The following is a 48,311-nucleotide window of genomic DNA, read 5'->3' as shown; positions in this document are numbered from 1 at the left end:
CCAGATGTTCGTGCTGAGCATGGCCGCCTACAACCTCGTGCGCATGCGCTCACTGGGACAAATCCGTCCGCAGTTGCAGTAATCGCGGTAATGAGGCCGGAATCGGGCGCCAAACCGCCGAAAAAATCGATGTAGGGACGTCCCGCTTCCAGATTGTGAAAAATCGCAAGCCTACTGCCTTGCAGGGGGAAGCCTCGCCTCTTGTACGGGGAGTACTTCAGCAACCTGCTAGTGGCGGTCAGCCGGAGAGAAGCCGGCGACGCGGGGCAAACCATACTATAGCCGCTCTCCCGAGCACGACGGCGACCGCTTTCTCAGTGATTGATGTCTGCCTGCGCCGCGGCGCGGTTCAGACTGTATTCCACTGGAACCCACGCGAATCCCTCGCCCTCGCGCCGGACATGGCCGATGCCGGGAAACGCGATATGTGCCGCGCCGACCCAATACCCCTTAGCGGCAGCATCGGCCATCGCACGCTTGCGCATTGTTACGGCGGCGACGGAATCGACATCGAAATCGATGGCGACCCCGGGCTCGGGGAACTGTACGTGCTGCGCATGGATGGTGTCGCCCCATAGCTGCAGGCGCTGGCCTTCGCTGCTGATTTCGAAGAACGCATGACCAGGCGTGTGGCCGGGCATGCGCAACGGCCGGATGCCGGGAAACAGCTCCTGCTCGCCATCAAACCTCTTGACCTTGCCGGCGCGCAGGTAGGGCGCGAACACCGCTTCGGATTGTGCGAAGTTGTGGCGCTGGCCCGGTGCCGCCCTGGCGGCATTGGCCGCATTCAGCCAGTAGTCGGCGTCGTGGCGGTCAACATAGACCACTGCGTTCGGGAACACCGCCTTGCCGTCGACCGACAGGCCGCCGGAGTGGTCGACGTGAATGTGGGTCAGCAGTACGGCATCGATCTGTTCGGGCTGGTAGCCCGCTGCGCGGATATTCTGCGGCAGCAGTCCGCCTGCAGTGGGCCCGAACAACTGGCCGGCGCCGGTGTCCACCAAGATCAGCTGATTGCCGGTGTTGATCAGGAAGGCGTTGATCGATGTCTCTGCGGCCTCCGCGGATTGATGGGCGCGCGCCTGCAGCGCGGTAATTCGCTCGTGCGGGGCGCCCTTGAGCAGCTTGTTCAGCGGCACGTCGACGGTGCCATCAGACAGGGCCGTGATCTCGAACTTGCCGAGCATCATCCGGTAGTAGCCAGGCGCTTGGACACCGACCTGCGGCGCGGCGGCGTAGCCGGGCAGGGCAAATGATGAACACAACATCACACCGACCAGCAGCGCGCCGCGCCACAGACGTTGCATAAATGCGGAATGGGACAACTTCATGGCATGGCCTCGTAGTGACTCGCGAACATGGGCGCCATTGTGGTAGTCGGTCCAGCATCGCGCAAATCGATTGGACTGATCGGGACTATCGCCACAGGTGATGTCGTCCGGCACACCGCCGTGCATTCCGCCACGGAAATAATCACCCACAAAACTTCACTAGGACGTCCCCGGTGCGTCGCTGATACTGAATCACACCAAGACACCACAGAAGGGGACAGCAGATGAAAAAACTAGCGGTAAAGGGCCTGGCCGCCGGGGCGATCGGCGTTCTAGGCATCATGGCCGGGACGCCAGGCATGGCAGGGGCGGCGTGGCCGGACAAGCCGGTGCGCCTGATCGTGCCGACCGCACCGGGCGGCGCGCCCGATATCGTCGCGCGTTTGTTCGGCGAGGGGCTGTCACGGCGCCTAGGCCAGGCGGTGGTAGTCGAGAACCGGCCCGGTGCCGGCGGCAATATAGGCATGCAGGCGCTGCTGGCGGCACCTGCGGACGGCTACACCATCGGTTATGGCAACAATGCCACGCTGGCTACAAACCGCTTTCTGTACAGCAAGCTGCCCTACGACCCCGACAAGCTAGTCCCCATCGTTGGACTGGTCACGACCTTCAATATCCTCGCCGTCAATAATTCGCTACCGGTAAAGTCGGCGCAGGAACTGATCTCCTATGCGCGCGCCAACCCCGGCAAGCTGTCGATGGGTTCGGCCGGCAACGGCACTACCAGCCACCTCGGCGGAGAGCTGTTCAAAGTGATGGCCAATCTGAATATCACGCATGTGCCATACAAGGGCAGCACGCCGGCGCTGCAGGATCTGGTTGGCAACAACGTGCAACTGATGTTCGACAACGTGCCGTCGATCGGGCCTTATATCACGTCAAAGCGCGTGCGAGCACTGGCGGTCACGTCGAGTCAGCGCTCGCCGCACTTTCCCGACCTGCCGACCATGGGCGAGGCGGGCCTGAAGGGCTACGAGCTGACCGCTTGGGCCGGATTGGTGGCGGCGCCGGGCACGCCCGCCGAGGTCATCGAAAGGCTGAACCGCGAAGTCAACGCGCTGATCCGCGATCCGGCATTCCGCGCGCAACTCGACAAGCTGTCGTTCGAACCGCTCGGCGGCAGCGCGCGCGACTTCCGGGCGCTGATCACATCTGAAACCGTCAAGTTTGGCGACCTGGTGCGCAAGAGCGGCGCCAGGGTCGACTGAACTGAGGAAATCCAAGCACCATGCATTCGCAATATGACCTGATAATCCGCAACGGCGACCTCATCGATGGCACCGGCGCACCGCGCCGCACGGCCGACCTGGGAGTTCGCGACGGCGAGATTGTCTCAATCGGCGACCTCGGCCCGTCGCGTGCCGGCACCGAGGTGGATGCCGCCGGACTGATCGTGGCGCCCGGCTTTATCGACACCCACACCCATGACGACTGGATGGTGTTCCAGTCGCCCGAGATGCTGCCCAAGGTGACGCAGGGCGTTACCACCATCATCGCCGGAAACTGTGGCATCAGCTTGTTTCCCCTGGTCACCGACAGCATTCCGCCGGCGCCGCTCGACATCATGCGTGGCGGGTACCGCTTCGATTCGGTGCATGCGTACCGCGAGTCGTTCGCGGCCAGCCCCGCGGCGGTCAATGTGGCGGTGCTGGTCGGCCAGTCGACGCTGCGCGCACGGCACGTGCCGCAGCTTGGCGTAGCCGCCAGCGACGCGGAAATCGAGCGCATGCGGCAGGACGTGGAAGACGCATTGCTGCAAGGAGCGATCGGCGTGTCGACCGGCACCTTCTATCCGCCTTCGGCGGCGGCACCCGAGGAAGAAATCGTGCGCATGTGCGAGCCGATGCAGCGGCTCGGCGGCGTGCTGGTTTCGCATATCCGCGACGAGAGCGACAAAATCGCCGAGGCGATTGACGAGACCGCGCGCATTGGCAAGGCGCTGGGCGTATCGACGGTGATCTCGCACCACAAGCTGGTGGGCAAGCAGAATCACGGACGCAGCCGCGACACGCTGGCGCAGGTGCGCAGCCTGGCCCGGACCATGCCGCTGTGCCTCGACTGCTATCCGTACGCGGCGTCGTCGACCATGCTGCGCCCCGAGCGCGTCACGCAATGCGACCGCATCCTGATCACCTGGTCGGCCCAGCATCCGGAAGCCGCCGGGCGCTACCTGGAAGATCTGGCGCAGGAGTGGGGCCGGACTCGACTCGAGGTGGCGCAGGCACTGGTGCCGGGCGGCGCCGTGTACTTCATCATGGATGAGGCCGACGTGCGCGACATCCTGTCCTATCCGGATACCATGGTCGGCTCGGATGGCATCCCTTCGGACGAAACGCCGCACCCGCGGCTGTGGGGTACATTTCCGCGCGTGCTAGGGTTGTATTCGCGCGACCTGGGCTTGTTTCCGTTGGAGCGCGCGGTGCACAAGATGACCGGCATGGCCGCGCAGCGCTTCGGGCTGGAGCGGCGCGGCGAGTTGCGTACCGGCCATGTCGCGGATATCACTGTGTTCGATCCGGCAACGATCCAAGACCGTGCCACGTTCGAAGACCCGCAGCGGCCCGCAACAGGCGTGCGCCATGTGTTCGTCGCCGGACAGGCCACGCTGCGCGACGGGATACCTGTCAGCAGCCGCCCGGGGCGTTTCGTCACGTCCACGCTGGTGCGGGCAGACTCGGCGGGGACGCAGTAGCCTACGGCGCCTGGCGCTCGCATGCGGTTTGCTGCTGCAGCCACGCGATAAAAGTCTGCATCGCCGGGCTGTCGCGTTTCTCTTCGAGGCAGATGAAGTAGTAAGCCTTGGGCGAAACGTAGGGCTCGGTGGCCACGCGCAGCAATCGTCCCGCGTTGATGTCATCGGTGGTCACGTAGTCGGGCAGCAGGGCTATGCCCATGCCGCTCACTGCGGCCTGCAGTCCCATGGTGAGTAGGCCGTAGCGCGGGCCATCGTCAGGATGCGCCAGCCGTATCCCCATCTGCTGCAAGTAGGCCGGCCACGCCTCCAGCGCCGCGATCTGGTGCAACAAGGGCATGCGCTTGAGCGCCTTGGCCAGCGTGCCGCCGCCGGGCAACAGCTCGGGCGCGCACACCGGATAGAGTTCCAGCGGCATGACCTTCAGTGCGAAATGGCGCGGCGGCGGCGCGCCACAATACATGATCGCGGCATCGAGCCCGGTGCTTTCCAGGTCGACCGGGCCGACTTTGGTGGTGACGTTTAGCTGGATCTGTGGCTGTTCCTTGGCAAACCTGAGCAGGCGCGGAAGCAGCCAAATATTGCCCAGCGACACCGGCACCGACAGGTTGAGCCGGCCGCCCGCGGCGCGGCCTGACTGGACTTCCAGCGTCGCTTCCTCGAGCATGGCGAGCGCCTTGCGCACGCTCCTGAGGTATTCCTCGCCGGCGGGAGTCGCCGCCACCGCGCCTTTGCGGCGATTCAGCATGCGCGCGCCGAGAAAATCTTCCAGCTCGGTAATCTGCTTGCTCACCGCACTCTGCGTCAGGCACAACTCTTCGGCTGCGCCGGTGACGCTGCCATTGCGTGCCGTGGTCTCGAGCGCGATCAGATTCGCCAGCGCGGGCAAGTGGCGTCCGGTTGTGCTTTTCATGGGGCGGTGCAGTGTGGAGGGCTGAGTATTGTCATCTATTCATTCCGGTATGGAAAGAACCTGCGATGAAACATCCATTGCCTAGGCGGCGCCGAGTAGCCAATATGCAATGCATCCCATTGTCGCCAGTGAGACCGATGCCCGCCGTTTCCCCTGCTCAATTTGCTCACCTTGATCCGTTTGAGGCTTCACTAAGCGACATCGCCGAGGCCATGCGCAACGGCCGAACGTCCGCGCAGGCGCTGGTTGCATCTTTTCTCGCCCGCATCGCTGCCTTCGACCAGGCCGGCCCCTGCATCAACGCCATCAGCGGCGTGAACGCCGCCGCGATGGACAATGCGCGCATGCTCGACGAGGAACTGCGCGCACACGGCCCCCGCGGGGTGTTGCACGGCATACCGATGGTAGTCAAGGACAACATCGATGTTGCCGGCATGCCGACCACGGCCGGTTGCACGGCGCTGCGGGAGGCCTACCCGCGCACCGATGCCGCGTGCGTGACGCGGCTTTGTGCGGCCGGCGCCATCGTGCTGGCCAAGTCCAATATGTCGGAGCTGGCGGCGTCCAACGGACGCTTCGGCTATAGCTCGGCGAACGGCCTCACGCTGAACCCCTATCGCCTGTCGCGCAATGCCAGCGGTTCCAGCAGCGGCACCGGTGCGGCGGTAGCAGCCAGCTTCGCCGCGTTCGGGCTCGGCACCGACTCGTTCGGCTCAGTGCGCGGGCCGGCCTGTGTGCACGCTCTGGCAGGTTTGCGACCAACCCATGGCCTGCTCGACAGCGCCGGCGTGCTGCCGCTGGCGGCGTCGTTCGACACCGTCGGGCCGCTGGGCCGCAGTGCGGCCGATGTGGCGCTGGTGATGGCCGTGCTGGCCCCAGGGCACGGCTTTGGCACGCAAACGGAGACGCTAGCCGGCCGCAGGCTCGGCATTGTGGCGGATTTCGCCGGTGGCAACGATGAAATCGACGCGTTGCTCGACGTCGCGACCGCAGCGATGCAGGCCGCTGGCGCCCAGGTCATTCCCGTGCGCCTGCCCGCTGGCGCGCTGACGCTGTACTCAGATGTACTCGGCGAGATCACGCGTGTTGAATCGGTGCGCGGGCTTGACCAGTATTTGGCGCAGGCCGCCGCTGGTGCGCCGCACAGCGCCGCTGAACTTCTCATGCGCATGGAAGCCGGTGGCGACGCCGGCGCGCGCGTGGTCAACCCGCTGACCCTGGCTGCACTGCGCCACGCAATCGCGACACGAGACCAGCGGGCCGGAGCCGGCGTTGCCGCGGCGCGGCGCTGGCGTGGCCTGCTCGACGAACAGTTGACGGCCAACGGCCTGGATGCGCTGGTCTTTCCGACGCTCGCGTGCCCGGCATCGCCGCGCTTCGACATGGCCGATGCCAGTTACCATTGCCATGCCGAGCAGCCGCTCGCCGCGATGCATCTGGCCAGCGCCGCCGGCGTTCCCGAGGTCAGCGTGCCAATGGGCATTACCGCCGCGGGCATACCTGCGGGCGTGTCTTGGCTGGGCCGAGCCGGCAGCGATGCCAAACTGCTGGCCATGGCATCGGCGTTCGAGCAGCTGACCCGGCACCGCCGTGCACCGCCCACCACGCCCGCGCTGTAGCGATCAGTTGCCATGCGGCCCGCTTCGGGTGATGCTTCAGTGCGAGCGTCCACCAGACAAGGAAACCAGCGTGAGTATCAAGGAAAGCCATTTTCGTGGTGTCGACCTGAACCTGCTTGTGACGCTGTCCGTGCTGCTGTGCGAACGCAGCGTGTCGCGCGCCGCGGCGCGCCTGCACCTTGGCCAGCCCGCGGTCAGCGGTGCACTAGCGCGACTGCGCGAATTGTTCGACGACCCGCTGCTGGTTCGCACCGCGCAAGGCATGGCGCCGACCGAGCGGGCGCTCGAACTGGAACGGCATCTGATGCCGGCGCTTGCGCAGATTGAGGCCGCGCTGCTTCAGCGCCGCGAGTTCGACCCGCGAACTTCAGACCGCACCTTCGTGGTCGGCATGCCCGACTGGGTCGAACTGTGGTTGGCGCCGCGCATGCTTACGCAGCTCCGGGAACTCGCGCCGCAGGTGCGACTTTCAATCGTGCCAACCGACCCGTTCCGCGGCACCGACATGCTGGAGCGCAACGGGATGGATCTCGGCGTGGGCCCTTTCGCCAAAGGCCCGGCCTGGCGCCGTGAATGCGAGCTGCGCACCATGGGCTTTCGCTGTGTCTATGGCGCTGCCCCGCTCGATGGCGACAAATGCCTGTCGCTGCCCAACTACCTGCGCCTCCCGCATGTGCTGGTGTCCTATCGCGGCGCCTTCGACAGTGCCGCGGACGCCTGGCTGGCCACGGAGGGACGCGCCCGCCACGTGTGCTACAGCAGCGCACGTTTTGCCAGCGTGCCGGCGATCTTGCAGCGCATTGCCGCGCTGGCAACGGTGCCAGAGGTACTGGCCGAGCAATGGTGCACGGCCCACGGGCTGCACCAGTTTCAGTCGCCTGTGCCAATGCCGGACTTCACCGTGGCGGCGATTTGGACCGCGGCTCGTGACAGCGACGCCGGCCTGAGGTGGCTGGTGGAGCTGATTGCCAAGCTTGCGGAGGAGGGTGGAGACCGGTCGTAACCCTGGTGACAGACATGTCGCGCGTCGAGATGCGGAGCTGCAGGGTGCAGCGATGCCCCAACTCGTCGGGCGTCCCCAATGGTTGGTCCCATTGAGATGTTGCGCCTGCCGAACGGTAGGAACGGGGTACAGCCGTCGCGCTTTTGCTAGCCTTGGCCTGCAAGGTGAGACGGGGCGCGCGAGGCCGAGGTAGTTAAAGGTCGCGTTGCCCGGACGCGGCGATAGGGCACGATAACGCGCAGTTGTGGTGCTTTCAACCAATTTTGCGTTCCCAGACGGTGTGCATCCGGCTCGGCAAATCCGATCGGTCACGTCGCGCCTACGACAGCATCCGCGGTGTCCGGGACCAGTTCTCCATGTTCCGGACCTGCTGGATGAGAACGGCGATTTCGTCGGGGCTTGCTCCTCCGGCAAAGCGGGCCAGCCGCAGCAGCTTTTGCTCGATCTCCTCGTCAGTAAGCGGGTTGGCGGGGTCGCCCTTGGGCATACGGACGACGGACTCGAGCTCGCGGCCGTCGGCCGTGACCACGCGTACCTTGCCGATCCATCGCTGCGGATACGCGGCATCGACCTCGTTGTCCAATTTCATTGACACACGGGTGCGGAAGGCCTCGACCTCCGGTGCTGTCCGCATGGCGCCATAGAGCTCCTCGGTGCCAGCGCGACCATGAACGGCGATCAATGCCAGTACCGTTGTGATAGAGAACATTGCCTGGTCGACCGTTTCTTCGCCGACGCCGCCATGTAGCACGTCGAGCGCGGCTTGGTGCACGCCCGCGGTCACGTGGTGTATCTGACCGGCCTGCAGTCCTTCGGCGCGCATCAAGGCGAGCAGGGCATCGGCGGCAGGATGGGCGTGCCGGCACGATGCATGCCATTTGAGCGACGTCTCCGCCGTTGTCCATCGGGTGCCCAGTCGGTCGAGTAGCCGGGCGGCATCGGCATCGTTGGACATGGCCGCGGCCAATCCTTGCCTGCCATCCAGGATGCGCTTGGCGGCGGTAAAGCCGTCGAGCGCAAGATAGGCGGATAACAGTCCGTCGGCAGCGGCCTTGCCAATGTGGAGTTGGCGCGAATCGGCCCCATCACCGAGAAATTCCCACAGCCCTGCGGCTTGCGTTCCTGCTGAACCCAGCGCGGCTAGCATACGTTGCGAATCGAGCCGTAGAAGCCTGCCCACGGCAACCGCTGCGGCAAGCGTTCCCACCGTGGCAGTCGTGTGAAAGATGCGATAGTGCGACCGTCCGAGGTATTCCGCAACGCGAACTCCCACTTCATATCCCGCCACGGCTGCCGCGATGATCTCGTGCCCCGGACTGCCGGCATCCTGGGCAGCGGCCAGGACTGCGGGGAACACCACTGCACCGGCGTGGAGCACGGCGCCGTTGTGAACGTCAGTTTGCTCGACCACGTTGGAGGCGGCGGCATTGACCAGGGCTGCAAAGAAGGGCGATGTCCGCCGTCGCGAGATAAGAAGCTCGCTTGTTCCATCGGTGGGTCCCATACGCTCGGCAAAGGACTCCAGCATACGAATCGCACGATGTCCCTTTCCAGCGAGCGAACAGCCGATCCAGTCGAGGAAGAGTGACTTAACGGTCGCTACCACGGGCTGTGGAATCGCCTCGTAGCGCAGGCCTGCGGCAAAGCGGGCAAGCGCCGCACCGGGGTGGTCGTCCGGCATATTCCCTCGTGCGGCGCGATCGCCGCTAGCTGCTTGATGTGCCATACCGTTAAGTACTCAGGCTGCAGGTGGGGGCATCTGCCCCGCATACCAGTCAGCGATCTGGCTGCCAGTCATGAAGCAAACGCCGGGCGTGCCCATAAGCAGCTCCAGCATCTCCTCAAAGTAGGAAAAGCGATGGGGCACCCCCATCAGGTGCGGATGCAGTCCGAGGGCCAACACGCGCGGCTGCCGCGTTGACTCGCGCTTAAATACGGCTAACGTACGTTGCAAGCGATGCAGGAATTCGCTCGAAGTGTGCTTTTCGATGGCGTAGATGATGGAGTCGTTCAGTTCCAGGTTATAGGGTACGGAGAGCAAAGGTCCGTGACGGGTACGCATCCAGTTCGGCAGATCATCGACCACCCAGTCGAATACATGGTCCACCCCAGCCTCGCGCAGCAACTCCGGCATGTGTTCGCTTTCGCGTAGTCCGGGGCTCAGCCAGCCTCGCGGCCGCGTGCCGGTGAATGCTTCAATGCGGTCCAATGCCTCGTGGATAAGGGCGCTCTCGTCGGCTGACTGTTGAATGCTTTTCTGGTGGACGCCATGACCGATGAATTCCCAGCCTGCTTCCAGCATGGCCTGCGCTGCGCCGGGATAGGCCTCGATCACGCTGGCATTGAAGCTGGTGGATGCTGCGATGCCCCGGCATTGGATGGCCTCGATCAAACGCGGCAGTCCGCACCGCATGCCATAGTCCACCCAGCTGAAATTCGGAACATCCGGCAGCGTCGCCACGCCGTGCGGCGGAGTGATGATGGTCCTGGGCATGGGCTGCTCGAAGCGCCAGTGCTCCACATTGACGACAAGGTGCACGAGGATGCTACCCGCCGAGGGCGGCACCAACTGTGGCCGTTCGCTCGCCATCAGGTATGGGATTCTAGGGTTCGCCATGGTTGGCTCATTCTCTCATCAGATTCTGTGAAGATGCGGGCGCAGCCCGCACCCGGATCAGGCCCCGTGGAATACCGGCGACCGCTTTGCGGCAAAGGCGCGCTGTCCCTCCGCATAGTCGCGGCTGGCAAAGCAGGTTTGCACGCTGTGGGCCATTTCGGCAAGTACTTCAGAGGAAGGCTGTAACGCCGTGGCCTGCCGAATTGCCAGCTTTGCGGCGCGCAAGGTCAGCGGCGCGTTCGACGCCACGCGTGCGACCAGTGTTTCGATTGCACGCTCGAAATCCTCGTCATTGAAGCACTCGTGCACCAGACCAATCCGCGCGGCCTCGGTACCGTCATAGTCGCGGGCGGTGAAGAACATCTCCGTGGCGTTGGCACTCCCTAGCAACGCGACGGCGCGGTGCATGCCGCGAAAGCCGTAGCCTAGGCCAAGCCGCGCTGCCGGCATGCGAAAGCGGCTTCCTCGAGCGGCGTAGCGTAGGTCGCAGGACAAGGCGAGCCCGATGCCACCGCCCAGGCAAAAACCCTGGATGGCCGCGATCACCGGATGCCGACACTGCTCGAGCGCCGCCTGTGCCCGCTCGACCAATGCGTCATAGGCGCGCACGGCATCTGCGCCGGATCGCAAGGCGGTGAACTCGGAGATGTCCGCGCCCGACACAAAGGCGCGGCGCCCCTCGCCCCGCAGCACGACCGCGCGAATATCGTCCCTGGCATCCAGCGCCTCAACGTGCGCGGCAAGCGCCTTCCACATCTCCATGGACATCGCGTTCAGCCTGGCCTCGTTCGCGATAGTGAGATAGGCAACTGTATCCAGAAGGTCCAGCCGAACCGCTCCGCTGCTCATCAGACCACCTCCTGTTCGCGCAGGGCGCGGACTTGCTCGCCGGAATAGCCAATCTCGCCAAGAATCTCCTCAGTGTGCTCGCCCCAGCCGGGCGCCGGCGCGACGACCTCGCCCGCGGTGCGCTCCAGCCGCACCGGTTGGGTCAGCACATGGCGCAGCGCCTGTTGCGCACCGCCTACCGCCTTGACTACGCCTAGGTGGCGTACCTGGGGATCGTCGAACATCTCGGGCACCGAGTACACCGGGCCGGCTGGCACGCCCGCCCGGTTCAGGATTTCGACCCAGTGGGCAACCGGCTGACTGCGGAACAGCGCCTGGATCTGTGCATTGAGCCTGGTGCGATTTTTGACGCGTAGCTTCTCGTTGGCAAATTCCGGATCGTCCAGCCAAGCCTCTTGCCCTACGGCGACGCAAAAGCGCCGCCAGTTGCCTTCGCCCGATGCACCAAGATTGAACCGGCCGTCAGCCGCCTCGAACAGGCCCATGGGGGAACTGGTGGGATGGTCATTGCCGGCTTGCTGCGGTACGTCGCCCTCGTTGAGGTATCGCGCTGCCTGGAAATCCATCATGGCGACCATGGTGTGAATAAGCGAGGTATGGACCCACTGGCCTTTGCCAGAGACTTCCCGCTCTAGCAGCGCGATAAAGATGCCGAGCGCCGCATACAGGCCCGCGCTAGAATCGGCTACCGCCAGCCCGGCGCGTACCGGCCCCTGTTCGGGGAAGCCAGTCACGGACATCAGTCCGCCCATGCCCTGCACAATCTGGTCAAAGCCAGGCCGCCATGCGTAGGGTCCGCTCTGCCCGAAGCCGGAGATGCTGGCCAGGATAATGCGAGGGTTGATCGCACTCAGGGATTCATAATCGAGACCGAGCCGCTGCTTCACATCCGGACGCCAGTTCTCGACCACCACGTCGGCGTCCTTCACCAGCCGCTTGAAGACCGCCAACCCCTCCGGCTTTTTCAGGTTGAGCGTCAGTGAGCGCTTGTTGCGATTAAGGTTCTGGAAGTCGCCGCCCAGGCGGTCGGCGGCAAACATGGCTTCGTTAGGGTCGACTCCGGGTGGCGGCTCCACCCGGATTACGTCGGCACCAAAATCGGCCAGCATCCGCACACAGGTGGGACCGGCGCGCACACGCGAAAGGTCGAGTACGCGGAAGCGGGACAGGGCGTGTGAGGCCATGATTCTTGGCATGGTGTCTCCTTTTGGTCAGGATTAAGGCTTGAGGGGTTCTGCAGCGACAGGAACGCCTTCGTTGCCAAAGCGCTCGCGTTCCACGCGATAGGCGAATGCAAGCAGGGTGATCTCGGCGCCGGGGCGCCCAACTGCCTGTACCGACACTGGCCGCCCTTGCTGGTCGCTGCCAAGCGGAAACACAAGTGCCGGCAAACCCAGATAGTTGATGAAGGGCATCAAGGCATAGAGTGCAGTCAGTGCCCGGCCGTCAAACGCCGCAGAGCCGGAGTGCACCTCGGCCCAATCCGGCACGCCTTGGGGGAGTGCTGGCAGCAGCAGGATGTCGGCATCTCCGAAGCCCGTTGCCATGACCTGCGCCAGGTAGCGGGCGCGGCGGCGGATCGCCTCGCGGTACCAGACGGCGGGCAGCGCCATGCCCGGCAAGGCGACGGCGCGCACAAAGCGCCCCAGTACCTCGTCGCTGCGCAAGCGCGCTGCATGGACTTGCGCAGCTTCGGTATGCAAGACGACTTCGGCGCACCGATGCATGTCGCTCAGTCCCGGCAAGGCAGCTGGCTGGATGCCTGGCAACCGCGCAAGGAAAGTATCAATCACCGCATGCACATCGTCGCGCAACGGCACTTCTTCCAGGCCGTGCCGGATGCGAGCCGTCGGGCGCGACAGGAGAAACGCTTCGATGCCGCCGGGCTCGCCAGCGGCCGCGCGTAGGGCGGGGCACTGCCGGCTTGCGACCCCGGCTAGGGTGCCCGCGATGTCGGCGGCCGAGCGCGCCAGAATGCCGACCGTATCTAGCGAAGGGGCGAGCGGGAACACGCCCGTGGTCGGCAGCAGGCCTTGTGTCGGCTTGAGTCCCAGCACGCCGCACGTGGCAGCGGGAATGCGCACCGACCCGGCGGTATCGGTGCCGAGCGACGCATAGCACAGCCCTGCGGCTACCGCGACCGCTGAGCCGCTGGATGATCCGCCCACTGCAATGCCTGTCCCCAAGGGATTGACCGGTGTTTCAGCCCATGCGTTCTCGCCGGTGGCCCCGCAAGCGAACTCGGCCATCTGCAACGCCGCAAGGTCGGCGGCGCCAGCGGCTTCCAGCCGCATCAGGACCGGCGCCGAGCCTGATTTGGGGACCTCTGGCGCAATGACCGGCACGGGCCGGCCGCAGCCTGGCGCAACGCTTTCCCGGTAAAAAATGTCTTTGTGGGCGAGCCCGACGCCGGCGAGAAACTGATCCGGGTCGGATGGATCTGCGACGCGTTTGCGCGATTTGCCACGAAGATTCGCCGGTGCCGACAGGTCGTGCAATGTGGCAACGCAGCGATATTGCACCCCGTAGGCGCGCATTGCGGCCGCTTGCGTCGCCAGCGCTTCGTCGACGCTGATCGCCGCGCGCGCCATCGCGCGTCGCAGGCCACCGATCGTGGCTGGAAGGCCGGTCATGCTGCCTCCTTCGTTGGTACGGTTGGCGCGGCCTTGCCACCTGCTTGGGCAGGCGTCGGCGTGACGGGAAAGGTGTCGGCCAGCCGCTTCAACGTCTTGCCTGTCATGGCTAGCTCCGCGCCGGATGCCTGTACACACTGCAAGGCCAGGAGGGCGGCCACTGCGGCGCCGTGCGGCTCGCTCAACGTTGGGGCAGCCATTTACTTGCCTCCGCGCACAAAGGTCAGTACCAGCAGTGTGGCGACTACCTCCAGCGCTGCAACAAAGTAAAGGCCGGACGCCAAAGACCCTGTGGACGCTTTGAGTGTGCCGATCAGGTATGGCGCCACGAAACCGGCGAGATTGCCGATCGAGTTAACCAGTGCAATGCCGCCCGCAGCCGCCGTTCCGGCGAGGAACGCCGCGGGCAGCGACCAAAACACCGGAAACGCGGCGAGGATGCCGATCGCGGCCAGTGACAGCGCGCACAGCGCGGCAATGGCATTGCCCAGCAGCATTCCGGTCAGAGACAGACCAACGCCCGCAGTGAGGGTAGCCAATGCGCAGTGCATTCGGCGCTCGCCGGTCTTGTCCGAGTGCATGCCGCTCCAGACCATTGCAACCGTGCCGACGATAAAGGGCAGCGATGAAAGCAGGCCGATATGCAGCTTGTCCGCAATGCCGAGTTCCTTGATGACCGACGGCGACCAGAAGGCAATGGTGGCATTGCCGCTGACGATGCAGAAGTAGATCGCCGCGCATAGCCAGACCCTCGCATTCGTGAACGCGGCCTTCAGCGACGTATGCTTGTGTCCGTCGCGGTTTTCGGCTTCCAACGCTGCGGTTACTGCGTTCTGCTCCGCCGGCGTCAGCCATTTTGCATTCACGGGCTTTTCCGGCAGGTAGAACAGCGTGGCAATGCCCGCCAGCACAGAGGGAGCTCCCTCAATGAGAAAGAGCCACTGCCAGCTTGCGAACTTTCCGACGCCCTCCATGCCGCTCATGATCAACCCTGCCAGCGGCCCGCCGATCACGCCCGCGAGGGCGAACGAGGTCATGAACAGGCCGTTGATCGAAGCGCGCCGCGCGGCTGGGAACCAGTAGGTCAGGTAGAGGATGACACCGGGGAAGAAGCCAGCCTCGAAGGCGCCAAGGAAGAAGCGCAGCGCATAGAACTGTGTTGGCGTCTGGACATAGACCATTGCCATCGAAGCGAGGCCCCACAGAATGGCAATGCGAGCCAGCGTACGCCTGGCGCCGATGCGCTCCAGCAACAAGTTACTGGGCACTTCGAACAGGAAGTAGCCCAGGAAGAAGATGCCGGCGCCCAAGCCGTAGACCGCCTCGCTGAACCTCAAGTCGTCCAGCATCTGCAGCTTGGCAAAGCCGACATTGACCCTGTCCAGCCACGCGAGCAAGAACAGAAGGGCCAGAAAGGGAATCAACCGCAGAGCGATCTTCCGGTATGTGGCTTCCATGGATATTTCCGGATGGACGGCTACCGGAGGAGCGGGATGCGGGAAAGCTGCCGAAGTCATGTTGTCTCCAAAGTTGTTTTTTAATCAACCGCGTGCCAGGCAGCATGAAGATCCAAACATCATCATTACAATCTACTGCCTCATAAATATATTTATAGATCATAAGAAAACAATTTGCAATCAGGTTCCGGCCTAGGCCGCTCGACGTGGAGCAAGGCAGACCACCACAGTGGCTGATTAGGCACGTAGCGGGCGGGTATGATCAGCCCTTAGGGTGACCTCGGAGAGCCGGGCGAACGGTTGGCGGAGTCGAAGGGAAGTGCAAGTTAATGCTCGCGATGCACGGGCAAAGATTGGCCACCGCGAGCAAGGGGCAATGCCGAGGTGCCTGCGCCGAATGGCCAGTTGATTGTGCGGGGCTGCAGCCGCGCACTGGAGACCCTGGCACCGAGAATGCGTCAACCATGCCTCCCGCTCGTGGGAGAGAGGCCAGTTGTAGTCGGCAATGAACGAAAAAGACCAGCCGCAAGGACTGGTCTTTTGTGAGATGGGGCGCTAGATGTCGGGGCGGTGCGCGCTAGGCTAGCAACTCCTGCGGAAGTGCCGCCACAAACGAAGCGAAGCCTTGCATGCCGAGACCAGGACTAAGGTGCCTAACCATAGCAGCGTAGGCGGCAGCGGCATCCCGTGCGCATACCGCGCTGACGATGTCGCCGTGCTGGGCCCATGAGGCAGGCAGTTGGCCCACGGCGGCAAAAGCATGCTGTCGATAGGCGCCGGTGCGAGCGCGTATGCGCAGAATTTCCTCGCGCAGGAATGGGTTGCGGGATCCCGCATAGAGGATTTCATGAAAGGCCAGGTTGGCCTGGCGCCAGCCTTCGCGATCGTTACCGTGCACCACCTCGGTGGCGGCCTCGTGCACGGCCATGAGTTCCTGGCGCTCCTTCTCGGTCATGCGCTCGCATGCAAGGCGCGCGCACAATCCTTCCATTTCGGCAAGCAATTCCCACAGCGCCAGCAGTTGCTGCAGGCTCATCTTTGTCACGGACATGCCGCCCCGCGGATGACTGGTCAGTAGCCCTTGCGCCTGCAGTTGCAGCATGGCTTCTCGCAGCGGAGTGCGCGAGACCTTGTATCGGCGCATCAGCTCCGCCTCATCAATCGGAGTACCCGGCAGCTGTGCACCCGTACGGATGCTATCTTCAATGGCTTGCCTTATGCGTTCCGCAACCTTCAAGTCGTTGTCCTCACTCGTGCTATCGTCTGGAAAATACTCTTCAGTCGGCAAAATATATCAAAGCCCTCTGCCGAGGTGCACAAAGGACTTATCGAAGTCCATCAACGCAGCTCGCCGATCGCCAGATCGACTAGGCTTCGAACATCCGCCAGACCTTCTAGGTTCGTCAACGTATCTAAGAGGTCATCGCGCCGGCCGGGTGCGAATTGCACCGGCGCGGAGTCAAGGCAGGCGTGAAACTTGGCAACCTGGCCGGCTAGCGAAAATGGTCTGTCGGGATGACCGAGCAGGGTGGGAAGAGCGATCGACAAGGTGCGGCGGTCCGTCAGCATGACCTCTACCGATTGTGGGCTGAGGGCATTCTCGCCGGCGTAGTCATCGACCAGGACCTCTACACGCTGCGCGAGCGCAACGCGGTCTGGGCTCTCCAGGGCCGGGGGATCGAAATCGATTAGGCTTACCGCACCGGTCTGGAGCGCGGCGGCAACGGTGTAGGGCAGACAGAGCTTGGCATAGCCAACGTTCATGCCGGCAAGCGCGGGCCGGCCAACGAGACGCTGCACCAGCGGAGGTACACGCACGTGGACGCGCTCGACATCCCTGGCGCCAAAGCCTTGCTCCTCCCTCAGCAACAGCACGCCCTCGATGCCGCCGTGACAGGCTCGCCCTGTCGGGAACGGCTTGTGACTCATGCGCGCAATCTGGAAGACTTCGCCCAGGTTCCGGCTTTCCGCGTGCCAGTTTGCTTGCCCGTCAAACAAGGCAAAGTAGCCATATGGACCTTCCAATATGTCCTTTGGACCGACAAAGCCTGCGGCGGCCAGTTCGAATGCCGTCATGGCAGCTCGGGCATTCAGCCCAACTTGCAGAGCCACAGTGGGGGTGCCCTCGATATGCGCCTGCATGGTGCCGGACAGATGGCTGTACATGATGCCCAGCGCATTGTGCAGCGTTGTCCGATCGAGCCCGGCCAGCTTGCCTAGTGCGGCGGTGGCACCAAGTGCCCCGCACATGGCCGGCCGGAAGAATCGCATGGGTGCACCTTGCGCCATGCCAACGAAGGCGGCGACATCAACACCTACGGCCAACGCAGCAATCAAATCTCGCCCCGTTGCGCCCCCTTTGCGTTCGGCAAGCGCGAGCAAGGCCGGCAGGATACTCGCCAGCGTATGCACGACGGCACGGTCGTGCACGCAATCGAACTCCTGGTTGTGGACCTGGTAGGCATTGACCATCACCGCCGATGGTGCGGGCAGCCACTCGCCCGTCCCCAGCACGCGGGCATGCCGCTCCCCTCCCCATCCCAACGCCACGCCCTTGACCATCGCGTTGCATGGGTGGCGCGCGCCGGAAATGCCAACGGCAACACTATCCAGAATGAAAGTCTTCGCGGCGGCCACGGCTTCGGCTGGCAAGTCCTCATACCCGACGGAGAAGACATGCTCGATCAACGCGTCGATTGCGCTTGTGCTTTTCCTCGCCCTGCCTCGCTCCATAGTCCAGTCTCCTAGATGACCGTCCGCTCTCAGCCGCTCTGATGCTACAAGTAGTGTAGTATAAAAATACTTTCATTATTCATAAATATTTTTAACGGAAGTGAATAATAAGACACAAATTAATCGGCAATCCCAGAGGAGCCGACACGCGTTTCCGTGGTCGTAGGCTGAAACCCCACGATGAGAGCGAAAAAACTGAGCGGGCGGCGGCGATCCGCTGGATCCAAGCGGCGATGGCCGACTTGGGCTGCGCATGGAGGAGCTGACAGCAGCAGGGTGCCTCGATCCGCAGCCCCCTCCGGCACCCGCGCCAGCGCCGGTGTGCTACCGGAACGCTACGGGGCAGAGTTGGGACCGGCAGGGCGGCATGCACGACTGGCTGCGGCGGGGGGTCAATGCGCGGCATAGAACGGAGTTGTCCAAGTCGGGTAGCGCTGCCAGGAAGTTGGCCCATTGGCAAGTACAGGGGGCTACGCTCATATTTGGCAAGCCTCCATAGCTTCGCGGTAGGGCCGGCCCGCGAACAGCTTTTCAGCCGCCTCCGGTACCCAAACTGCCGGGGCTTGGGCTTTCTTATGGTTCAAATGAGTATAAAAGGGCAGAATTCCCTCCATGAAACGGAAACTAGGATTTCGCCATATCGAGACGGTCCACGCGATCGTGCTGACGGGCTCGGTGACAGGGGCAGCGGCGCGACTGCATCTCACGCAGCCAGCGATCAGCAACATCTTGCGGGACGCCGAAGAGCGCCTTGGTTTTGTGCTTTTTGAAAGGCGTGGCGGACGTTTGCTACCGACGCCGAGCGCAGATCAGTTGTTCGAGGAAATCGAGCGTTCCTTTATCGGACTGGACTCCATTAACGCCTGCTGTGAACGCATTCAACGCAACCAGCTAAGGCATCTGTCGGTTGCCTGCACCCCTGCCTTTGCTGCCGCCGTATTCCCGACGCTGGCAGCCGCCTATATGCAGCGCTGCGCGGATGTATTCCTGTCAGTCCATTCTAGGGACGCGCATCATGTCGCCGCCTTGATTAGTTCCCGAAAGGCCGACATTGGCTTCGCACTTGAGGTGCCGCCGGTGCCTGGCGTGGAGAGCGCGGTGATCGCCGAACTCCCGCTACTGTGCTACCTGCCGCCCGGCCACCCGCTTGCACGACAGGATGAAGTTACCCCGGAGCAATTGCTCGGCGAGCCGATGATTTCCCTATCGAGTATCGAGGGTATCGAGGAACTGGTGGGGGCCGCGTTTGGAGACTGCGGGGCTACTCCGGTGTCGGTGGCGGAATGCCCGGCTGCCATCGCGGCCTGCGGCATGGTGGCGGGAGGGATTGGATTTACCCTGTTTGATTGTCTGCCGGCACAAATCTATGATCCCGCTCGCCTGAGCGTGAGGCGGTTCGCGGCGTCGCGCCGGTTGACGTACCGGGCATACTGGCCAAAATCCAAAACAGCGGATTTCGATCCCCAGCCGCTGGTCACGCTGGCGCGCGACATCATGGCAGAGATGGCGGCCAAGGACTTCTAGCGGAAGCGCGCCAGTCCATAGGGGGCAGGGTCTAATGGGGCGGGGCCGCCGGAAATGAGGTGTGTGATTAGCCGCCCGGTCATTGGCGCTCCTGTCAATCCGGTATGACCGTGACCGCTCGCAATGTAAAGTCCCGGGTGATTGGGTGCCTCGTCGATGATTGGCACGCTGTCTGGCGTAGAGGGACGAAGCCCAAACCATGTGCTGGCGCCGCTGGTAGCAATGCCTGGGAATAGACTCCGAGCAGTAGCAAGGATCGCATCCGCCCGCCTTTCGTCGGGCGGATACCTCAGGCCTGCGATTTCTACGGTGCCTGCAAAACGCAGGCCGCCGTCCATCGGGGTCACAGCAACGGCCTTGTCCTTGTAAATGAAGGGACAGGGAACCGTGACGCCGGGATCGGGGAGTTGCACATGGTAGCCGCGCTCCGCTTCGAGAGGCAGGCGGATACCGAGCGGTCGCAACAGCTCTCCGGAAAAGGCGCCGGCGGCCACGACCACGCGCTCCGCACGGTCGTCACCAAGATTACTCCACAGCCGGAATCCGGTGCCATCCGCTTGCAGCTTCACAATACGCCGCTGCAGGATGCGCCCCCCTCGCGCTCGAACTGGGCGGCCAGCGCGCCAGTCAGGCGCTGCGGATCTACGGTGTGCGCGTGCTTGGGGAAGCATATGCCGCCGCGCACGTGGCCAGCCAGGCTCGGCATCATCTCCCGGAGCCGTGCCTCGCTCAGACTTTCGTACTTAACGTCCTGCTGCCGGCGCAATTCATCCACAAGCCGGTCGGCCCGAGATCGGCCCTTGCTGGCAGACCACAGATGCAGTTGCCCGCCGGGCCTGATCAGTTCGTCACAGCCGTTCTTACCTAGTAACTCGCGATAGGCCTCTAAGGCCGGCGCGTGCAGAGCACGTAGTGCGCGTGACGCCTGAATCACGCGTTTGCCAGGTGCGGTGGATGGGTCCTGGCCATGCCGGATGTCAAAAGTCGAATTCAGAACATGGTTGCTGGCGCGCAGCCATGCAAACAGCCATGGCGCGGCTCGTATCCCTGTTCGCTTAACCCGGCATTGCCGAATGACGCACCGCCCCCGGGGGCGAGCGTATCGTAGATGGCATTCGAATTCACGAGGCGTTCGGGAGCCGATAATCCCAGCGGTCCTCTTGTAATCCTCATCGGTCTCTGTACCGGGCTGTGGCTGCGGCGCGCAGGCTGCAAGGGAATACTGGGCTCCCATCGTCCAATCCGTGGGCTTCAAAGGCGACTGAGACTGCGAGGGAAACGACCACCAACCGCTTCTGTTGCTGAGTGACCTCCGCCGGTGTCGAACCGGCCAGGGGCTCGTATCCAATCGATGCTGCTCTACAAACACGCCGAGCCCATCGACGGCCGAACCGATTTGATTGCCGACCAAGTTGGTCACCATCGCCGGGCCTCCCTGGAACGGCACGATGGAGATGTGCCGCGTTGCGCTGCGGACAATGCGTCCAAGCTGGCCAATGACCGGGTCCCGCAGCGGCCGAACTGTCTGGAATGCGGGTTCCGGTGCTCCCGCATTCCACCACTGTCCTCCAACTCCGGGGACATCACGGCGGCGGCGGGGCGGGGGGCACGGTCACTGAGCTGTGTCGCCTCGCTTCTTGAATGCCGCCACCACCCTTTCGTTCAGGCCTAACCGGTAGAGTGTCGCGCCCACTTGGATCAACAAGGCCCGCTCTTTCCCCGCGATCGCTGGATCGGCCAACAGCACCGCCAAGCCGGCAATTGCGTCGTCGACCTCCAATTCCGTCGCGTCATCCAAGGCGAGGCGCTCGAAATCTCGTATCACGTCATCTGGGTCCATCGTGGCTCCATGTGGCTTCGTGCGCCAGTTTAGCCGACGAGGTGGTCGGAGCGATCCGCTGAATTCAGGCCCAGATGGCGGACCGGCGGGCTGCGTCGATTCGCCGCCAACACCTCCTGCAGTCTGCTACCGCAACGCCGAGGGGGCTGAGTTGGGACGGACAAGGCGAGATCTGTCTGGCTGCGGCGGGCGGTCAATGCGGGGCAGAACGTGTAGTTTTCCGGGGCGAGAGCAGGAGGATAGGGCCCGGGTGTTGCGAGGTCAGGGCCGCATCTTTATCTTTCGGGAGCAGGGCTGGCAGATATCACATCCACCTGACACAGCTCGTGGCGAGCGCCGAGCGTGGACCTGGATGCGGCGGTGCGAATTGGGATGAATGCGAGCAAATATCCGCTGCAGACGCTCGACTCCTGACTGTCCGGACTATCATCACGTTTGCTGGTCCCTGGCCGCCTTTGCCCCGAGGCCGGACACGGCCTGAAAAATTTCCATCATTACGTATGCTCATGAGTTCCCTCCCTGAAGCGCTGAACAATTTGACCGTAGACGATCTGAAATCGCTGATGCGCTGGCTTCCGGAGGCGTCACGCATCGGAAAGAAGGGTGTGCTGGTTGAAGAGGTCCTGCGGAACCTTGCCGGCGACAGGCTGTGCGCGCTGTGGGAAGGCCTGGACGAGACCCAACGTCTGGCGGTGGCAGAGGCCACGTATGCCGAGGATGGCTGCTTTAACGCCATGCGGTTCCGAGCGAAGTATGGGCGTTTGCCGAACTTTTTTGTCCGCGACGAGCAGCGCCGACACCAACACTCTGGGCCGCCCACGGCGTTGTGCCTGTTTCTGTACTATCAGAACGGATGGCGCTGCGTGCCTGCCGATCTGAAGGAGCGGCTCATGGCATTCGTGCCGGCGCCCGAGCCTGTCCGGCTGGACACGACCGCTACGCTTCCCGACATGCACGGTGAAAGCCCGTTGACGGTGCGGCTGTGCGAGCGCGATGCCCTGGCGGATCTACCGGTGCTGCTGCGCCTGGTGGATCAGGGAAAGATTCAGGTCAGCGAGAAGACATCGCTGCCGGGCACGGCGACGCTGCGTTTGTTGTGCGGGCAACTGTCCGGTAGCGACTACTACGCCTACCACGCGCCGAATCCCACCGATCAGGAGATTGGTCCGATCAAGGCATTCTCTTGGCCGATACTGCTTCAGGCAGCCGGACTTGTACAATGCAACGGCAGCAAGCTGGCGCTGAGCAAGGCAGGACTGAAAGCCCTGACGGCGCCCACGGCTGACGTGCTTGGCACAATCTGGCGAAAATGGCTGAAGGCGACGCTGCTGGATGAATTCAGCCGCATCGATGTCATCAAGGGGCAAAAGGCCAAGGGCGGTGCGATGGCTGCCGTGGCGCCGCGCCGCGCGGCGATCACCGAATTGCTGCAGCGTTGCCCGCCCGGCGAGTGGGTCAGCATCGACGCGTTTTCCCGCTTCATGGTGGCAACCGGGCGTACTTTCGACGTGGCCCGCGACCCTTGGAGTCTTTACATCTGCGAGCCGGATTACGGCAGCCTGGGACACAGTGGCTACCATGACTGGGACATCCTGCAGTTGCGCTACATACTCTGCTTCCTGCTCGAGTATGCGGCGCCACTTGGCATCATCGACGTCGCATACACCGAACCGGCGGGGGCTCGGCCTAATTTTCGCGACATGTGGGGAACGGATGAACTCCAGTTCCTCAGCCGCTACGATGGGCTGGCCTATTTTCGCGTGACCTCGTTGGGCGCCTATTGCCTTGGCGCCAGCGCCCATTACACGCCGGCGCCGGTTCGGTCCAGCGTTAGGCTGTCTATCATGCCCGGCATGCAGATCAAGGTCATCGGGGACGGTCTTTCGGCGGAAGAATCCCTGGTTCTGGACATGTGGGCGACAGAAGAGGTGGACATGCTCTGGCGGCTTGACCTTCAGAAGGCCATCGTAGCGGTCGAGAGGGGGCATGACATCGCTGAACTTCGCGAATTCCTGCAGGCCCGGGACGACCAGCCGCTGCCAGATACGGTGGAATCCTTCATCAAGAGCACCGGCAAGCAGGGCAAGGCGCTGAAAGTCGCGGGGACCACGCTGCTGATTGATTGCCATGACGCGCAAATGGCAGCCATGCTGGCCACTCGCAAGGAGACCGCCCGTCTGTGCCTGCGCGCCGGTGATAGGCATGTGGTCGTGCGGCTCGAGGATGAAGAGAAATTTCGGACACATATTCGCGCGTTGGGCTATGGGATGATGGCCTGAGGTTTGCACAGGTCGGCTGTGCCATGCCAGGGGTGGCCGCCGGCGGTGAGGGCTAATGGAATAGTTCAAGTTTCGTCATTCCCCGGAACATACCGGGTCACCGACTATCGACCGCGGGCACACCTGCATGACTTATATTTAACATAATGCGGTGCTCGGCAGGCACAACAACAAGGCGCAACCGGGGGCGCGCCGGTAGCAGACGGTAATGGTGAATCCCTGAAGCGGGTCGCGCATGGCAGCGCAGCGAGGGGGTGGTATCGTACGCGTTTGGTCGCTGCGTCGGTGGTACGCAGGTGCAACGACAGAGTATTGAGAGGGGACATCAGCCGCCATGGTGGATTCGGCTTATCCGCAGTTCTTTCGTCCGCTGACGCTGAAGAGGCGCCGGCTGATCGCGGCTTGCATCCGCGCATTCTATGCGCGGCTTTATGGTTCCCATGCCGACTACCGTTCCATCCTCGGGCGCGAGGACTTGCGTGACCTGTTTGTTCAGACCATGCAGTCTGCCACGCTGCCGGCCGACCCTGCCGGGGAAGATGGCGAAGATGGATTCACCGCCGGTGACCTTGCCGACGACCAGAAGCTGGCAAGCGCCATCGTGCGCCTTCTCGTCGCGGATGGCTGGCTCGAAACCGCCGAGGATCGCGTCAGACTGGTTACCGCCTATCGCTTCACCCGCGCCGGCAAGATCTTCGCTCAGGCGCTGACGCTGGCCGACCGCCCACGCGAACGGACCCGTCAGCGCAACATGCGCTCCTGCAAGAATGCACTGAGCGCCTTCATCGAGCGCCGCGACGTGGAAGACCTGCTCGACGCCTACGAGTATGCTGATCGGGTCATCGCCGACCTCTCCGAGGACATCGAACTCTTCTATGACCTGGCCCGCAAGATATTGCTCGATGCGCATGTGCAGGGAAATTGGGATGGGTTCATTGAGTTCGTAGAGCGACGTTTTCGTGATGAGTTCTCGCCCCGGCTGGTCTATGACAATGCCGAGCGCCACCGGCTGGACATCGGGGCACTGATCGAACGTCTTAACGAGTTGAGCGCGGCCGAGATGCAGGCCATTGACGATGACCTGGCCAACCACGCGGCGTGGGCCGCGCAGTCCGCGCCGGACGGGGCTATCTTGAGATGGATGCTTGATCGGATCGACGAGATGGTGACTGCGGCCTGTCGGACGAAGCAGCCGGAATTGTTCCGGGCCATGGAAAGCTATGTCCGCCGCCATGTGGTCTTGTTGTCGCAGAGCCTGTTCATGGGGGCATCGGGCAGCGGGGCGGCATTGTCCGCCCTGATCCGCCGGCTGGGGGAGATGCCAGAGCGGGAGCAGGGCGCGTGGCTGGAGCGGCAGGGGGCCGCGCTCGCACCGGTAAGCGTGGCACTATACGATCCCGCCGCGGTACAGCCGAGAAAGGCCGGCGAGCGTAACCGGGCACAGGCCGTGAGCATTGTTCCGGAGATCACGCAGGAAGAGCGTTTGCGTCAGTTCGTACGGCAAGCGGAAGAGCGGGCCTTCTCCCTGTCGCATCACGACGTCGTGGATTACCTGCTCGGTTCCATGCGTGGCACGGGTGCGCTGCGCCTGTCCGAGTTGCCGGTCGACGATGCCATCCAGGCGTTGTCGTTGTTGCGGGCCGTCGAGGCGGCACGGGACCATGAGGGACTGGACGTGGAGCGGCTAGACGCCGAGCCGCTGGACAATGCCATCATGTCGGGCACCGACTATGCAATCAGGAGGCGACACATCGGCCATGGATGAAATTACGATTGGCCAACTGGTGGAAGCGGAACTGAAGGCGGCGGGCGTCAGGCCGGAGGCGTTCCGGCAGATTCTCGGCCGCCTGTTCGGGCTGTCCATCCTGCATCGGGAGGACAGCGCCATCGAGCGTCAGCTCTACGACGACGCTGTGCGTATCGAGGGCCTGCTCAATGCGTACTTCGACGTGGGCGGGTTCCGGCTGCTGCACGAGCGGCATCAGAGTTATTTTCGGCTTTACCCGCCGGGGGCGCGCGTGCCTGGACTGCCCGCCGAGGACGATGCTATCGCGGTGGACGCCGTGCGGGCGAAGCTCTCCGCCGATTTCGTGGCATGCTGCCTGGTGCTGCGCTTGCTGTACAACGAAAGCCTGCGGCAAGGCTCGATCAACGAGCGCAACGAGGCGCTCGTCACCGTGGAATACCTGAATGCCACGCTGACCGCGCAGGCGCGCCGCTCACTGCCGGCCAAGACTGCACGGGAGAAGCTCTTCGCCGACCTGAAGCGTGCCCGCCTGATCGACTACCGGGCCGATTCCGAGGTGGAAGATGCCGACGCTCTGGTGGCCATTCGTGGAACGATCCTGCAGTTCGTGACGGATTCCGCCATCGATGCCCTGCTGGTCGAAACACGGACGCCCGTGTCGGCCGTCACGTCGCCGGAGCCTGACGATGAAGCTTGAGAAGCTCATCCTGGTCAACTGGGGTTTCGTGGTGTCCCGGGAATACCCCTTTGGTCACACCACCTTGCTGTCGGGTTCGACCGGCGTTGGGAAGTCCTCTTTCCAGGACGCGATCCAGCTGGTCATGACCGGAGGCAAGCAGCACATCAACGTTTTCAACTCCGCGCAGGACGAGAGCGGCGCCTCGCGCGCCGGCGGCAAGGTGAGGCGGACGCTGGCGTCGTATGCGGTAGGCATGCGCGACAATCTCTGCGTCCGGCCGTATGGGTCACATACCTATGTCGTCGCAGTCTTTGCGCCCGATGACGGGGAGTCCGCCGAGCCATTCACCGCCGTGGTGGCCGTGGAAGCCGCCGTGTCCGGTACGCGCGAACAAGGTCGAAGCGTCGACGTGGCGCGCAAGCTCTACTTTGTGCTGCCCGGCAGCCGCGCGATGGAGGCGGATTTCATCGAGTCGCGCAAGGGCAATTCGATTACGGCGGTAAAGGTCGAGGATATCTACCATCGGCTGCGCCAGCGCTATCCGCGCGTCCTGCCGTTCGAGAACAGCATCGAAGACTATCTGTGCAAGCTCTATGCCGAGTTTCGCGGTGGCGGCAAGACGCTGGTCGGGCCGCGTGAGGCCGAAGCAGCGGCACGTGCTTTCGTCCAGTCCATTGCCCGCAAGACCGTCGGCTCGGTGGACGAGCTGATTCGGGAGCAAGTGCTGGCCGAGCCTGATTTCTCCGATCAGATCGGGCATATCGCTTCGCTCATGCAAAACGTGCAGCGTCTGCGCAAGATCGCCACCGAATTACTGGCATGCCGGGAGCGGCTGGGCGTGCTGAAGGCACACGCGGATGCGTTCCTTGCTGCGTTCGAAGAGGCCATGGAGGCCGAACTGGGCGAAGCGCTGCGCCGGCAGCAGGATGTCGAGGAGGAAATCCAAAGACTGGAGGCCTGCCGGCGCCGCGCCTTGGCCGATGTCGAAAAGCAGCAGGCGCTTGCCGACCGGCATGCACAGGCGCTAAAGCGCGCCACGGAGTTGCACGGCACTGCCAAGGGGCGGCTCAATGGCAATCCGGTGGCGCAGGATCGTGAGCGGCTCAGCCGCGAGATGGCCGCCGCCACCGATGATCGATCCCGAATCGCGCTGGACGTCCTGGCCGCCCTGACGGGCTTGCGCGGCGTGCTGGACGAACTGGCTGCCCTGGCTAAACTGCCTGCAGGGCCGGCCTGCGCCTACGCAGCCCATGTAGAACGGCTGGTTGTCGAGGCCGCGGCGATCGATGCCGCCGACGGCCACGCCGCCGCGCGTGAACTGGCGGCGATGCTGACAGGCGCGCAGATCGACCCGGCGAGCCTGCGGCGCGACCGGTTTGCCAGGCTGGATGCCGCCCTGGCCCCTGTTGCGCAGCAGCTGCACGGTGCCGACGGCCTGTATGGGGCAGTAGTACAGGAGCAGACGCGAGAGTCAGATCGCGCGGCCGCCCTGCAAGGGGAAATCGATGACCTGAAGCGGCGTCGGCAAGGGCTGGAAGATGGCCACTTTGACTTGCCGGCGCATGTGGAGGCCGCGGTCCGATATCTCGAAGCCCAGATGCCGGGCGCCCGTCCCAGGGTGCTTTGCAACCTCGTCCAGCCGCGGGAGGGCTCACGTTGGCAAAACGCCATCGAAGGGCTTTTGGGCGGCAACCGCTTCGTGATCCTGGTGGACGCGCAGTACGAGGGGAGCGCCATCCGGGCGCTGCGGCATGAGATGCCGGCGACTAGGCAAGGGCGAGAGGCTTCCGTGGTACAGGGCGAACTGGCCAAGCGGCGGGCGGAAAATCAGGCGCTGTCGCCCGATGCCGTGCTGCAGGAGCTGGTGATCGCTGATGAGACTGCGCGCGCTTATCTGATTGCAAGCTACGGGCGTTATGTCAAGGTAGCGGATGCGCAGGCGCTGCGCGGCGCGCCACAGGCACTGACCGTGGACGGTATGGCCAGCGGCGGGTTCAAGATGTTTTCGTCATGGGTGGAGGACGGCGAACTTGCCTTCGGTGCAGAGGCTCGGCGCAAGCGCGTGGTGAGGCTTTCCCGTGAGATCGACGAAAAGACGCGGGAAAGGGACGCACATCGCGCAAGCGCCACGGAGTTGGCTGCATGGGGTGCCCGTCTGCTCGGCCTGAAGCTTGTGCCTGTCGCACCAATGCTGGACAAGCTGGGTGAGACGCAGCGTGAATTGAGCAGTCTCGCGGCGCAGCTCGCCAGCCTGGATGACGCCGATCTTATCGTGCTGGAACGCCGCGTGGCGCGTGCAGAGCAGCTATTGGACGGCCACCACCGCTTATCCAATACCGCATCGCGCTTAGCGGGCGAAGCGGAGGGGCAAGCGCGTGGCTTTGAGGCGAACATCGCTGACGCCGAGGCTAAGCTTGCTGGGTGCCAGGACGGCGTGAGACAGGTCAACGCTCGCGTGGCTGAACTGATCCGGCTCAATCCGCATTTTGACCCCATCCGGCTGGATCAGCGCGCCCGGGATGCAGCCAGGGAGCAGACTTCCGCGTCCTTCGATGGACGGCGGCGCCAGCAGGCCGGCCTCTACCGCCAGGAGCGCGAGGCATTCGAGCGGAAGCTGGAGGCACACAACCTATTGTCTTCCTCGTTCGATGAGCGGGTCGACTTTCAGCCTTGCCAGTCGACCCAGGAGGAGTACGAGTGGCATGCCTATGGCGGCGTGCCCGCCGCCCGGCGGCAGATCTCGGCCATGCTCGAACGGCTCGACCAAGTGCGCATTCTCAATAACACCAGCGAGCTTCGCGGCGCCGAGAAGAACTTCAACAATACCTTCAGTACGCATTTTGCGCTGGCCGTACGCACCGCGGTGGAGCAGGGCATCGATCCGCTCAAGCGGCTCAATGAAAAACTCAAACGCCTGGCATTCGGCGAAGACCGTTTCGAGATCGAATATGGGCAGATGGTCAAGGAGTACAAGAAGTATTTCGACCTGTTCCAGGAACTGAACCGGCTGGCCGAGACGCAAACGCCGGTGGATCTGTTCTCGGCGGCCGAAGGCGTGCTGTCTGCCGACAGCGTCGTGGCGCTGGACGACATCAAGCTGCTATTGCTCGACACCAACCGCGACCACGCGTTGCGACGACTGAAGGACATAGCGGACTACCGCAACTATCGGCAGTATGACATCCGCAAGTATTCGGAAGATGGACGCGAGGCGTCCTTGGCGAGAATGGCGACGTTCTCGGGAGGCGAGCTAATGACGCCGGCCTATCTCGTACGGGCCGCGGTGCTGGCCCAGGCATTTCGCCAGTTCGAGAAGACGCCGAGCCTGAAGCTCATGATGATTGACGAAGCCTTCGACAAGATGGACGAGGGCCGCACCGCTGCCGTGATGCGCTATCTCAATGAGAACCTTGGCCTGCAACTGGTGGTTGCCATGCCGTCCCGCGCATCAGGCCCCCTGCTCGAGTTATTCAGTTTCGAGCATCGTTTTTCCCTGATGAAGGTTGAGGGTCTGGCAGGGGAACTTGATAAAATTACAGAGGTGGACAGCTCCCTGTTGAAGGCCGACCGGCTGCATGCCCTCTGGACTGAACGCCGGGAGGCTGTGCGGCGTGAAGCGGCATGGCAGTTCGACTTGCAGGAGGCACGCAAGCAGTTGCTCTCGGACATGGGGACATGAGCGTCGACGGCATTCGGGGGAGCCGGCCGGCTGCCCTCACCGCGTTGCTGAATGCACTGGTGGACCGCATCGAGGCGAAGCCGTTTGCCGAGAGGCGCCGCGATATCAGCTTCCCGTTGAGTGCCGGGACGTGGCCGGACTTTTTCGCGATCGCCCTGCACGGGGAACGTATGTTCGTGTGGCGCGCCCTCGAAGCGCTGCAGACGCAGCCCGGGTTGGCGCTGGTGCTAGACCAGCGTCGCGGCCAGCGGGATCTTGATATCTGGGAGCGGTCACCGAAGCTCGTCATTGCCGCGCAAGCGGAAGCGTTTCTTCGCGATGAGACGGGGCGCCAGCCCAGTGCCTTGGTCGCCTGGATGGCTCAGTGGCGGCAGGCTGTGCCGGCGCGCTTCAGCAACGCGGCGTTGTGCGAGCGGCTGCTGTCTCGTCCGATCCTCATCCTGCCACGTTCACCTGAGCAGGTACTGGAGCGTCTCGCGGGCATTCCGGCGCTTGTGGGCGAGAGCCTCATGCTCCATGAGGTGGCAAGTCGGCAGTTCTGGGGCTTGTCTAAAATTCTCAACGGCCAGCAGGAAGCCATTGCTCTGTTGCTTGACACGGATGTCTGCCCCTTTTCGGACAAGCCGGTACAACTTCTGGTAGCCGCCCGTACAGCCGATCCTGCCGCCCCGATTCTGTTTGTGGAAAACGCTGCAACATTTGAAGCGATGGCGGCAGGGAGGCTGAGTGCCGCCGAAGGCTTTGTCCTGATATACGCATCCGGATACAAGGCGAGCGCGAGGCGGCTGCGCCAGCAGGGTGGCAGCTCGGTTTATTTTGCCCCGGGCGTGTTTGAGCGGAATGCGGCATTGGGGCTTACCGTTCTTGCATGGCTGCATGGGACCGACGTCACGCGCCCTGTTCATTTCTGGGGCGACCTGGATTTTGCTGGGATGGCTATTCTCAAGGAGTTGCGTGTGGTATTCCCAGGCGCGCAAGCGTGGAAGGCTGGCTACGAGGCGCTGCTCGCACGCCTGCTCGCCGAGGAGTCCCACGCGCCGGATGAAGCAAGGAAGTCGGGGCAGACCGATCCTGGCCTCACCGGTTGCCGTTATGCGGATGAAGTGCTGCTCCCAGCGCTACGTAGGCTGGGCCGATTTGTCGACCAGGAAAGTCTGTAGCATCTTGACTAATCCCCACGCCAGACACCTACGTGAAAGCCTGCCTTGAAACGCTGGCTCTGCCGCGCACGTCGATACGGCCCGATAACGTTGTGCTTATCGAGTCGTCAGCCAAACTGTCAATGATTGGTTGCGACAGATCCGGGCGTAGACTGGTCGTCGCAGATTGTTCACGAGAGGAGGACGGCCACGCTTGCGGCATTGATCAGGGCACTGCATAGCGCCAAATGGCACTTCTGACACGGCTGCCCCTATCCGGCGTTGCATCGATTGGAAAGCCTGAGGTGGGATCTGACGCTGAGGCCAGCCCCGAAGAAGCCAAACTCCTCGGCAAACTGGAGGAGTTCATCGTCTACCTGGACAGCAACCGGCACTTCATCGTGAATAACGGTAACCGCCATAGGCATGGGGAGCCCACTGCATCGGGGTGCGTCGAGTCGGCCGTCAACCAGGTAGCCAGCAAGTGGTTCGTCAAACGCCAACATGCCGCTTAGTCAGCCCTCGTTTTGGCGCGGTCTCCTGATCTGATTCGGTGCCGATCGGCTCGGTCTCAGAGGACGAGGATAGCTGATTGTACGAAACTTGCAGATGTACGCGGAACGCGTACATTATGTGCAGCTTGAAACACTTAACATGCGATATTTGCCGCTTGTTCACGTAACGCGTACACTGCATGGAAATCGTACAGCAAGCGTATGCAGAACCCTTATCACAGCGAATTGGAGAGACTTCTTCTGGAAGACGCCGCTCTGGCGTTTGAGCAGACCACCGGCATGCGGGCCGTGTCCGAGGGACCAGTTTCCTCGGGCCCACGCTCGCTGTTGGGCGGACTGATGCACTTTGATCTCGGGCACGGCCGTACATTCACGATGCCGGTCGAAGTGAAAGCCCGCATTGATAGGTTTGCTACCGTTGCTAGGCTCAAGGAAGCTCAGGAGGAACTCGGAGAGCAACTGCTGTTGGTCACGGACTATCTTTCGCCCGAGATGGCCGAAAGCTTGCGAGACAACCAGCTTTCATTCCTCGACACTGCAGGAAATGTCTCGCTGAACCGGCCGGAGGCTTTGCTCTACATCGCCGGCCGTCGCAATCGCGAGCGAAAAAAAACTGCCTTGCCTAGGCGCACCGGCAGCCCCAAACAGCTTGAGGTGCTATACGCACTCATCACGAATCCCACACTCGTGAGTGCGCCGTATCGAGCTATTGCCTCAGTTGCCCAGGTGGCAATCAGCACTGTCAACGTAGCGATTGACGACTTCCTTGAACGCCAACTACTCATCGTGGGCGCAAACGGCAAGCGCCAGTTTGGAGATTGGGATCGCGTGGTAGAAGAGTGGGTGTCTCTCTATCCCATCAAACTAAGGCCAAAACTGGCTTGCCGGCGCTATTCCGCGGATAGATCAGACTGGTGGCAATCCAGCGATATCTCAAAGCACGGTGCAGTTTTCAGTGCCGAAGTCGCAGCGGCAAAGTTGACCCATCATTTGCGACCTCAGCGTGTCATGCTGTACGCTGCCTCAACGTCGCCCAAGCAGTTGATCCTCGAGGCACGTCTGCGCGCTGATCCACAAGGTGAAATCGAGATCGTCCAGGCATTCTGGCCCACGCTTTCTCCGCAGCCGATGGGCGTGCCAGCGGACGTGGCACACCCTATTCTCGTTTATGCGGATCTACTTGATTCCCGCGAATCTCGCAACGTGGACCTAGCCCGAAAAATCAAAGAGGACTATCTTGGCCATCGCCCATACACTCCGACTTGATCGGCCAATTGATGCCACCACAATATCTTTACTCCGCGAAGTGGACCAGATCGCGAGGGCCATGGGAATTGAGTATTTTGTGGGCGGGGCCATGGCGAGGATTGTCATCCTCGAGCACGTCTTTGGTGCTCCGCCTGGCCGCGCAACCCTAGACGTGGATATTGGCATCTGTGTTGCTGATTGGGCCTTGCATAACGCATTTAAGCAGAGTCTGACGGCAACTGGACGCTTTCATACAATTCCTAAGAACCCACATAAGCTGATCTATCGTTCTGCCCCTGCGGAGGCAATGCAGCTTGATATCATCCCTTTTGGTAACGTCGAAAATCCTGCGGCCAGCATAGCGTGGCCACCGGATATGGATACGGTCATGAATGTCGCGGGCTTTCGCGAAGCCTCTCAGGCTGCTGTTCCCGTCCAGGTCGACGCTGATCTACTTGTTCCATTTGCGTCGCTTCCCGCAATGGCGATTCTCAAGTTGCTCGCTTGGAGAGATCGTCATCATGAGAGCAAGCGTGATGCAACAGATCTCCTGATTCTTCTGAGCAGCTACGCCGGTGCTGGCAATGAGGATCGACTCTACGGCCAGGAAAGCGGGCTCATGGAGCAGTATGGCTTCGATATCGATCTCGCCGCTGCTGCGCTGCTGGCGAAGGACAGTAGCGCGATTGCGTCGGCAGAGGCGCGTACGCAGATCTGTGAGGTCTTTGACGACGAGGTCAAATACCAATTGCTCTTGGAGCATATGGCCTTCGGTGATCGATTCGCTTTGCGTGATGGCGAATCGGACCCTATGCGGGTTCAAGCACGATTGAATACTTTCCGAGAAATGTTCATCCCACCTATGTAGACGAAGCAAGACTGATCGAATCTGAAGATGTGCGACAACCGGCAGGAGCGCAATAGTGGAGACCGCGCCAAATCGGAGTAGAGGGGACGGGCAGGGCGAGATGCCCGATTGGCTGCGGCGGGCGGTCAATGCGGGGCAGAGCGTCTACTGCGTCGGATAAGGAGAGTGCGCCAAAACAATGGGATGGACGCCCCCAACCAAACGGCATCGATGTGCCACAGTGGAGTTGCATATCACCACTTCACGGAAGGGAGCATCCATCATGAAGGCTACTACCATCGGCATCGATCTGGCGAAGAACGTCTTCCAGGTTCATGGTGTTTCTGAGAACGGCAAGATCGTCTTGAGAAGACAACTCAAACGCCATCAGGTGGCAATATTCTTCGCGAACCTTGCGCCCGCCCTTGTTGGCATGGAAGCGTGCGGCAGTGCACATTACTGGGCCAGGAGGCTACAAGGCATGGGGCACACGGTCCGCCTAATGGCACCGCAGTTCGTCAAGCCCTATGTCAAGACCAACAAGCACGATGCCGCCGACGCAGAGGCGATTTGTGAAGCGGTAACCCGTCCCAACATGCGCTTTGTACCGATCAAGAATGTCGAGCAGCAGGCGATGTTGGCCTTGCATCGGGCTCGCCAGAGATTTGTGAGCGCTCGCACCGCGCAGGCCAATCAGATCCGTGGCCTGCTCAGCGAGTATGGATTCGTCCTACCTCAAGGAATCGCCTGCATTGCGGAAAAGGTCCCCGACATCATTGAGGACGGCTCGAACGAGCTACCGGGGACGTTCCGGCAGCTCATACAGCGCTTGATGGCACATCTCAAAGCGCTTCACCAACAGGTATCAGAAATCGATGCAGAGATCAGGGCGTGGCACAGGCAGAGCGACCTATCCTGCAAGCTCGAGAAGATACCAGGTGTCGGCCCCGTGACAGCCACTGCGCTGGTGGCAACTATAGGGGACGCGAAGCACTTCAAGAACGGCCGAGAGTTGGCCGCTTGGCTAGGCCTGGTGCCAAGGCAACACTCAAGCGGTGGAAAGCAAAATCTGCTTGGAATCAGCAAGTCAGCGTGGCGACTCCTACTTGCGGACGTTGTTGATTCACTGTGCGCGCTCAGCAATCTTCGCGTCACGACGCAAGGGTATGGAGCAAGGTTGGGTCCACGACGTGGCGCGTCGGCGCAATAGCAACATAGCCGCTGTCGCGCTGGCCAACAAGATCGCTCGAACTGTGTGGGCATTATGGAGGCATGACAGGCAGTACCGACCTGCCTACACTCCTGCGGCTGCAGCAGCGTAGGCAGTTCTCTCATTTAAGGCGTGAAGCGGTATCAGTAGGAGAAGCAGACCACAGATTGCTCAGGCAATCATGAAATGATGGCAACAGCCCCCAAGCACTTCTGAGTGCGGCAAAGCGAGAGGGATCTGGCCAGCGAAACCCATCAGGGACAGCGGCGATGCCGCAGCGAAAGTCCGAATGTACGGTTGCAATCCACCTTCCGGTCATCATTGAACGAGCGCTTGGCAAACTGGGGGCGTCCATGTACGGGGGCTGACGGCCGGACCGCTACCGAGAGGCCAAGGAGGCACCTAAAATGCGCGCATGGCTTCCGATGTCCGGTCCGCGCGGTTGGCATTGACGGCTTCCTTCGGCGGGCCGGACACCGGCGCCGCCAGGACGGCTGGTTTGAAGTGATTGTTGGGAAGTCCCTGCGGAATCAGGATGGCGGGCATAGTTTTGCCTACGTGCATAAACTGGAGCGCCGACCGGCCGATCGTATGTGGAATTTCCTTCTTCGTGAGGGTGTGCAACCCAGTCAGCCGGTGACCTTTCTGTCGGACGGCGGGGATACCGTACGGTTTGCGCAGCTCGGTTTTGGTGACCGCGGTGAGTACGTTCTCGATTGGTTCCACATCGCCATGCGGGTACAGAACCTCGAACAGATGATCAAGGGCCGGCCGGCATACTGCGACGGCCCGACCAACGCGGCATTGATCAAGGCGCTGCATGGCGCAAAGTGGCACCTGTGGCACGGCTGCCCCTATCCGGCGTTGCGCCGACTGGAAAGCCTGGGCTGGGATCTGGACGCCGAGGCCAGCCCCGAAGAGGCCAAACTCCTCGGCAAGCTCGAGGAGTTCATTGTCTACCTCGACAACAATCGGCACTTCATCGTGAACTACGGTGACCGCTATCGGCATGGGGAGCCCATTGCATCAGGTTTTGTCGAGTCAGCTGTCAACCAGGTGGTCAGCAAGCGATTCGTCAAACGGCAGCAGATGGCCTGGCGGCCTCGGCACGCGCACAACCTGCTACAAATCCGGACTGCTGTGCTCAATGACCAGCTCCGGTCTTACGTTGAACGATGGTATCCGTCCGTCGCCGGAGAAGGGGGCCACCGCCTTGCCGCTTAGTCAGCCCCCGGTTTGGCGCGGTCTCCTAGTTCCACTTCGATTTGCGGAAAGTTCCCCGCCGCAACGGCCCGCGCCGGCGTCATGCGCTGGTCCTGAATCAGTCGCGCCCAATGTCGCAACGGCAGGCCCCGGGCATGCCGCGCACCCCAAGGGATGGTGGGGAAGGTGAACGATGATCTGCGCCGCTGAGCCCTCATTTACGTAATGGAAGCGGCAGCGCAGTCTTGTACCGGACCTGCTTGAGCGCAAAGCTGGAACGGATCTTCTCAATGCCCGATATCGGCGTCAGTTGCTCGAGAATGAATTTCTCCAGCGCGGGAATGTCGCTCACGGCGACTCGTATCAGGTAGTCGCTGTCCCCCGACATCAGATAGCACTCCATGACTTCGTCGTGCTCGGCGATACACCGCTCGAACTCGGAAAGCGACTTCTTGGACTGGGTGGTCAGGCTGATGGAGATGAACACATTGAGGCCCAGGTGCAGCGCCTGTGCTTTGACCAGCGCTACATAGCGCTCGATCACGCCGGCGGTCTCCAGGGCCTTGACACGCGTCAGGCAAGGCGACGGGGATAGGTGGACCCGGCGCGCCAACTCGACATTGGAAAGCGCGCCGTCCTTCTGAAGCTCGTCCAGGATACGGAGATCAATGGCGTCCAGTTTCATGGCGTCAAGACGTTCACAACGCTTCAATCCATGGTTTCTCGCAAGGAGCCACTCGCCTGACGGCACGTGAACGGTGTTTCACCATCCGTACTGCCACCTCAGTTGAAGAGCCAGGGCTCATTCGATCTGCGTCTCGCCTCGTACGATCGGATGCTTTCCGCGCTCTGGAGCGTCAGGGCAATGTCATCCAATCCATGGAGGAGTCGCTGTTTGCGGCTGGCACCCAGCTCGAACGAGATCGCCTTGCCGCGATGCGGCGTGACAATCTGGGCCTGCAGGTCAACATGGAACTTGGTGCCGGGGCTCTCCCCAACCAGCGTGAAAAGCGCATCTATCACATCCGCAGGCAGAACGATGGGCAAAATCCCATTCTTGAAGCAGTTGGCATAGAAGATATCCGCAAAGCTCGGCGCGATCAGAGCCCGGATGCCGTAATCATGCAGCGCCCACGTAGCATGCTCGCGGCTCGATCCACAGCCGAAATTGTCTCTGGCAAGTATGATTTGGGCTTCGGCATAGCAAGGTCGGTTGAGCGGAAAATCCGGATTCTTAGGGCGTTTCGAGGCATCCTGTCCTAGCATGCCACGGTCAAGATAGCGCCATTCATCAAAGAGGTTATCTCCAAATCCGGTGCGGGAGAGGGCCTTCATGAACTGCTTCGGAATGATGGCATCCGTGTCGACGTTAGGCTGATCCAGCGGCACCACGACGGCTTCAAGACATGTGAACGGTTGCATTAGATTTCCTCCCGCGAGATATCGACAAAGTGCCCGGCAATCGCTGCCGCGGCCGCCATGACGGGACTGACAAGATGCGTTCGCCCGCCTGCGCCTTGCCTGCCCTCGAAGTTACGGTTCGAAGTCGACGCGCAACGCTCTCCGGGGTTGAGACGGTCGTCGTTCATGGCGAGGCACATCGAACAACCGGGCTCGCGCCACTCAAAACCGGCAGCCATGAACACGCGGTCCAGGCCCTCGGACTCGGCTTGCGCCTTGACCAGTCCCGACCCCGGAACGACGAGTGCGAGTTGAACGGACGAAGCAATCCGTCGTCCTGCCACGATGGCGGCGGCCGCACGCAGGTCTTCGATCCGGGAATTGGTGCAGGAACCGATGAATGCCTTGTCGATACGAATATCTCGCATGGCAGTGCCGGGCTTCAACCCCATGTAGGCGAGGGCGCGCTCCATGCCAGCTCGCTTGACTGCGTCAGCTTCCTGGGCGGGATCGGGAATTCGCTCATCCGCCGTGACAACCATTTCCGGCGACGTTCCCCAGCTGATCATCGGCCGCAGTTCACTTGCATCGATCTCGACCGTGCGATCGAACACGGCCCCGTTGTCGCTCACCAGCGTACGCCAGTAGGCAATTGCTGCGTCCCATTGATCCGGGCGAGGAGCATAGGGCCGATCGCGCAAATACTCGATAGTCGTCTCGTCGACACCGATCAGGCCAACGCGAGCACCCGCTTCGATGGCCATATTGCACAACGTCATGCGACCTTCCATCGACAGCGACCTGATTGTGCTGCCGGCAAACTCGATGGCGAAGCCGGTGCCGGCGGCCGTGCCGATGCGACCGATGATGGCGAGGATTAAGTCCTTTGCGGTCACGCCTTGAGGAAGTGCCCCCTCCACCTGAACGAGCATGGTTCGCATAGGACGCATGGCCAGGCATTGCGTGGCAAGAACATGCTCGACTTCGGATGTACCGACACCAAAGGCCATTGTTGCGAATGCCCCGTGCGTGCTCGTGTGCGAATCGCCCGCGACAACGGTCATCCCGGGCAACGTTGCCCCCTGTTCGGGCCCCACCACGTGGATGACTCCTTGCCGGGAACTGATTATGTCGAATTGCGTGATGCCGAACTCGCGGCAGTTCGTATTGAGCTGCCGAATCTGCTGTCGTGACAGCGGATCCGGGATGCTGTCTATGCTTGTCCGCTCAGCCCTAGTCGTCGGAACGTTGTGATCCACGGTGGCAAGTACGGTTTCCGGCCGCCACGGTTTGCGGTTCGCCAGGCGAAGTCCTTCGAAGGCCTGAGGACTGGTCACCTCGTAGAGCAGATGTCGATCAACGTAAAGCAGTGCCTCACCGTCTTCATTCATGTCGACGAGATGGCTCTGCCAGAGTTTGTCATAAAGGGTACGTGCCGCAAAAGCAGTTTGCATGCAAAAGCCTGTTGTCATGATTTATAAGTTGGCAACTGAATCTTCCGATGCCTTCGCTGCGTGGCCGTGTATCGCCTCTCCATGTCATCAACGTTTCGGCAAGCAATGAACGCTGGAGAGACCGGAAGCCGGATTGCAGGTCGTCGTGAACCGGTAATCCGGGTTCAACCGTGCCTGGTCACTCGATAACCACGTGGACCTGCCTGGCTAGCACCTCGTAGGCGCTCAACTCCGCCTTGATTTGTGCGCTCATCTGCGAGGGTGTGCTGCCGATGGGCTCAGCCCCTAGCTCGAGCAGTTGCCGACGAATGTCAGGAGCCTTTGCCATGCGGTCTATCTCGCCATAGATTTTCTGCACGACCGGCGTGGGCGTCCCCCTGGGAGCAACGATGCCAAACCAGGTTCCGACATCAAAGCCGGGCAGCACGGTTTCCGACAGCGTGGGAACATCGGGCAAAGCGGAGGAGCGCCTTGCCGTAGTCACGGCCAGGGCCCGCGTCTTGCCTGCCTTGACATGCGGCAGAGCAGAGGCAACGGTGTCGAACATCACCTGCACCTGACCCCCAAGCAGATCGGTGACGGCTGGGCCACTGCCCTTGTATGGCACGTGCACAAAGTCAACGGCCGCTCGCTTCTTGAACATCTCGCCGATAAGGTGGTGCGCCGTTCCCGCGCCAGCAGTTCCGTAGTTGAGCTTTCCCGGTTGCGACCTGGCAAGCGAAATGAAGTCCCCGATTGTCCTTGCGGACACGGCAGTGTTCACGACCACCACGTTGGGCACCATTGCGATCACGCCGACCGGTGCGAAGTCGCGCTCGAAGCTATAGGGCAGGGTCTTGTACACCGCTTGGGCGATCGTATGATGAACCGTTCCTAGCAGCAGCGTGTAACCGTCGGCCGGCGACTTGGCGACCATACTCGCACCGATTGTTCCACCCACACCGGGCTTGTTCTCCACTATCACAGGCTGGCCCCAAGCCACTGTCATGCGGTGAGCCAGGAGGCGAGCCAGCACGTCCGTCGTGCCACCGGGCGCGAATGGGACAACAATCTTGATCGGCTTATTTGGATAAACGGGTGCCGGCTGTGCAGTTGCCATGGCGCAAGCCAGGGCTGCCGGTGCAAGGACGAGCAAATTTCGTCGTAGTTTCATCTTTGTCTCCGTTGTTTTCTGGCGCACGTGGATTGAAGCAAGGGAGCGCCCCCACAACGCGAGGGTCGTGGCGAAGATGCACTCCAGCCTGGGGTTGTGGCGCCGTTCGTGAGGGAAGACTCTACCTGCGAGCCGGCAGAATGTGATGCCGATCCAATGGACCACCAAGCAATGCTTCAGCATGTAATGCCGTCCACCGTCAGTGACCGGCTCTGTGTGCCGACAGAGGAGGGGAAGCGGCCGATCCCAGGGCGATCAACTTAGTGGTGGCGGCAACACTCTGTCATTCCTGTGTCCAACGCACCTCGTTGAGATGTCCGCATTCGGTCTCAATGATTTCTCCCGCGTTAAGCAGGCGCATTTCGCGGAAACTGCCGGCGACCAATTGCACGCCCACTGGCAGGCCATCGGCCACACCGGTCGGCACATGAAGCCCCGGCAAGCCGCTTGCCGCCACTGCGATGAGCGGACTTTGCACCCTAAGCAGGGCCTTCATTTCGGCTACGGAGCCGAGGTCGCTGCCCCATGGCAGTGGGGCGTGACATGAGGTCGGCAACAGCGCGAGCGGGTACTGTGCGAATCGTTCGCACCATTCGCGGCGGAAATTGTCCCGATCGGCGATCGCCTGTGCATAGCCCGCCAAGTCGACCTCGGGCACGCACCGCGCCATGTTATGCACCGAAATGCTGATGTTTGGATCGCCAATGGCATCCGCAGCGGCGATCATCCCGAACTTGCACTCTGTCATGACGATGCGCTGCCAGATGTCAACGCCGCGGTCCAAGTCAGGCATGCTGACGCGTTCCACCTGGTAGCCGGCAGCGGTCAGGGCGGCGGCGGCCTTGCGCAGGGCGTCGAGCACCGGCGGATCCAGCTCGACACCGCGAATCTCGTCAACTAACGCTACACGCACTGGTGCGCGATCGTCGCCGTAGTGCATCCGCGAGTCCACCCACAACGGATCCACGCCACCGCCAGCGGCCATGGCCTCCAACGCCAGCCGCGCGTCCGCGATACTGCGCGCCAACGGTCCTTGGGCAGACATCGCCTGCAAACCGAAGAATCGTTGGGGCGTCGTGGGGTGATGGGCAGGAATCCGGCCGGGCGTCGCACGCAGGCCAACCACGCCGTTGACGTACGCGGGATAGCGAATGGAGCCGGCAATGTCCGTGCCGTGGGCAATCGGGCCCATGCCCGCAGCAACGCAGACGCCAGCGCCGCCGCTTGACCCGCCGGAGGTCACCGACGACATCCATGGATTGGTCGTGCGGCCATGGAGCGTGTTCTCGGTAAACCAGCGGAACGAGTGGGGCGGTGTATTGGTGCGCCCGATGACTATGGCGCCTGCGCGGCGCAGATTGGTCACCACGGCGCTATCGTCTGGCGCAATCCGCGCTTTCCACAGGGGAGTGCCATTGGTGGTGGCCTCGCCTTGTACATCGACATTCAGCTTGATGGAGACGGGCACGCCCGAGAGCGGCCCCATCGCACGGCCCTGGCTGCGTTGCCGGTCTATGATGGCCGCGCTGGCGAGGGCACGGTCGCGGTCCATGTGGACAATGGCATTGAGGGACGGATTCACACTTTCGATCCGCGCATAGACGCTTTCCACGACCTCCGCGCTGGACACATGGCCAGCATGTATCGCTGCGCTGATTTCCGTGGCGTGCCAGCGCCATGGTTCGCTGGAGGTGGGAAGATGGCACGTGCTCATTGCACGGTCGCTTGGGCTGAAGATTTGTCCTGAATGCGTCATGGAATTCTTTCTGCTGTTGCGGGCCCGGTACGGTGTCCGGTATGGGTGGGCCACGGTGTCGCGCCTAGCGCTTATTGACGGCGGTTGCCGTGGCCGGCCCGTGCGGCAAGTTGCCATGGGACGCCCAGGTGTCGCGGGGGCGCGGTTGTCGATCGATCAGCAGAACCGCGATGAATGCGATGACAGCGGGAACAGCCATCAGGAGGAAATTCAGTCGCAGCGGCAGGGTCATGGCTACAACGAAGCCAAGAATCACTGGTGCCGAGATCGCTCCCAGGCGGCCAACGCCGGACGCCCAACCGATGCCCGTGGTGCGGATCGACAGAGGATAGTACTGGCCGGCGTAAGCGTAGACCACGATCTGCGTGCCGATGGTTGACGCTCCGGCCAGCCACAGCAGGACATACAGCGCCTCAGAAGGTGGCTTGTAGCCGAGCAGGGTAATCGAGATGCCAGCCAGTGCGAACATGCAAAGCAGCACGCGCTTGATGCTATACCGGTCGGCCAGCATGCCGCCGCCGATTGCGCCAATCATGCCGCCCAGATTGAGGATCAGTACGAAGGTCAGCGCAGATCCGAGGCTGTAGCCTGCATTGGCCATGATCTTCGTCAGCCAGGAGCTCAGCGCGTAGACCATAAACAGGCACATGAAGAACGTTACCCAGAACATGCACGTACTCACGCTACGGCCGTTTGCGAACAGGCTCCGGATAGGCGTGGACACGGTAGTCGGCTCGGTGGGAATCACGAATTGGTCGTCTGGGCGCGGCGTGTAGTCGGCGCTCAGTCGAACGGCAATGGCGGCGAGCTCCACGTTCCGGCGCGCACGGATCAAGTAGGGTATCGACTCGGGCATCGACCGGAGCAGGAACGGAACGATCACGAGTGGCGCGGCCGCGGCGAAGAACACCGCCTGCCAGCCATAGTGTTCGATCAGGCCTTTTCCAAGAAGCGCCGCAATCATGCCGCCCACGGAATAGCCGCTAAACATCAAGGTAACCAGCGTGCCGCGCATCTTGCGTGGCGAAAACTCAGTCATTTGCGCTACCACGGCCGGCATCACACCGCCAATACCCAGACCGGCCACAAAGCGGAACACACCGAATGTCACGGGGTCGCGCGTCAGTCCCGCCGCGGCAGTAAACACACTGAACAGTGCGACGCAGAGCGCGATGGCGCGGCGACGGCCGATTCTATCGGCCAGGGTCCCCAGGAATACCGCACCGCACATCGCACCAAATAGTGCCGCGCTCACCATCATGCCCGCATGCGTGGCTCCCACATTGAGATCCTTCATGATGTAGGGCAAGGCCAGACCCGCGACGGCGAGGTCATACCCATCGAAGATAATGACCAGCGCACACCACGCGAGCACCACGCCGTGCAGCGATGAAAAACGCGAACTTTCCGCGAGCTTGAGTATGTCGATATTACGCATTGTCTTCCTCCAGCCTGTCTATTAATGAATATCGACCGTGCTTCTCTGCGCTAAGGAAAATTTTCTCCGGGACAAAGGTGCCGATGAGCATCGTCACTGATACACCGGCGGCCACCGTACCAATCGCCATGGCGATAGGAATCAAGATATCCACTGATTTCTCCTGATGTTGCTTGCTCCTTGCCTGGCGAAGGAAATTTCATTGGCCAGCGAAGATGCGAACGAGCCGACCCATGCTCTCTGCCATATTCTGTGGCCCGTGCACGTGTCATATCGTGATTGGATTGTAGGAGCGGATTTTGGTGTTTTAATTCACGAGTTGCATGGTGTCCGCCGCAGTAATCAGATTGGCAAAAGCGGTTCGCCAGCGTGGCTGGAACTGTCTGTGTGTACCGATCCGGACAACTCTGTGCGGGACGCTTCTGGAGGGGGATCGAAAGGGAACTGATAGGGCGGGCGTCGTGGATGCTCACTTTGCGACACTTTGAGCATCCTGCCGGCTCGTCAGGCCCGGTTGATCATTTGATCTTCGGGGATGCTGTGCTAGCCTTCCGCTTTTCCGGCTGCATGGAGCGGAAGCGCTGTTTGTACTCCAGCGGCGTTAGCTGAAGCCTCCGTTGGAATGCGCGGCGCAGCCCGGTCTGGCTATCGAACCCACACTTCGTGGCGATTTCCTTCATCGAGAAATCGGTCTCTTCCAGAAAGCGCCTGGCAGCATCGATTCGCGCGTCGTTGAGGAACGCCATGGGGCTGATGCCGCAATCGCGGGCGAACAGCCGTGAAAGGTTGCGGGCGCTCATGTGCGCCTTTTTTGCAATGGAATCGAGGGTATGTTGCTGACGCAGGTTTTCCTGCAGATAATGCTGTATCCGCTCGACTTCCGAGTTTGCCGTTCCCTGGGCATCCAGTAAGGGGCTGAACTGGGACTGACCACCCGCACGCCGCAGATAGACGACGAGGTACTTAGCGACATCGAGTGCGAGTCCCCTGCCGTAATCCTCCTCGATCAATGCCAGGCTTAGATCGATGCCTGCAGTCACCCCCGCAGTCGTGTAGATGCTCTTGTCCTTAACGTAGATGCGATCCGCCTCGATAATGGCCTGCGGAAACTGACGGGCAAGGTTGATGGCATCGATCCAGTGGGTAGTTGCCGTTCTGCCGTTGAGCAATCCTGCCGCTCCAAGCAGGAATGCACCATTGCATATCGCGGCAAGCCGGCGACAGGTTCGGCTACGGGCTGCAACCCATTCGCAAAGACTTATGTCTTGCATTGCATCGAAGATGCCCACGCCGCCCGGGACAAGAACAGTGTCGAACTCTGGGCAAGGATCGAAAATCGTGCGGTCAGGCACGACTGTCATGCCGCTCGAAGAAGTAATGCTACCCCGCGTCGATCCAATCGTCATGATGCTGTACTGGTGCACGCGGCGACTCAACGCTTCGGCCTCAGAAAACGCATCACGTGGACCTGCCACGTCCAGAAGTTGAAAGCCGGGGAATAGCAGTATGCCGACGGTGATCTTCGTCATATTACAAGAAGGATTCTCGCTCGCGAGCTTGCTCAGTTTGCAGCGTCCCCGTGCAGGCACTGGCGCAGTGCTTCTTTCGAGCCTGCGGCGCGTTCCCGGGTACGCGCACGAGTGGATGGCTATTGGACTTCATGGATCGGCGCGCAGAACAGGCCCACGCACGTCGCGGCCCATGCGGCGGACAGCCTGAGGCGGCTGCCCGATTGTGCGCAAAAAGGCGCGCCTCATTCTCTCGCGATCAGAAAATCCGACCTCCTGCGCGATCACGTCCAGCGAAAGACGTCCTTTCTCCAGCAGTAGCCTCGCCGCCTCCACGCGCAAATGCTCGATGGCCTTGGCGGGCGACTGACCGGTCTCCGCGCTGAATGCCCGACTGAACTGGCGCGCGCTTAGGCCGGCGACGTCTGCGAGTTCGTCGACGGTCAACGCGTTACGCAGATTGGCATTGGCGTAGTCGATCGCCTTCTGGATTCTGTCGGACTTCGGGTCGAGGTCAAGCAGGGTGGAAAACTGCGACTGGCCACCCGCGCGCCGATGGTAGATGACAAGCTTGCGCGCCACGGCGCGCGACACTTCCTGGCCGTGGTCCTTTTCGATCATGGCGAGCGCCATGTCAATGGTTGCAGTCATGCCCGCGGACGTCCAGATGGGTCCGTCCACGATGAAAATCTGATCCTCCTCGACAGCGATTTTCGGGAAGTGCCGCTGCAGGTCGTGTGCGAACCGCCAGTGGGTCGTCGCGCGCCGCCCGTCGAGGACGCCTGCGTGTGCCAGGATAAAGGCGCCAGTGCAGGGCGCCGCGATGCGCCTCGACGTCTTCAGAGAGCGTCTGACGAATGCCGTCAGCGCCGCGGAAACGATGTCAATCTCGACACCAGAGCCGAACATGACCGTGTCGAATGCGGTGTCACCAAACGGCTGTGACTCGACGCGGATTCCTGCGGACGACAGGACCAGGCCGCCTTCCTCCGACAGCACCGTGACTTCATACGCCCGTTCTTCGAGAACGACGTTTGCAAGTTCGAATGCAGTGACCGCGGCCAGGCCCATCAAATAGAAGTTAGGGAAGACAACAAAACCAATTGTATGCATGGGTACTTTGAATCCTGTCATGAGCCATGTCCTGATTTGATGGTATATATGACATTTGAGACACGGTCAACGACGAATATGATTGCCTCGTGGTCAAGCGCCGCGGCGGGCGGCAGCGTGACTAGGCAGCCGCTCCTGCAAGGGGCGGAGACAACCCCTGAACTTTAGCCAGGCATTTTTTGTATGGATCGTCGACTAGTGATACTCGCGCTGGGTATGTTCGCGATGGGCACCGACAACTTTGTTGTCGCCGGCATCCTTCCCGGAATCGCGACATCGTTGCAGACATCGGTCAGCATGGCGGGCCTTATGGTTACCTTCTACGCGCTGACCTATGCAGTGGCTGCCCCGGTCATGGCTGCTCTTGCGGGGGGCTTGCCACGTAAGCTTCTGCTCGTTGCAGCCCTTGGCATTTTCGTTGTCGGCAACGCCATCAGCGCGCTAGCCACCGACTTGCACTGGGTTCTGGCGAGCAGGGTGCTGGCGGGATTCGGCGCGGCGCTGTTTTCTCCAACTGCATTGGGTGTGGCCTCGGCACTTGCTGCACCGGAGAAACGCGGCCGCGCGCTGGCCACGGTAACGACCGGCCTCACCGCCGCCACTGCACTTGGATCGCCGATCGGTACGTTTATCGGGGGTTTTGGAGGGTGGAGATCGACGCTGTGGTTCGTCACGGCGCTCGGGGTTGCCGCCATGATCGGCGTCTGGGCCATGCTGCCATCTGTTCCGCGGCCCGCAGCCATCAAGCTGCGAGAGCGGCTCGCGCCGGTGCGCGACAAACGGATCGCGCTGACATTGCTTACCTCGTTATTCGCGTTCGGCGGCTTCCTGATGGTCTACACGTATGCCGGTGTCGTACTGGAGCCTGTAACCCACGGCGACGAGCGGGTTCTCGCGGGGATGTTCCTGTTGTGGGGCGTGGCCGCGACGCTGGGGAACCTGCTGTCCGGCCGCCTCGTGGACCGGTTCGACAGCCGCAATCTTCTCAATGCGATGCTCTGGGTCGCCATCATCAATTTCTGCGCGCTGCCGTTGACCTCCTCTAATCCAGTGAGTGCCGCTGTCGCGCTGATCATCTGGGGTATATGCGGATGGGGACTCATCGTTCCGCAACAGCACCGGCTCGTACAACTGTCGCCGTATGTGGCGCCACTGCTGCTGGCGCTTAACAATACAGCGACGTACATTGGACTTGCCTGCTCAGGCGTGCTTGGCGGTGTTGTGCTTCCACTCACAGGCGGAGAGTATCTGAGCCTTGTCGCTGCCGCATTGATTGCGATGGCGTTGGCTTTCTCCGCAGCCGCGCATCGTTGCCTGGAGCGGCATGGTGCGCGTCACCGCATGACAGTATCCCGAGAGACAGAGTCAGCCTGACTTTCTTAATGGCAGTCCCAAATGATTCTGCAACGAGATCGGGAGTGCCGGGACGCGATTCTGAATTAGCATTAGCACTGGCAAGCTGCTGCTGCGCGCGGCGACAAGAGTCGATAACGCGCAGTTATCTGCGGAGGATGGTGCAAAGGTAAGCGACGGCCGCTGCGCGCGAGACGTTTCTTAGCCCGCTGCGAAAATCCAAGGGGCGGACGGCGCTCCCGCTTCGCAGGCACCAGCGATTTTTCGCGCATCGGCTGGTAGGTCCGGCATCCTTTGCCCCTTCATCCGTGTGAGGAATTTCCTGCCTTCTTTCGCCATAACACGAATCAAGGATGAAACACAACGCGTGGCAGGGTTCATCCAAGCAGTCGCCCATTCCGCATTCGCTCCGGACGTCGGAATGCGAACCAATGGCAGTAGTTCGACACGGATGCATACCCTTTTAATCTGGGGTGCTACTTTCAGAAAACGCTACTGGTTCGGGGCTCGAACTTTAGTGATGCCTTTGCTATTTCAGGCATGAAACCTTATCAGCTTCCAGCAACTGAATCGATTCTACCAGACCTACTTTATGCCCGTAATCGGAGTCCTTTCATGGGCGTGGCATGACTCTCGCTAGGCTATGTTATTACCCGGGTTGGATATGGAGGCGATAATGAATCACGAACTCCTTGTGCCCCCAACATGGCAGCACGTTATTGCCATTGGGGCCGTCGCACTTTGTGCCGGCAATACAGTCTGGGCGGAACCCGCCGTAACACCCGAACAGAAGTTTCCGACCGGTTATCTGGAATCTGTTGCGACCGGCTACGAGAATGGTCAAGCAACCCAGACCCAGGCCACCGACAAGACACGCGCAACGGCTGGTACGGTGACCCAGACTTCTCTTGTTGCCGAACCCAAAACGCCGAATTCTTCACCAAAGGAGAAAGAGCAGAAGACCAGCAAGTAGTTAGGGGCGTCCTCCGCCGCAAATGCCATGGCGGAGGGGGGAAATCGGTCGTATCTGTCCCCAGACTTCTCAGACTGCGGCAACGCTCCGTATCAGTTCCTTGCCCTGATTCAGCACGCGACGCCGTCTCTCGGCGATCGAACGACCGCTTGCAGAGTAGAGCTGCCACGTGAATGGTGCGTATTTCGGACGAACGTGACCGGCCGTTTCGGGATCGTGACCGGCGATTTCGGCAACGTGACCGGGCATTTCGGGAACGTGACCGACCGGACCGGAAGGCAGGGTTGGCGTTGCGCATGACATCAACCGCACGGGCTATGCTCGCCGGCTTTTGCCGGAGAGAGCATGCCCGCGCACCGGATGAACATGCGCATGATCAAGGACGTTTTAAGACTTAAATTCGAC

34 protein-coding genes and 5 pseudogenes are annotated in these 48,311 nt (G+C 61.9%); 18 read left to right on the top strand and 21 right to left on the bottom strand.

The genetic code is table 11. The annotated features are described in order from the left end of the window. Positions 1-314 precede the first annotated feature (314 nt). Entirely contained in the window at positions 315-1,481 is a 1,167-nt protein-coding gene (locus tag E1J61_RS35020) for an MBL fold metallo-hydrolase (RefSeq protein WP_243737107.1), read from the bottom strand. Positions 1,482-1,555: 74 nt separating this feature from the next. On the opposite strand from E1J61_RS35020, the gene E1J61_RS35015 reads away from it, so the two are divergent. Both E1J61_RS35015 and E1J61_RS35010 read left to right on the top strand, forming a co-directional pair. Further along, a complete protein-coding gene (locus tag E1J61_RS35015) occupies positions 1,556-2,539 on the top strand; it encodes a tripartite tricarboxylate transporter substrate binding protein (RefSeq protein WP_133098396.1) in 984 nt (327 codons plus the stop codon). A gap of 20 nt (positions 2,540-2,559) precedes the next feature. Then, complete coding sequence (locus E1J61_RS35010) at positions 2,560-4,023, top strand: amidohydrolase family protein (RefSeq protein ID WP_133098395.1); 1,464 nt, start codon at positions 2,560-2,562, stop codon at positions 4,021-4,023. A gap of 1 nt (position 4,024) precedes the next feature. Here the strand turns inward: E1J61_RS35010 and E1J61_RS35005 are convergent, their stop codons facing one another. Beyond that, positions 4,025-4,936, bottom strand: a complete 912-nt coding sequence (locus E1J61_RS35005; RefSeq protein ID WP_133098394.1) for a LysR substrate-binding domain-containing protein — start codon at positions 4,934-4,936, stop codon at positions 4,025-4,027. Positions 4,937-5,148: 212 nt separating this feature from the next. Between E1J61_RS35005 and E1J61_RS35000 the strand changes: the two genes are divergently transcribed. Both E1J61_RS35000 and E1J61_RS34995 read left to right on the top strand, forming a co-directional pair. Then, positions 5,149-6,555, top strand: coding sequence for an amidase family protein (locus tag E1J61_RS35000; protein WP_133098393.1), 1,407 nt, complete (start codon positions 5,149-5,151; stop codon positions 6,553-6,555). Positions 6,556-6,625: 70 nt separating this feature from the next. After that, a complete protein-coding gene (locus E1J61_RS34995; protein ID WP_133098392.1) occupies positions 6,626-7,558 on the top strand; it encodes a LysR substrate-binding domain-containing protein in 933 nt (310 codons plus the stop codon). 319 nt (positions 7,559-7,877) lie between these two features. On the opposite strand, the gene E1J61_RS34990 is transcribed toward E1J61_RS34995, so the two are convergent. The 8 genes from E1J61_RS34990 to E1J61_RS34955 form a co-directional block, all read right to left on the bottom strand. Further along, positions 7,878-9,239, bottom strand: coding sequence for an MmgE/PrpD family protein (locus tag E1J61_RS34990; protein WP_133098391.1), 1,362 nt, complete (start codon positions 9,237-9,239; stop codon positions 7,878-7,880). 57 nt (positions 9,240-9,296) lie between these two features. After that, positions 9,297-10,175 carry a polysaccharide deacetylase family protein gene (locus E1J61_RS34985; protein WP_133098390.1) on the bottom strand — a complete coding sequence of 293 codons (879 nt, stop codon included), beginning with the start codon at positions 10,173-10,175 and terminating at the stop codon, positions 9,297-9,299. Positions 10,176-10,232: 57 nt separating this feature from the next. Continuing rightward, positions 10,233-11,024, bottom strand: coding sequence for an enoyl-CoA hydratase (locus tag E1J61_RS34980; protein ID WP_133098389.1), 792 nt, complete (start codon positions 11,022-11,024; stop codon positions 10,233-10,235). After that, entirely contained in the window at positions 11,024-12,220 is a 1,197-nt protein-coding gene (locus E1J61_RS34975; RefSeq protein ID WP_133098388.1) for a CaiB/BaiF CoA-transferase family protein, read from the bottom strand. Before E1J61_RS34975 ends, E1J61_RS34980 begins: the two co-directional genes overlap by 1 nt. A 21-nt stretch (positions 12,221-12,241) precedes the next feature. Beyond that, the gene (locus tag E1J61_RS34970; protein WP_133098387.1) at positions 12,242-13,657 is read right to left on the bottom strand and encodes an amidase; all 1,416 of its coding nucleotides are present in this window, start codon (positions 13,655-13,657) and stop codon (positions 12,242-12,244) included. Positions 13,658-13,857: 200 nt separating this feature from the next. Then, the gene (locus E1J61_RS34965; RefSeq protein WP_133098386.1) at positions 13,858-15,114 is read right to left on the bottom strand and encodes an MFS transporter; all 1,257 of its coding nucleotides are present in this window, start codon (positions 15,112-15,114) and stop codon (positions 13,858-13,860) included. 577 nt (positions 15,115-15,691) lie between these two features. Then, positions 15,692-16,351 (bottom strand): GntR family transcriptional regulator, encoded by a 660-nt coding sequence (locus E1J61_RS34960; protein ID WP_133098385.1) that lies wholly within the window; start codon positions 16,349-16,351, stop codon positions 15,692-15,694. Between the two features lie 101 nt (positions 16,352-16,452). Then, entirely contained in the window at positions 16,453-17,847 is a 1,395-nt protein-coding gene (locus tag E1J61_RS34955; RefSeq protein ID WP_133098384.1) for an MmgE/PrpD family protein, read from the bottom strand. 612 nt (positions 17,848-18,459) lie between these two features. Here E1J61_RS34955 and E1J61_RS34950 point away from each other — a divergent pair. After that, positions 18,460-19,371, top strand: coding sequence for a LysR substrate-binding domain-containing protein (locus tag E1J61_RS34950; protein ID WP_133098383.1), 912 nt, complete (start codon positions 18,460-18,462; stop codon positions 19,369-19,371). Here the strand turns inward: E1J61_RS34950 and E1J61_RS38555 are convergent. Both E1J61_RS38555 and E1J61_RS34935 read right to left on the bottom strand, forming a co-directional pair. Continuing rightward, positions 19,368-20,605 (bottom strand): annotated as a pseudogene (locus E1J61_RS38555) (NAD(P)/FAD-dependent oxidoreductase). The gene E1J61_RS34950 and the pseudogene E1J61_RS38555 overlap by 4 nt on opposite strands. Positions 20,606-20,983: 378 nt before the next feature. Beyond that, positions 20,984-21,211, bottom strand: a complete 228-nt coding sequence (locus E1J61_RS34935) for a hypothetical protein (RefSeq protein WP_022538141.1) — start codon at positions 21,209-21,211, stop codon at positions 20,984-20,986. 506 nt (positions 21,212-21,717) lie between these two features. On the opposite strand from E1J61_RS34935, the gene E1J61_RS34930 reads away from it, so the two are divergent. The 11 genes and pseudogenes from E1J61_RS34930 to E1J61_RS34880 all read left to right on the top strand — a co-directional run. Next, positions 21,718-23,490, top strand: a complete 1,773-nt coding sequence (locus tag E1J61_RS34930; protein WP_240746096.1) for a hypothetical protein — start codon at positions 21,718-21,720, stop codon at positions 23,488-23,490. Between the two features lie 334 nt (positions 23,491-23,824). After that, positions 23,825-25,255, top strand: a complete 1,431-nt coding sequence (locus E1J61_RS34925; protein ID WP_133098379.1) for a Wadjet anti-phage system protein JetA family protein — start codon at positions 23,825-23,827, stop codon at positions 25,253-25,255. Continuing rightward, the gene (locus E1J61_RS34920) at positions 25,248-25,934 is read left to right on the top strand and encodes a DUF4194 domain-containing protein (RefSeq protein WP_133098378.1); all 687 of its coding nucleotides are present in this window, start codon (positions 25,248-25,250) and stop codon (positions 25,932-25,934) included. The genes E1J61_RS34925 and E1J61_RS34920 overlap by 8 nt, the downstream gene beginning before the upstream one ends. Further along, positions 25,924-29,595: an ATP-binding protein gene (locus tag E1J61_RS34915; protein WP_133098377.1), complete on the top strand. Its 3,672-nt coding sequence runs from the start codon at positions 25,924-25,926 to the stop codon at positions 29,593-29,595. The genes E1J61_RS34920 and E1J61_RS34915 overlap by 11 nt, the downstream gene beginning before the upstream one ends. Then, positions 29,592-30,755, top strand: coding sequence for a Wadjet anti-phage system protein JetD domain-containing protein (locus tag E1J61_RS34910; RefSeq protein WP_133098376.1), 1,164 nt, complete (start codon positions 29,592-29,594; stop codon positions 30,753-30,755). The genes E1J61_RS34915 and E1J61_RS34910 overlap by 4 nt, the downstream gene beginning before the upstream one ends. A gap of 201 nt (positions 30,756-30,956) precedes the next feature. Further along, a pseudogene (locus E1J61_RS34905) lies at positions 30,957-31,246 on the top strand (ISKra4 family transposase); the annotation flags it as partial. A gap of 204 nt (positions 31,247-31,450) precedes the next feature. Then, entirely contained in the window at positions 31,451-32,515 is a 1,065-nt protein-coding gene (locus tag E1J61_RS34900; RefSeq protein WP_133098374.1) for a type IV toxin-antitoxin system AbiEi family antitoxin, read from the top strand. Then, positions 32,487-33,365 (top strand): nucleotidyl transferase AbiEii/AbiGii toxin family protein, encoded by an 879-nt coding sequence (locus tag E1J61_RS34895; protein WP_133098373.1) that lies wholly within the window; start codon positions 32,487-32,489, stop codon positions 33,363-33,365. The genes E1J61_RS34900 and E1J61_RS34895 overlap by 29 nt, the downstream gene beginning before the upstream one ends. Before the next feature lie 85 nt (positions 33,366-33,450). Continuing rightward, positions 33,451-33,525, top strand: a pseudogene (locus E1J61_RS38550) (H-NS histone family protein); the annotation flags it as partial. Positions 33,526-33,627: 102 nt separating this feature from the next. Then, positions 33,628-34,666 (top strand): annotated as a pseudogene (locus E1J61_RS34885) (IS110 family transposase). A gap of 203 nt (positions 34,667-34,869) precedes the next feature. Then, a pseudogene (locus E1J61_RS34880) lies at positions 34,870-35,778 on the top strand (ISKra4 family transposase); the annotation flags it as partial. Between the two features lie 193 nt (positions 35,779-35,971). On the opposite strand, the gene E1J61_RS34875 reads toward E1J61_RS34880, so the two are convergent. The 9 genes from E1J61_RS34875 to E1J61_RS34840 all read right to left on the bottom strand — a co-directional run bounded on the left by E1J61_RS34875 (position 35,972) and on the right by E1J61_RS34840 (position 45,580). Further along, complete coding sequence (locus tag E1J61_RS34875) at positions 35,972-36,442, bottom strand: Lrp/AsnC family transcriptional regulator (RefSeq protein WP_133098372.1); 471 nt, start codon at positions 36,440-36,442, stop codon at positions 35,972-35,974. A 98-nt stretch (positions 36,443-36,540) separates the two neighbouring features. Further along, a complete protein-coding gene (gene leuD, locus E1J61_RS34870) occupies positions 36,541-37,179 on the bottom strand; it encodes a 3-isopropylmalate dehydratase small subunit (protein WP_133098371.1) in 639 nt (212 codons plus the stop codon). After that, positions 37,179-38,612 carry a 3-isopropylmalate dehydratase large subunit gene (gene leuC, locus E1J61_RS34865; protein ID WP_133098370.1) on the bottom strand — a complete coding sequence of 478 codons (1,434 nt, stop codon included), beginning with the start codon at positions 38,610-38,612 and terminating at the stop codon, positions 37,179-37,181. The genes leuD and leuC overlap by 1 nt, the downstream gene beginning before the upstream one ends. 178 nt (positions 38,613-38,790) lie before the next feature. Further along, positions 38,791-39,765 (bottom strand): tripartite tricarboxylate transporter substrate binding protein, encoded by a 975-nt coding sequence (locus E1J61_RS34860; RefSeq protein ID WP_133098369.1) that lies wholly within the window; start codon positions 39,763-39,765, stop codon positions 38,791-38,793. A 283-nt stretch (positions 39,766-40,048) separates the two neighbouring features. Continuing rightward, positions 40,049-41,479, bottom strand: coding sequence for an amidase (locus E1J61_RS34855; RefSeq protein WP_133098398.1), 1,431 nt, complete (start codon positions 41,477-41,479; stop codon positions 40,049-40,051). A gap of 106 nt (positions 41,480-41,585) precedes the next feature. Then, the gene (locus tag E1J61_RS34850; RefSeq protein WP_133098368.1) at positions 41,586-42,959 is read right to left on the bottom strand and encodes an aromatic acid/H+ symport family MFS transporter; all 1,374 of its coding nucleotides are present in this window, start codon (positions 42,957-42,959) and stop codon (positions 41,586-41,588) included. Beyond that, complete coding sequence (locus E1J61_RS37600) at positions 42,952-43,113, bottom strand: hypothetical protein (protein ID WP_165971606.1); 162 nt, start codon at positions 43,111-43,113, stop codon at positions 42,952-42,954. Before E1J61_RS37600 ends, E1J61_RS34850 begins: the two co-directional genes overlap by 8 nt. A gap of 364 nt (positions 43,114-43,477) precedes the next feature. Beyond that, on the bottom strand, positions 43,478-44,488 hold the full coding sequence (locus E1J61_RS34845; protein ID WP_133098367.1) for a GlxA family transcriptional regulator: 1,011 nt from the start codon (positions 44,486-44,488) through the stop codon (positions 43,478-43,480). A 129-nt stretch (positions 44,489-44,617) separates the two neighbouring features. Next, the gene (locus E1J61_RS34840) at positions 44,618-45,580 is read right to left on the bottom strand and encodes a GlxA family transcriptional regulator (protein ID WP_133098397.1); all 963 of its coding nucleotides are present in this window, start codon (positions 45,578-45,580) and stop codon (positions 44,618-44,620) included. A gap of 183 nt (positions 45,581-45,763) precedes the next feature. Between E1J61_RS34840 and E1J61_RS34835 the strand changes: the two genes are divergently transcribed. Next, positions 45,764-46,954, top strand: a complete 1,191-nt coding sequence (locus E1J61_RS34835; protein ID WP_133098366.1) for an MFS transporter — start codon at positions 45,764-45,766, stop codon at positions 46,952-46,954. Positions 46,955-47,609: 655 nt separating this feature from the next. After that, entirely contained in the window at positions 47,610-47,906 is a 297-nt protein-coding gene (locus E1J61_RS34830) for a hypothetical protein (protein ID WP_133098365.1), read from the top strand. Positions 47,907-48,311 lie beyond the last annotated feature (405 nt).

Source organism: Cupriavidus sp. L7L, assembly GCF_004353535.1.
Classification (GTDB): Bacteria; Pseudomonadota; Gammaproteobacteria; order Burkholderiales; family Burkholderiaceae; genus Cupriavidus; species Cupriavidus oxalaticus_A.
This window is presented reverse-complemented; position numbering and strand designations above follow the sequence as displayed.

What these genes read in the sequence shown, in the direction of transcription:
- E1J61_RS34930 (WP_240746096.1), top strand. Translation starts at nt 21,718, where the DNA reads ATGAGTTCCCTCCCTGAAGCGCTGAACAATTTGACCGTAGACGATCTG.
- E1J61_RS34925 (WP_133098379.1), top strand. Translation starts at nt 23,825, where the DNA reads ATGGTGGATTCGGCTTATCCGCAGTTCTTTCGTCCGCTGACGCTGAAG.
- E1J61_RS34955 (WP_133098384.1), bottom strand. Translation starts at nt 17,847, where the DNA reads ATGGAGCGAGGCAGGGCGAGGAAAAGCACAAGCGCAATCGACGCGTTG.
- E1J61_RS34860 (WP_133098369.1), bottom strand. Translation starts at nt 39,765, where the DNA reads ATGAAACTACGACGAAATTTGCTCGTCCTTGCACCGGCAGCCCTGGCT.
- E1J61_RS35005 (WP_133098394.1), bottom strand. Translation starts at nt 4,936, where the DNA reads ATGAAAAGCACAACCGGACGCCACTTGCCCGCGCTGGCGAATCTGATC.
- E1J61_RS34980 (WP_133098389.1), bottom strand. Translation starts at nt 11,024, where the DNA reads ATGAGCAGCGGAGCGGTTCGGCTGGACCTTCTGGATACAGTTGCCTAT.
- E1J61_RS34830 (WP_133098365.1), top strand. Translation starts at nt 47,610, where the DNA reads ATGAATCACGAACTCCTTGTGCCCCCAACATGGCAGCACGTTATTGCC.
- E1J61_RS34835 (WP_133098366.1), top strand. Translation starts at nt 45,764, where the DNA reads ATGGATCGTCGACTAGTGATACTCGCGCTGGGTATGTTCGCGATGGGC.
- E1J61_RS34985 (WP_133098390.1), bottom strand. Translation starts at nt 10,175, where the DNA reads ATGGCGAACCCTAGAATCCCATACCTGATGGCGAGCGAACGGCCACAG.
- E1J61_RS34845 (WP_133098367.1), bottom strand. Translation starts at nt 44,488, where the DNA reads ATGACGAAGATCACCGTCGGCATACTGCTATTCCCCGGCTTTCAACTT.
- E1J61_RS34900 (WP_133098374.1), top strand. Translation starts at nt 31,451, where the DNA reads ATGCAGAACCCTTATCACAGCGAATTGGAGAGACTTCTTCTGGAAGAC.
- E1J61_RS35000 (WP_133098393.1), top strand. Translation starts at nt 5,149, where the DNA reads ATGCGCAACGGCCGAACGTCCGCGCAGGCGCTGGTTGCATCTTTTCTC.
- E1J61_RS34990 (WP_133098391.1), bottom strand. Translation starts at nt 9,239, where the DNA reads ATGCCGGACGACCACCCCGGTGCGGCGCTTGCCCGCTTTGCCGCAGGC.
- leuC (WP_133098370.1), bottom strand. Translation starts at nt 38,612, where the DNA reads ATGCAAACTGCTTTTGCGGCACGTACCCTTTATGACAAACTCTGGCAG.
- E1J61_RS35015 (WP_133098396.1), top strand. Translation starts at nt 1,556, where the DNA reads ATGAAAAAACTAGCGGTAAAGGGCCTGGCCGCCGGGGCGATCGGCGTT.
- E1J61_RS34915 (WP_133098377.1), top strand. Translation starts at nt 25,924, where the DNA reads ATGAAGCTTGAGAAGCTCATCCTGGTCAACTGGGGTTTCGTGGTGTCC.
- leuD (WP_133098371.1), bottom strand. Translation starts at nt 37,179, where the DNA reads ATGCAACCGTTCACATGTCTTGAAGCCGTCGTGGTGCCGCTGGATCAG.
- E1J61_RS34970 (WP_133098387.1), bottom strand. Translation starts at nt 13,657, where the DNA reads ATGACCGGCCTTCCAGCCACGATCGGTGGCCTGCGACGCGCGATGGCG.
- E1J61_RS34875 (WP_133098372.1), bottom strand. Translation starts at nt 36,442, where the DNA reads ATGAAACTGGACGCCATTGATCTCCGTATCCTGGACGAGCTTCAGAAG.
- E1J61_RS34920 (WP_133098378.1), top strand. Translation starts at nt 25,248, where the DNA reads ATGGATGAAATTACGATTGGCCAACTGGTGGAAGCGGAACTGAAGGCG.
- E1J61_RS35010 (WP_133098395.1), top strand. Translation starts at nt 2,560, where the DNA reads ATGCATTCGCAATATGACCTGATAATCCGCAACGGCGACCTCATCGAT.
- E1J61_RS34910 (WP_133098376.1), top strand. Translation starts at nt 29,592, where the DNA reads ATGAGCGTCGACGGCATTCGGGGGAGCCGGCCGGCTGCCCTCACCGCG.
- E1J61_RS34850 (WP_133098368.1), bottom strand. Translation starts at nt 42,959, where the DNA reads ATGCGTAATATCGACATACTCAAGCTCGCGGAAAGTTCGCGTTTTTCA.
- E1J61_RS34975 (WP_133098388.1), bottom strand. Translation starts at nt 12,220, where the DNA reads ATGCCAAGAATCATGGCCTCACACGCCCTGTCCCGCTTCCGCGTACTC.
- E1J61_RS34935 (WP_022538141.1), bottom strand. Translation starts at nt 21,211, where the DNA reads ATGGACCCAGATGACGTGATACGAGATTTCGAGCGCCTCGCCTTGGAT.
- E1J61_RS34855 (WP_133098398.1), bottom strand. Translation starts at nt 41,479, where the DNA reads ATGAGCACGTGCCATCTTCCCACCTCCAGCGAACCATGGCGCTGGCAC.
- E1J61_RS34950 (WP_133098383.1), top strand. Translation starts at nt 18,460, where the DNA reads ATGAAACGGAAACTAGGATTTCGCCATATCGAGACGGTCCACGCGATC.
- E1J61_RS34840 (WP_133098397.1), bottom strand. Translation starts at nt 45,580, where the DNA reads ATGCATACAATTGGTTTTGTTGTCTTCCCTAACTTCTATTTGATGGGC.
- E1J61_RS34965 (WP_133098386.1), bottom strand. Translation starts at nt 15,114, where the DNA reads ATGGAAGCCACATACCGGAAGATCGCTCTGCGGTTGATTCCCTTTCTG.